The 56,623-nt window shown below is 62.6% G+C and carries 51 protein-coding genes and 1 tRNA gene (1 of these 52 cut by a window edge); 25 read left to right on the top strand and 27 right to left on the bottom strand.

Annotation, left to right across the window (positions count from 1 at the left end; genetic code table 11):
• On the bottom strand, positions 1 to 669 hold the 5' portion of the coding sequence (locus FJW06_RS24740) for a threonine/serine dehydratase (protein ID WP_140755442.1). 309 nt of this gene lie to the left of the window's left edge; only the first 669 of its 978 coding nucleotides appear in the window; the start codon lies at positions 667 to 669; the stop codon falls past the left edge of the window.
• Between the two features lie 109 nt (positions 670 to 778).
• Positions 779 to 2,032 (bottom strand): DNA recombination protein RmuC, encoded by a 1,254-nt coding sequence (locus tag FJW06_RS24735; RefSeq protein WP_140755440.1) that lies wholly within the window; start codon positions 2,030 to 2,032, stop codon positions 779 to 781.
• 103 nt (positions 2,033 to 2,135) lie between these two features.
• On the opposite strand from FJW06_RS24735, the gene def reads away from it, so the two are divergent.
• The 4 genes from def to truA are packed head-to-tail and all read left to right on the top strand — an operon-like array spanning position 2,136 to position 4,942.
• Positions 2,136 to 2,666 carry a peptide deformylase gene (gene def / locus FJW06_RS24730; RefSeq protein WP_140755438.1) on the top strand — a complete coding sequence of 177 codons (531 nt, stop codon included), beginning with the start codon at positions 2,136 to 2,138 and terminating at the stop codon, positions 2,664 to 2,666.
• A 58-nt stretch (positions 2,667 to 2,724) separates the two neighbouring features.
• Positions 2,725 to 3,660, top strand: coding sequence for a methionyl-tRNA formyltransferase (gene fmt, locus FJW06_RS24725; RefSeq protein WP_140755436.1), 936 nt, complete (start codon positions 2,725 to 2,727; stop codon positions 3,658 to 3,660).
• The gene (locus FJW06_RS24720; RefSeq protein WP_140755434.1) at positions 3,657 to 4,163 is read left to right on the top strand and encodes an N-acetyltransferase; all 507 of its coding nucleotides are present in this window, start codon (positions 3,657 to 3,659) and stop codon (positions 4,161 to 4,163) included. The genes fmt and FJW06_RS24720 overlap by 4 nt, the downstream gene beginning before the upstream one ends.
• A 23-nt stretch (positions 4,164 to 4,186) precedes the next feature.
• Entirely contained in the window at positions 4,187 to 4,942 is a 756-nt protein-coding gene (truA, locus tag FJW06_RS24715) for a tRNA pseudouridine(38-40) synthase TruA (protein ID WP_140755432.1), read from the top strand.
• Positions 4,943 to 4,949: 7 nt separating this feature from the next.
• Here truA and FJW06_RS24710 read toward each other — a convergent pair whose 3' ends face one another.
• The 4 genes from FJW06_RS24710 to dapE form a co-directional block, all read right to left on the bottom strand.
• Positions 4,950 to 5,267 carry a type II toxin-antitoxin system RelE/ParE family toxin gene (locus FJW06_RS24710; RefSeq protein ID WP_140755430.1) on the bottom strand — a complete coding sequence of 106 codons (318 nt, stop codon included), beginning with the start codon at positions 5,265 to 5,267 and terminating at the stop codon, positions 4,950 to 4,952.
• On the bottom strand, positions 5,264 to 5,545 hold the full coding sequence (locus tag FJW06_RS24705) for a type II toxin-antitoxin system ParD family antitoxin (RefSeq protein ID WP_140755428.1): 282 nt from the start codon (positions 5,543 to 5,545) through the stop codon (positions 5,264 to 5,266). Before FJW06_RS24705 ends, FJW06_RS24710 begins: the two co-directional genes overlap by 4 nt.
• Before the next feature lie 80 nt (positions 5,546 to 5,625).
• Positions 5,626 to 6,231, bottom strand: coding sequence for a transporter (locus FJW06_RS24700; RefSeq protein WP_140755486.1), 606 nt, complete (start codon positions 6,229 to 6,231; stop codon positions 5,626 to 5,628).
• Positions 6,232 to 6,233: 2 nt separating this feature from the next.
• Positions 6,234 to 7,433, bottom strand: coding sequence for a succinyl-diaminopimelate desuccinylase (dapE, locus tag FJW06_RS24695; protein ID WP_140755426.1), 1,200 nt, complete (start codon positions 7,431 to 7,433; stop codon positions 6,234 to 6,236).
• A gap of 179 nt (positions 7,434 to 7,612) precedes the next feature.
• Between dapE and FJW06_RS24690 the strand changes: the two genes are divergently transcribed.
• Positions 7,613 to 8,647, top strand: a complete 1,035-nt coding sequence (locus FJW06_RS24690; protein ID WP_140755424.1) for a 2-dehydropantoate 2-reductase — start codon at positions 7,613 to 7,615, stop codon at positions 8,645 to 8,647.
• A 204-nt stretch (positions 8,648 to 8,851) separates the two neighbouring features.
• Here the strand turns inward: FJW06_RS24690 and FJW06_RS24685 are convergent, their stop codons facing one another.
• Both FJW06_RS24685 and dapD read right to left on the bottom strand, forming a co-directional pair.
• Complete coding sequence (locus FJW06_RS24685; RefSeq protein WP_181178548.1) at positions 8,852 to 9,223, bottom strand: DUF805 domain-containing protein; 372 nt, start codon at positions 9,221 to 9,223, stop codon at positions 8,852 to 8,854.
• Between the two features lie 128 nt (positions 9,224 to 9,351).
• Entirely contained in the window at positions 9,352 to 10,206 is an 855-nt protein-coding gene (gene dapD, locus FJW06_RS24680) for a 2,3,4,5-tetrahydropyridine-2,6-dicarboxylate N-succinyltransferase (protein ID WP_140755420.1), read from the bottom strand.
• A 144-nt stretch (positions 10,207 to 10,350) separates the two neighbouring features.
• Here dapD and FJW06_RS24675 point away from each other — a divergent pair, with 144 nt between their 5' ends.
• Positions 10,351 to 11,190: an LOG family protein gene (locus FJW06_RS24675; RefSeq protein WP_140755418.1), complete on the top strand. Its 840-nt coding sequence runs from the start codon at positions 10,351 to 10,353 to the stop codon at positions 11,188 to 11,190.
• An 82-nt stretch (positions 11,191 to 11,272) separates the two neighbouring features.
• Here FJW06_RS24675 and FJW06_RS24670 read toward each other — a convergent pair whose 3' ends face one another.
• Positions 11,273 to 11,980, bottom strand: a complete 708-nt coding sequence (locus FJW06_RS24670; RefSeq protein WP_140755416.1) for a pyrimidine 5'-nucleotidase — start codon at positions 11,978 to 11,980, stop codon at positions 11,273 to 11,275.
• 150 nt (positions 11,981 to 12,130) lie between these two features.
• On the opposite strand from FJW06_RS24670, the gene FJW06_RS24665 reads away from it, so the two are divergent.
• The 3 genes from FJW06_RS24665 to FJW06_RS24660 all read left to right on the top strand — a co-directional run bounded on the left by FJW06_RS24665 (position 12,131) and on the right by FJW06_RS24660 (position 14,674).
• Positions 12,131 to 12,892, top strand: coding sequence for a GGDEF domain-containing protein (locus FJW06_RS24665; RefSeq protein WP_140755414.1), 762 nt, complete (start codon positions 12,131 to 12,133; stop codon positions 12,890 to 12,892).
• A 172-nt stretch (positions 12,893 to 13,064) separates the two neighbouring features.
• Positions 13,065 to 13,238: a hypothetical protein gene (locus FJW06_RS30265; protein ID WP_181178546.1), complete on the top strand. Its 174-nt coding sequence runs from the start codon at positions 13,065 to 13,067 to the stop codon at positions 13,236 to 13,238.
• Positions 13,235 to 14,674: a GMC family oxidoreductase gene (locus FJW06_RS24660; RefSeq protein WP_140755412.1), complete on the top strand. Its 1,440-nt coding sequence runs from the start codon at positions 13,235 to 13,237 to the stop codon at positions 14,672 to 14,674. Before FJW06_RS30265 ends, FJW06_RS24660 begins: the two co-directional genes overlap by 4 nt.
• 164 nt (positions 14,675 to 14,838) lie before the next feature.
• Here the strand turns inward: FJW06_RS24660 and phhA are convergent, their stop codons facing one another.
• Positions 14,839 to 15,675: a phenylalanine 4-monooxygenase gene (gene phhA, locus FJW06_RS24655; RefSeq protein ID WP_140755410.1), complete on the bottom strand. Its 837-nt coding sequence runs from the start codon at positions 15,673 to 15,675 to the stop codon at positions 14,839 to 14,841.
• A gap of 135 nt (positions 15,676 to 15,810) precedes the next feature.
• Here phhA and FJW06_RS24650 point away from each other — a divergent pair, with 135 nt between their 5' ends.
• Positions 15,811 to 16,287, top strand: a complete 477-nt coding sequence (locus tag FJW06_RS24650) for an Lrp/AsnC family transcriptional regulator (RefSeq protein ID WP_040984916.1) — start codon at positions 15,811 to 15,813, stop codon at positions 16,285 to 16,287.
• Positions 16,288 to 16,389: 102 nt separating this feature from the next.
• Positions 16,390 to 17,958 (top strand): magnesium-protoporphyrin IX monomethyl ester anaerobic oxidative cyclase, encoded by a 1,569-nt coding sequence (gene bchE / locus FJW06_RS24645; protein ID WP_140755408.1) that lies wholly within the window; start codon positions 16,390 to 16,392, stop codon positions 17,956 to 17,958.
• Positions 17,959 to 18,001: 43 nt separating this feature from the next.
• Here the strand turns inward: bchE and argB are convergent, their stop codons facing one another.
• A complete protein-coding gene (argB, locus tag FJW06_RS24640) occupies positions 18,002 to 18,895 on the bottom strand; it encodes an acetylglutamate kinase (protein WP_140755406.1) in 894 nt (297 codons plus the stop codon).
• A gap of 483 nt (positions 18,896 to 19,378) precedes the next feature.
• Between argB and msrB the strand changes: the two genes are divergently transcribed.
• Positions 19,379 to 19,882, top strand: a complete 504-nt coding sequence (gene msrB, locus FJW06_RS24635) for a peptide-methionine (R)-S-oxide reductase MsrB (RefSeq protein WP_140755404.1) — start codon at positions 19,379 to 19,381, stop codon at positions 19,880 to 19,882.
• A gap of 92 nt (positions 19,883 to 19,974) precedes the next feature.
• Here the strand turns inward: msrB and FJW06_RS24630 are convergent, their stop codons facing one another.
• A complete protein-coding gene (locus FJW06_RS24630) occupies positions 19,975 to 21,588 on the bottom strand; it encodes a DHA2 family efflux MFS transporter permease subunit (protein ID WP_140755402.1) in 1,614 nt (537 codons plus the stop codon).
• A gap of 118 nt (positions 21,589 to 21,706) precedes the next feature.
• On the bottom strand, positions 21,707 to 22,900 hold the full coding sequence (locus FJW06_RS24625) for an HlyD family secretion protein (RefSeq protein WP_140755401.1): 1,194 nt from the start codon (positions 22,898 to 22,900) through the stop codon (positions 21,707 to 21,709).
• A 126-nt stretch (positions 22,901 to 23,026) separates the two neighbouring features.
• Here FJW06_RS24625 and FJW06_RS24620 point away from each other — a divergent pair, with 126 nt between their 5' ends.
• Complete coding sequence (locus tag FJW06_RS24620) at positions 23,027 to 23,725, top strand: TetR/AcrR family transcriptional regulator (protein ID WP_140755399.1); 699 nt, start codon at positions 23,027 to 23,029, stop codon at positions 23,723 to 23,725.
• A 208-nt stretch (positions 23,726 to 23,933) separates the two neighbouring features.
• On the top strand, positions 23,934 to 26,369 hold the full coding sequence (locus tag FJW06_RS24615; RefSeq protein ID WP_181178544.1) for a DNA translocase FtsK: 2,436 nt from the start codon (positions 23,934 to 23,936) through the stop codon (positions 26,367 to 26,369).
• Between the two features lie 177 nt (positions 26,370 to 26,546).
• On the opposite strand, the gene yihA is transcribed toward FJW06_RS24615, so the two are convergent.
• The 3 genes from yihA to FJW06_RS24600 all read right to left on the bottom strand — a co-directional run bounded on the left by yihA (position 26,547) and on the right by FJW06_RS24600 (position 28,257).
• On the bottom strand, positions 26,547 to 27,215 hold the full coding sequence (gene yihA / locus FJW06_RS24610) for a ribosome biogenesis GTP-binding protein YihA/YsxC (RefSeq protein WP_140755395.1): 669 nt from the start codon (positions 27,213 to 27,215) through the stop codon (positions 26,547 to 26,549).
• Positions 27,216 to 27,229: 14 nt separating this feature from the next.
• Positions 27,230 to 27,868 carry a CatB-related O-acetyltransferase gene (locus FJW06_RS24605; RefSeq protein ID WP_140755393.1) on the bottom strand — a complete coding sequence of 213 codons (639 nt, stop codon included), beginning with the start codon at positions 27,866 to 27,868 and terminating at the stop codon, positions 27,230 to 27,232.
• 74 nt (positions 27,869 to 27,942) lie between these two features.
• On the bottom strand, positions 27,943 to 28,257 hold the full coding sequence (locus FJW06_RS24600) for a hypothetical protein (RefSeq protein WP_140755391.1): 315 nt from the start codon (positions 28,255 to 28,257) through the stop codon (positions 27,943 to 27,945).
• Positions 28,258 to 28,424: 167 nt separating this feature from the next.
• On the opposite strand from FJW06_RS24600, the gene FJW06_RS24595 reads away from it, so the two are divergent.
• From FJW06_RS24595 to FJW06_RS24580, 4 genes are all read left to right on the top strand, one after another.
• The gene (locus tag FJW06_RS24595) at positions 28,425 to 28,889 is read left to right on the top strand and encodes a MarR family transcriptional regulator (protein WP_140755389.1); all 465 of its coding nucleotides are present in this window, start codon (positions 28,425 to 28,427) and stop codon (positions 28,887 to 28,889) included.
• Entirely contained in the window at positions 28,882 to 30,174 is a 1,293-nt protein-coding gene (locus tag FJW06_RS24590) for an HlyD family secretion protein (RefSeq protein WP_140755387.1), read from the top strand. Before FJW06_RS24595 ends, FJW06_RS24590 begins: the two co-directional genes overlap by 8 nt.
• Positions 30,171 to 31,715: a DHA2 family efflux MFS transporter permease subunit gene (locus tag FJW06_RS24585; RefSeq protein WP_140755385.1), complete on the top strand. Its 1,545-nt coding sequence runs from the start codon at positions 30,171 to 30,173 to the stop codon at positions 31,713 to 31,715. The genes FJW06_RS24590 and FJW06_RS24585 overlap by 4 nt, the downstream gene beginning before the upstream one ends.
• Before the next feature lie 545 nt (positions 31,716 to 32,260).
• The gene (locus tag FJW06_RS24580) at positions 32,261 to 33,187 is read left to right on the top strand and encodes a transposase (protein WP_246674822.1); all 927 of its coding nucleotides are present in this window, start codon (positions 32,261 to 32,263) and stop codon (positions 33,185 to 33,187) included.
• A gap of 241 nt (positions 33,188 to 33,428) precedes the next feature.
• On the opposite strand, the gene yidC is transcribed toward FJW06_RS24580, so the two are convergent.
• The 3 genes from yidC to rpmH are packed head-to-tail and all read right to left on the bottom strand — an operon-like array spanning position 33,429 to position 35,761.
• The gene (yidC, locus tag FJW06_RS24575; RefSeq protein ID WP_140755381.1) at positions 33,429 to 35,243 is read right to left on the bottom strand and encodes a membrane protein insertase YidC; all 1,815 of its coding nucleotides are present in this window, start codon (positions 35,241 to 35,243) and stop codon (positions 33,429 to 33,431) included.
• A gap of 13 nt (positions 35,244 to 35,256) precedes the next feature.
• Positions 35,257 to 35,610 (bottom strand): ribonuclease P protein component, encoded by a 354-nt coding sequence (gene rnpA, locus FJW06_RS24570; protein WP_140755379.1) that lies wholly within the window; start codon positions 35,608 to 35,610, stop codon positions 35,257 to 35,259.
• 16 nt (positions 35,611 to 35,626) lie between these two features.
• Positions 35,627 to 35,761 carry a 50S ribosomal protein L34 gene (gene rpmH / locus FJW06_RS24565; RefSeq protein WP_008833937.1) on the bottom strand — a complete coding sequence of 45 codons (135 nt, stop codon included), beginning with the start codon at positions 35,759 to 35,761 and terminating at the stop codon, positions 35,627 to 35,629.
• 256 nt (positions 35,762 to 36,017) lie between these two features.
• Here rpmH and FJW06_RS24560 point away from each other — a divergent pair, with 256 nt between their 5' ends.
• Together FJW06_RS24560 and FJW06_RS24555 are read left to right on the top strand one after the other, a co-directional pair.
• Positions 36,018 to 37,511 carry a HAMP domain-containing sensor histidine kinase gene (locus FJW06_RS24560; RefSeq protein ID WP_140755377.1) on the top strand — a complete coding sequence of 498 codons (1,494 nt, stop codon included), beginning with the start codon at positions 36,018 to 36,020 and terminating at the stop codon, positions 37,509 to 37,511.
• Positions 37,512 to 37,790: 279 nt separating this feature from the next.
• Positions 37,791 to 37,867, top strand: a tRNA-Arg gene (locus tag FJW06_RS24555).
• A 36-nt stretch (positions 37,868 to 37,903) separates the two neighbouring features.
• Here the strand turns inward: FJW06_RS24555 and FJW06_RS24550 are convergent.
• Positions 37,904 to 38,416 (bottom strand): hypothetical protein, encoded by a 513-nt coding sequence (locus FJW06_RS24550; protein ID WP_140755375.1) that lies wholly within the window; start codon positions 38,414 to 38,416, stop codon positions 37,904 to 37,906.
• Between the two features lie 210 nt (positions 38,417 to 38,626).
• Between FJW06_RS24550 and FJW06_RS24545 the strand changes: the two genes are divergently transcribed.
• Positions 38,627 to 38,881, top strand: coding sequence for a helix-turn-helix transcriptional regulator (locus tag FJW06_RS24545; protein ID WP_140755373.1), 255 nt, complete (start codon positions 38,627 to 38,629; stop codon positions 38,879 to 38,881).
• Positions 38,882 to 39,282: 401 nt separating this feature from the next.
• On the opposite strand, the gene FJW06_RS24540 is transcribed toward FJW06_RS24545, so the two are convergent.
• The 3 genes from FJW06_RS24540 to FJW06_RS24530 form a co-directional block, all read right to left on the bottom strand.
• Positions 39,283 to 40,884 carry a hypothetical protein gene (locus tag FJW06_RS24540; RefSeq protein WP_140755371.1) on the bottom strand — a complete coding sequence of 534 codons (1,602 nt, stop codon included), beginning with the start codon at positions 40,882 to 40,884 and terminating at the stop codon, positions 39,283 to 39,285.
• Positions 40,875 to 43,880, bottom strand: coding sequence for an AAA family ATPase (locus FJW06_RS24535; protein WP_140755369.1), 3,006 nt, complete (start codon positions 43,878 to 43,880; stop codon positions 40,875 to 40,877). The genes FJW06_RS24540 and FJW06_RS24535 overlap by 10 nt, the downstream gene beginning before the upstream one ends.
• 367 nt (positions 43,881 to 44,247) lie before the next feature.
• Complete coding sequence (locus FJW06_RS24530; protein ID WP_140755367.1) at positions 44,248 to 45,120, bottom strand: DUF3800 domain-containing protein; 873 nt, start codon at positions 45,118 to 45,120, stop codon at positions 44,248 to 44,250.
• Positions 45,121 to 45,414: 294 nt separating this feature from the next.
• On the opposite strand from FJW06_RS24530, the gene FJW06_RS24525 reads away from it, so the two are divergent.
• From FJW06_RS24525 to FJW06_RS24510, 4 genes are all read left to right on the top strand, one after another.
• Positions 45,415 to 47,007 (top strand): AAA family ATPase, encoded by a 1,593-nt coding sequence (locus FJW06_RS24525; protein ID WP_140755365.1) that lies wholly within the window; start codon positions 45,415 to 45,417, stop codon positions 47,005 to 47,007.
• Positions 47,008 to 47,011: 4 nt separating this feature from the next.
• A complete protein-coding gene (locus tag FJW06_RS24520; RefSeq protein ID WP_246674820.1) occupies positions 47,012 to 48,067 on the top strand; it encodes a UvrD-helicase domain-containing protein in 1,056 nt (351 codons plus the stop codon).
• 350 nt (positions 48,068 to 48,417) lie between these two features.
• Entirely contained in the window at positions 48,418 to 48,888 is a 471-nt protein-coding gene (locus tag FJW06_RS24515) for a very short patch repair endonuclease (protein WP_140755361.1), read from the top strand.
• A 50-nt stretch (positions 48,889 to 48,938) separates the two neighbouring features.
• On the top strand, positions 48,939 to 50,432 hold the full coding sequence (locus tag FJW06_RS24510) for a DNA cytosine methyltransferase (protein ID WP_140755359.1): 1,494 nt from the start codon (positions 48,939 to 48,941) through the stop codon (positions 50,430 to 50,432).
• A 1-nt stretch (position 50,433) separates the two neighbouring features.
• Here FJW06_RS24510 and FJW06_RS24505 read toward each other — a convergent pair whose 3' ends face one another.
• The 4 genes from FJW06_RS24505 to FJW06_RS24490 all read right to left on the bottom strand — a co-directional run.
• Positions 50,434 to 51,420: a PD-(D/E)XK motif protein gene (locus FJW06_RS24505; protein WP_140755357.1), complete on the bottom strand. Its 987-nt coding sequence runs from the start codon at positions 51,418 to 51,420 to the stop codon at positions 50,434 to 50,436.
• A complete protein-coding gene (locus FJW06_RS24500) occupies positions 51,413 to 53,767 on the bottom strand; it encodes a Z1 domain-containing protein (protein ID WP_140755356.1) in 2,355 nt (784 codons plus the stop codon). The genes FJW06_RS24505 and FJW06_RS24500 overlap by 8 nt, the downstream gene beginning before the upstream one ends.
• Entirely contained in the window at positions 53,767 to 55,812 is a 2,046-nt protein-coding gene (locus tag FJW06_RS24495; RefSeq protein ID WP_140755354.1) for an ATP-binding protein, read from the bottom strand. Before FJW06_RS24495 ends, FJW06_RS24500 begins: the two co-directional genes overlap by 1 nt.
• Positions 55,813 to 55,916: 104 nt before the next feature.
• On the bottom strand, positions 55,917 to 56,623 hold a 707-nt coding region (locus tag FJW06_RS24490), incomplete at its 5' end, for a restriction endonuclease (protein WP_140755352.1).

The raw sequence follows: 56,623 nt of genomic DNA, 5'->3' as shown, positions 1-56,623 counted from the left end.
TTCGCCCTTGGCCAGCGAACGGCGCGTGTCGTCGAAATGCTGGGGCTCGACGGCCCAGACTTGCGTGTGCGGCGAGGCGTCCTTGACCGCGACCGAGATGCCGCTCGACAGGCCGCCGCCGCCGCAAGGCACGATGACGGCGTCGAGGGTCACGCCGAGCACCTTGGCCTGCCGCATCAATTCCAGCCCGATCGTGCCTTGGCCGGCGATGATGGCCGGATCGTCGAAGGGCGGCACCAGCGCCATGCCTTGTTCGATATAGGGGCGCACGACCGTCATGCGATCCTCCTTGAAGCGGTCGAACGTCACCACTTCGGCGCCCATCCTGCGGACATTGCCAACCTTCATGGCCGGTGCATCGGCCGGCATGGCGATCACCGCCTTGACGCCGAACATGGCGGCCGAAGCCGCCACCCCTTGCGCATGGTTGCCGGAGGAGAAGGCCACGACCCCGCGGCCGCGCTCTTCCTCGCTGAGCGACGACAGCTTGTTATAGGCGCCGCGGATCTTGAAGGAGCCGGTGCGCTGCAGCGTTTCAGGCTTGAACAGGATACGGCCGCCATGGCGCGTGTTGAGCTCCGGCGACTCGATCAGCGGCGTTTCGATGATCAGGCCGGAAAGCCGCTCGGCGGCGGCGCGGATGTCTAAGATGCCGGGCAGGGTGGTCATGGGCGAGGGCCTTGCGAAGAACGAGACGGCCCATGGTGCACGGAAAAGACCGTAACGTGCCAACGAAAAAATGTCATGGAGACAAGGTTGGCAATGGTCCCGTCGTCGGCTACTCGTCGCCTTCGACGACCCGCAGCCTGAGCTGGCCAGTCTTTGAATCGGCCACCCGCGCGCCGGCATCGGCCTTTGGCGCCGCACTTCGCGCGGCCTCGGTCTCGCCCTCGGCGAATTCCAATGCCTCGATCTTCTGGCCCCGCTTGGTCACCTTCGACGTCGACACCAGGATGTCGTCTATGTCACGCGCCGCTTGGCCGAAATGCGTCTGCAGCCGGCGCACCCGCTCGTCGACCCGCGCGACGTCCTCCATCAGCCGGATGACCTCGCCCTGGATCAGATGCGCCTGCTCGCGCATGCGGGCATCCTTCAGGATCGCCTGGATCACCTGGATCGACAGCATCAATAGCGACGGCGAGACGATGACGACGCGGGCGCGATGCGCCTTCTGCACCACCGCCTCGAAATTCTCGTGGATTTCCGCGAACACCGATTCCGACGGCACGAACATGAAGGCAGTGTCCTGTGTCTCGCCCTGGATCAGGTATTTTTCGGCGATATCGCGGATATGCACCTCGATGTCGCGCCGGAACGCCTGCGCCGCAACCTTCTGCATGTCAGCGCCTTCGGCGGCGCGGATGGCGTTCCACGCTTCCAGCGGGAACTTGGCGTCGATGGCGAGCATCGGCGCGCCGTTCGGCATCCGCACCAGGCAGTCGGGCCGGCTGCCGTTGGAGAGGCTCGCCTGGAACTCGTAGGCGCCATGCGGCAAGCCGTCGGCGACGATCGCTTCCATGCGCGACTGGCCGAAGGCGCCGCGCGTCTGCTTGTTGGAGAGGATCGCCTGCAGTTGCACGACCTGGCCGGCCAAGGACTGGATGTTGCCCTGCGCAGTGTCGATCACCGCCAGCCGCTCCTGCAGCTTGGCCAGGCTTTCATGCGTCGACTTGGTCTGCTCGGCCATGGTCTGGCCGAGGCGGCCGGTCATGGCGTCGAGCCGTTGTCCCAGCGACTGGGTAAGCTCGGCCTGCCGCGCGCCGAACACTTCGGCGATGGCGCCCATGCGCCCCTGCATCTCGGCTTGCGCCTGCATAATGTCGGCCATCCTCGCCTCGGCATCGCGGGCATGGTCGGCTGCTTCCGCAGCAGCCGCCGCGCGCGCCCCGGCCGCGCGCCACAAGGCGACGACGAGCGCCACGAACAGCGCAAGCAGAAGGATTGCGCCGAAAGCCAGCGCCTGGCCAAGCGTGATAGTCGTGGCGCCGAGGCGCGCGATGGGCTCGGAAAGAATGGAGGTCATGTCGTTCATTTGGGCAGCATAACCGATTCGGCCGGGTGGCACAGATCAAAACGTGAACGGGCCAACGGTGCCCCGGTTGACGCTTGTCAAGCGAGGTCTTAGGTGAGACGTCATGTCGATCAAGCCGCTCATCATCCTTCCCGATCCCGTCCTGCGCCAGGTTTCCAAACCGGTCGAGCGCGTCGACGCCGATCTGCGCAAGCTCGCCGACGACATGCTGGAGACCATGTATGACGCGCCCGGCATCGGCTTGGCGGCGATCCAGGTCGGCGTGCCGCGGCGTCTGTTGGTCATTGACCTCGCCAAGGAGGGCGAGCCGCCTCAGCCGCATGTCTTCATCAACCCGGAAATCCTCGAAAGCGCCGACCAGCGCTCGGTCTATGAGGAAGGCTGCCTGTCGATCCCCGATTATTATGCCGAGGTCGAGCGCCCGGCTTCCGTGCGGGTGAAATATCTCGACCGCGACGGCAAATTGCAGGAGATGCAGGCTGAAGGCCTGATGGCCACCTGCCTGCAGCACGAGATCGACCATTTGAACGGCGTGCTGTTCATCGATCACATCTCGAAGCTCAAGCGCGACATGGTGGTGCGGAAGTTCAAGAAGCTCGCCAAGGACAAGGCGCCGGGCAAGATGGTGGGCTAGGGCCGTTCCGGCCGCGCGAGCGACTGAGCCTACCGGAAAATAGGATTCGCAGGATCTCATGCCGCTTCGCGTCATCTTCATGGGCACGCCGGATTTTTCCGTGCCGACGCTGCGCGCCGTCGCCGAGGCAGGCCATGAGATTGCGGCCGTCTACACGCAGCCGCCGCGCGCCGCCGGCCGGCGCGGTCTGGAATTGACGCCGTCCCCGGTGCAGCGCGAAGCCGAACGGCTGGGGCTCGAAGTGCGCACGCCCTCATCGCTGAAAGGCGAGGCCGAGCAGCAGGCTTTTGCCGGCTTGCAGGCCGATGTCGCGGTCGTCGTCGCGTACGGCCTGCTCCTGCCGAAAGCGGTCCTGGAGGCGACAAGGCTCGGCTGTCTCAACGGCCATGCCTCGCTTTTGCCACGCTGGCGTGGTGCTGCTCCGATCCAGCGCGCCATCATGGCCGGCGATGCCGAAACCGGCATGATGATCATGAAGATGGAAGAGGGTCTGGACACCGGGCCGATAGCATTGGTTGAAAAAGTCGTCATCGCACCCGATATGACGGCCGGCGAATTGCATGACCGCCTGATGGCTCAGGGCGCTTCGCTGATGGTCGAGGCGCTCGCGCAGTTGGGGATAAATTGTCTGACATTTGCCCCGCAGGCGGCGGAAGGGGTGACCTACGCCCGAAAGATCGATAAATCGGAGACACGCGTAGACTGGACGCGGCCTTCTGGCGAAGTCCACAATCACATTCGCGGCCTCTCGCCCTTCCCGGGCGCGTGGTGCGAGGTCGAAATTGGCGGCCGCATGGAGCGGCTGAAACTGCTTCGCTCGACGCTCTCGGAGGGCGTCGGCGAGTCGGGAGGAATTCTCGATGACCGGCTGACGGTCGCCTGCGGATCGGGCGCGGTCAGGCTGGTCGAAGTTCAACGGGCGGGCGGAAGGCCTGCCGCCGCGCAGGAGTTTCTGCGTGGAGCCAAGATCGCAAAAGGAACGAAACTCACATGAGCATGATGTCGATACGCGCGGCGACGCCGCGGGATCGCGAGGCGATCCGCCTCGTCGAAGAGCATGCCTTTGGCCAGCAGGCGGAAGCCGGCCTGGTCGACGCATTGGTCACCGGCGGCGATGCCGTCGTCGAGCTGGTGGCTGAGGAAGACGGCCAGGTCGTCGGCCACATCCTGTTTTCCAGGCTTTACGTGCAGAACGGCGGCAAGCGTTTCGCGGCCGTCGCGCTGGCGCCGCTGGCGGTCGAGCCCTCCTTCCACGGCACCGGCATCGGCGGCGCGCTGATCCGCGAGGCGCATGTGCGGCTCAAGGAAGCCGGCGAGACGCTGGCCGTCGTCCTGGGCGATCCGACCTATTACGGCCGTTTCGGTTACACCCATGCCCGCGCCGCGAATTTCGAGAGCGAGTATCAGGGCGAGGCGCTGCAGGCCCTGGCCTGGGGTGACGCGCCCGAGACCGGCAAACTGGTCTACGCTTCGGCCTTCACCGCTTTAGCCGCCTAGGCTAAGGCGAAAGCACAGCTGGCATGCCGCGTTTTCGGCTCGATATCGAATATGACGGCAGCCAGTTCGCGGGCTGGCAGCATCAGGCCGATCAGCCCTCGGTGCAGCAGGCGATCGAGCAGGCAATCGAGAAGTTCTGCGGCGAAGACCTAAGAATACGGGCCGCCGGCCGCACCGACGCCGGCGTGCACGCCACCGCCCAGGTGGCGCATGTCGATCTCGCCAAGGCGTGGCCGGGCGACAAGGTGCGCGATGCGGTCAACGCCCATCTGCAGGCGGCAGGCGCGCGCGTCGTCATCCTGAAAGCTGCCATCGTCGCCGACGGTTTCGACGCGCGCTTTTCCGCCACCGGCCGCCACTATCTCTATCGTATCCTCAACCGCCGGGCGCCGGCGGCGCTGGAAAAGGGCAAGGTCTGGTGGGTGCCGAAGCGGCTCGACGCCGAGGCCATGCACGAGGCGGCCAAGGTGCTGCTTGGAAAGCATGACTTCACCACCTTCCGCTCCACCCAGTGCCAGGCCGAAAGCCCGGTCCGCACGCTTGACCGCCTCGATGTCGGACGTAATGGCGATTTCGTCGAGGTGCGCAGCTCGGCGCGCTCCTTCCTGCACAATCAGGTTCGCTCGATGGTCGGCTCGCTGAGGCGCGTCGGCGACGGCTCTTGGGGCGCCGCCGATCTCAAGGCGGCGCTCGAAGCGCGCGATCGCGCCGCCTGCGGCCAGGTAGCCCCGCCGGACGGGCTGTTTCTTGTTGGGGTGGATTATCCCGAGGACGTCTGAGGCCAGATCAGCCAGCGTCGTCCCCGGCGAGTTCGTCCGACCAGTTGGTTCCGCCATAGAACAGGCGCAAAATCACCACCCGCTCAGGCTCTACGATGAAAGCGACGGCGACCCGGCGTTCAAACCCGACGACACGAAGGCCCGGCCGCACGTCATCGCGACGCGTGCCGCGTTCGGAGCCATGTTCGAGACGCTCGCAGAACGCCCTTATGCGACGATCATAGGCGTCCGCCGTGATGGGGCTGCTGGCTTCAGCAACAATAGTATAGATGCGATCGAGATCGTCGCCCGCATCAAGCGAGTAGACGACGGCTCGGCGCTTCACGGCTTCTTCTGCGAATGTGTCTCGTGGCGTTTGCGCGCCCGCTCGGCCATTTCCGCAGGCGAAATGACCTTGCCAGGGTTTGTCCTCAACGCGTCATAGGTCGGTGCGACTTCCTCGCGGAGCCAGCGCTCCACCGCGGCGTCGCGCTCCTGAAGGGCGCGAAGCCCCGCGCGGATGACTTCGCTGCTGGTGGCATAGGTGCCCGAGCGGACGAGTTGATCGATGAAGGCGGCTTGCTCCGCCGGCAGGCTGAAGGTGCGTTTTTCGGTGGCGGACATAGATTACCTCCACGAAGAATGGTATGAAACTATCATACCGCCATGCTCACAAATTGAAAGCCCTTTTCAGTCGGGCAGGATCAACCTCGGGTGCTGTCCGGTATGTCGATGCCGAGCAGGGCCTGCAGGCCGAACAGGACGAGCAGCGAGGCGATGAACATGCCGACGAACACGGCCGTACCCACCGCCGGCCCTTTGCCGATGGTTGCGTTGGTCATGCGCCAGGTCAGCACCATCGACAGGCCGAACAGAACCAGCGACACCAGGCTGGCGACGTCGCTGCTGGAGGGCACGAAGAGCCTGAGCAGTGCCGAGGGCAGCATCAGCCAGGCGATGATCGCCGACGTCCAGTTGGACGCGACGACATAGTGGACGAAACGGCCGCCGATGCCGGCGCGCGGCGCGACCAGCGCCAGCGCCACCAGCGGCAGCACCCAGGAGCCGAGATCGACCGTAGCCAACCGGATCAGCATGCCGAGGCGCCCGGCGAAGGCATCCGGGTCGCCGATCTCGTTGGCGATCCCGACCCAGCCGACGATCAGCGCCGGCGCCGCCACGATGATGGCGAAGAAGGAATTCCAGAAACCGTCCGCCGAGAGGTCGAGCAGGCGCAGCCCGTCGGCCCTGCCGAACATCAGCCGCCAGGCGCCGGCCAGCGAAGCATAGGTTTCGTCCGCCGAAAGCATGGTCACGAAAGGCCTTGTCCGAACCAGTCTTCGATGAAGCGTTCGTAGATTTGCGTCAGCGTCTCTAGATCGGCAAGCGCGACGCGCTCGTCCACCATATGCATGGTCTTGCCGACCAGGCCGAACTCGACCACCGGACAATAATCCTTGATGAAGCGCGCGTCCGACGTGCCCCCGGAGGTGGAGAGCGCCGGCGTCTTGCCGACCATGGCTTTGATCGAGCCGCTCAGCGTGTCGATCAGCCTGTCGTCGCGGGTCAGGAAGACATGGCTCGGCCGGTCGCGCCAGACAAGCTCGTAGTCGACCGGCGTCTTCTTGCCCGGCCGGTACTTCTTGCGTCCGGCGGCCTGGTCGAGCCGGTTGTGGATTTCGGCCTGCACCGATTCGGCGTCCCAGCTGTCGTTGAAGCGGATGTTGAACGTCGCCGTCGCCTTGGCGGGGATGACGTTGGTCGCCGGGTTGCCGACATCGACCGACGTCACTTCGAGATTGGTCGGCTGGAAATCCTTCGTTCCCTTGTCGAACACCGGATGGAGCAGCGCGTCGACCAGGCTCATCAGCCCGCGCACCGGGTTGTCGGCGAGCTGCGGATAGGCGGCATGGCCCTGGCGCCCGTTCACGGTCACGCTGCCCGACAGCGAGCCGCGCCGGCCGATCTTGATCATGTCGCCGAGCGCATCCGGATTGGTTGGCTCGCCGACGATCGAGGCGTCCCACTTCTCGCCCTTGGCCGCCGCCCAGTCGAGCAGCTTGGTGGTTCCGTTGATGGCCGGTCCCTCCTCGTCGCCGGTGATGAGCAGCGACACCGATCCTTTCGGGCCGCCATTCTTGGCCACATGGCGCGCCACCGCGGCGACGAAGCAGGCGATGCCGCCCTTCATGTCGACGGCGCCCCTTCCATACATCTCGCCATTGGCGATTTCGGCGGCGAAGGGTGGATGCGTCCAGGCCGCCTCATCGCCCACCGGCACCACATCGGTATGGCCGGCAAACATCAGATGCGGGCCGTTGCCCGAGCGCCGCGCATAGAGGTTTTCAATGTCCGGCGTGCCGTCTTCCGAGAAGACTGGCCGTTCGACCGAAAAGCCGAGCGGCTTCAACATGTCCTGCAGCGCGGCAAGCGCGCCGCCTTCGGCGGGCGTCACGGACGGGCAGCGGATCAGGGCGGCAAGGTTGGCGGCAGGGTCGGTCGGCAATGTCATGGGCAAAGCGATAGTCGAAAGCAAAGGACCTGTCACGGGTCGGACATGGATGGACGATCACGCCGCCGACAATATGGTTGTCGTGTCGTATAAACGCATGTCGCCCAGAAGTGTGCAGCGGTTCTGGGAAAAACGACATGCATTATTATGCAAGTCGTGAGCCAAGCTGGGACGATTGCATGGCCAAGCATGAAAATAACATTGCCGTCGCCGGCGCCGGCAGCATTGGCTGCTATCTCGGCGGCTGTCTGGCGCTCGCCGGGCGCAGCATCGTCTTCCTCGGCCGCGGCCGCGTCATCGAGGCCATGCGCGAAAGCGGGCTGCGCGTCAGCGATCTCGACGGCCGCGACCGTTGCCTCGAAGCGAAAGCGATTACGACCAGCGACGATCCGGCAATCGCACTGGCGGACGCCGATGTCATCCTGGTGACGGTCAAGAGCGGCGCGACCGCGGAGATGGCCAGGCTGATCGACACCCATGGCCGCCCGGATGCCGTGGTGGTCAGCCTGCAGAACGGCGTCCACAATGCCGACAGGCTGCGCGCCGCGCTCCCGGGGCGGCGGGTGCTGACCGGCATGGTCATGTTCAACGTCGTCCTCTCGCCCGACGGTGAGCGACCGTTCCATGTGCATCGCGCCAGCCAGGGCGAGGTGATGATCGATACCGGTGTCGACGGCCTTGCCGGTCTGCTCGATGTCGATGGGCTTGCCGTCCAAGCGCGCGCCGACATGAAGGCGGTGCAGTGGGGTAAATTGCTGATGAACCTCAACAATGCGCTGGTGGCGCTCGCCGATCTGCCGCTGGCGAGGCAACTGGCCGACCGAAGCTGGCGCGTCATCCTCGCTGCCCAGATCGAGGAGGCGCTCGCGGCGATGAAAGCCGCGGGCATCACGCCGGCGCGCATCACCGGCCTGCCGCCGGCGCTGTTGCCGAAAGTGCTGCGCCTCCCCGACTGGCTGTTCGGGCTTCTGGCCCGCCGCATGCTGGCGATCGACCCTCGGGCGCGCTCCTCGATGTGGGACGACCTCAAGCGCGGCCGTCCGACCGAGATCGAGGAATTGCAGGGCGCGGTCATTCGACTGGCCAGGCAAACGGGTATCCCGACGCCGGTCAATGAACGCGTCGCGGCGCTGGTCCGTCAGGCGGAAGCGGCAAAGCGCGGTCCGCCGGGGCTCGGGCCGGGAGTGGTCAGCGCCGGTCCTCGATCAGCGTGATCTTCTGCCAGATCTTGCGCGACAGGTTGGACGACAGGTTCTCGATGTCGTTGGCGGCCTTGGCGAGGTCCCGCGACAGCGACACCAGTTCAGCGGCAATGGCGCGCAGGCCCCTTTCCGGAAAGCGCTCGGCGATACGCTCCTCCAGCCTTTGGGCCGTCTCGAATCCGCGTGGGATCGAGTGTGCGGTGGCGCATGGCGGTCTCAGCTGTCGCCCGGCGCATTGGTGCGCCTGCCGTAGCGGTTCGGTCCGGGATCGCTGCGGAAACAGGAGAGGATGATGAGCAGGATGGGCCCGATGATGAGCGAGATCAGCGCAAAATAGGTCGGCTTGCCGAAATCATGGAAGCGCTTTGCCGTCACCGCGAAGGTGGCCCAGGCCGAGATCAGCAGCACCCCCCAGCAGATCATGGCCCAGTTCTGGCTGGCCGCGGTGTTCAACTCGACCCGCGCGAACTGGTAGAACGGGAAAAACTGGACAAGCACCAGCAAGACCCCGGCCAGCGCATAGGCGACAGGGCTCAGCCGCCCCGAAAGGCTGAAGAACACCCAGAGGAATTGCGATCTGTCCGACAATCGCGTCCGCTCCGTCAAAGCATGTCTCCCGAAAGTGGGAACCGGTTTCGGGACAAAGAGATGCGCAAGATCAAAAACCTAAAGCGCAGGGAGCGAATCTGAAAGATCGCGACGCACTTTAGGCAGAATCAATCGCGCAGCAATTCGTTGATCGAGGTCTTGGAGCGGGTCTTGGCGTCGACGCGCTTGACGATCACGGCGCAGTAGAGGCTCGGACCCGGTTCGCCATTGGGCAGCGGCTTGCCCGGCAGCGATCCGGCGACGACCACCGAGTTCGCCGGCACTTCACCGTAGAAAACCTCACCGGTGGCGCGGTCGACGATCTTGGTCGACTGGCCGATGAACACGCCCATGCCGAGAACCGAGCCTTCGCGCACGATGCAACCCTCAACCACTTCGGAGCGCGCGCCGATGAAGCAATTGTCCTCGATGATGGTCGGGCCGGCCTGCATCGGCTCCAGCACGCCGCCGATGCCGACGCCGCCGGAAAGATGCACGTTCTTGCCGATCTGGGCGCAGGAGCCGACCGAGGCCCAGGTGTCGACCATGGTGCCGGTATCGACATAGGCGCCGACATTGACGAAGGAGGGCATCAGCACGGCGCCCGGCGCGACATAGGCCGAGCGGCGCACGATCGAGGACGGCACGGCGCGGAAGCCGGCCTTCTCGAAGTCGACGGCGCTCCAGCCGTCGAACTTGGACGGCACCTTGTCCCACCACACGGCCTGGCCGGGACCGCCCTTGATGATCTCCATAGGGTTCAGCCGGAAGGAGAGCAGCACCGCCTTCTTAAGCCACTGGTTGACCTTCCACTTGCCGTCGTCCTGCCGCTCGGCGACGCGGGCGATGCCGCGATCGAGCAGGTCGAGCGCCGCCTGGATGGCGTCGCGCGTCTCACCGCGCGTCGCGGTCGAAATCGTGTCGCGCTCCTCGAAGGCCTTTTCGATGGTCTTTTCGAGGCTCGCCAGATCGGGCTTCGACATGATTTCGCTCCATTACCAAGCTGTTAAGGCGCTCGGCCTTAACCTGTTTAAAAGTCGCGCGGACCCTATGTTAAGGCTTAATGAGGGTCAATCGCGCCAGCGTCACGGGACGGCGCAAGTAAAGGAATTGGACGGGTGGATTCGATGACTCCCATGGAAAAGGCAGGGTGGACGCCGCTGCCGCATTCGGACGAGGACCTGGAGCGCTCGAAAAGCGTGCCGGATACCCCGCAGACGCGTGCCGAAACCTACCGGCTGGCCTGGAATGATCCCGACTTCATGACGCGGCGCGAATTACGCGCCGTGCGCCTGCAGCTTGAGCTCCTGAAGCCGGAGATGATCCTGGCCGAACGCGGCATCCGCTCGACCGTCATCCTGTTCGGCGGCGCCCGCCTGCCGGAACCCGGCGGCGAGGCCTGGGCGGCCAAGAACGAGACGCAGAAGAAGAACCTCGAGGCGAACAGCAAATATTACGAGGAAGCGCGCAAATTCGCCCGTCTGTGCTCGCGCCAGTCGGCCACCTCCTATTATCGCGAGTATGTCGTCGTCACCGGCGGCGGACCGGGCGTCATGGAGGCCGGCAATCGCGGCGCCGACGATGTCGGCGCGCCGTCGATCGGCTTGAACATCGTTCTCCCGCACGAGCAGGCGCCCAATGCCTATGTCACGCCGGAGCTCTGCTTCAACTTCCACTATTTCGCCATTCGCAAGATGCATTTCGTCATGCGCGCCAAGGCGGTCGCGGTGTTCCCCGGCGGCTTCGGCACGATGGACGAGTTCTTCGAGACGCTGACGCTGATCCAGACGGGGCGCATGGAGCGCGTGCCGGTCATTCTGTTCGGCAAGACGTTCTGGCAAAGGGCGATCGATCTCGATTTCCTCGCCGAGCAGGGCACCATCTCGCCCGGCGATCAGGACATCATCGATTTCGTCGACACCGCCGACGAAGCCTGGGAAATCATCCGACGGTTCTACAAACTTTAAGATAATTGCCACGGCTCGGAAGGCCACGCGCCCGGCGGCAATGGCAACGCCAAGGCCGGCCGGGAGGGGCGCCTGGAGTTGGTCAGGCCGCCACGTCGACGATCGCGCTCAGGAAGCCGGCGAGATCGTCGGTGACGAAATCGACGTCGTCCTCGTTTGCCGGGTCGCGTTCCCAGATTTCCGAGAAGGTCGGCTCGAAATTGCGCGGCACCACCAGCACGGTCGTCATGCCGAGCGTTTTCGGCACGGCCAGATTGCGCGCCAGGTCCTCGAACATCACCGCATTGTGTCCGGTCACCGAGTGCAATTCGGCAAAGCGCTCATAGGTCTGGCGCTCCGGCTTGGGGCTGAGCCCCGCCGCCACGATGTCGAAGATGGCGTCGAAATGCTCCAATATGCCGAGCTGGCGCGCGGTGCGCTCGGCATGCCTGCGGTCGCCATTGGTAAAGATGAATTTGCGCCCGGGAAGCTGGCGGATCGCCGCGCCCAGCACCGGGTCCGGCACCAGCCGCGAATAGTCGATGTCGTGCACCTTCTCGAGAAAATCGTCGGGATCGATGCCGTGCCGCTTCATCAGCCCGTTCAGCGTCGTGCCGTATTCGAGGTAGAGCTCCTTCTGCAGCTTGCGCGCTTCATCGCGCGAAAGCGTCAACAGCTCGCCGATATAGGCGGTCATCTTCACGTCGATCTGCGCGAACAGGTTCGAGTGATGCGGATAGAGCGTGTTGTCGAGGTCGAACACCCAGTCCGTGACATGGGCGAAGCGGGCGGGATCGGGTGTCGTTGTCATGGATTTCTTATGGCATGCCGCCGCTGGATTTATCCACAACTTATGCGCGTCACGAAGTGTGAAAATGGCACCACGCTTCAAATTTTAAAAGTCCCGGAAAGGTCGCCTTTAACGCTTGCTGGCACACATGCTGACCGTTGGGAGCAAGTGATGAGTCGCATAGTTTTGAGGGCCGCTGCCGTGGCATTCGCTTCGGTCGCTGCCTCGCTGTTGTTGACGCTGGTTGTCATGCCGGCGATGGGCTTTCCGATGAGCCGCACGGTCTGGCTGGCGTCGACGGTTTGCCCGCTCGTGCTCGCCTGGGCCGCCAGTGCCAGCAGCTTCTGGCAGAGCGATCGGTTGCAGAATGCTCATCGCGAGCTTGCCCGCGCTCACGCGCAGCTCGCGGCGGCGCACCGGCGCCTGTCGGAAAAGGCAAGCCGCGACGACATGACCGGCATGCTCAACCGCGAAACCTTCTTTGCTGCGCTCGACGGATCGCGGCGCAAGAGCGATCGCGGCGCGCTGCTCATCATCGACGCCGATCACTTCAAGAGGATAAATGACAGCTACGGTCATTTGACGGGGGACGAAGCGCTGCTTCTGATCGCCGGCGCCATCGAGCGCGGCGTCCGCGGCGGCGACGTGCTGGGCCGCATCGGCGGCGAGGAATTCGCGGCTTTCCTGGTCGGCGCCAGCGAAGCGGAAGCCAAGCATGTCGCCGAACGCATCCGCCGCGAGGTCGAGCTGATCCGTTTCCGTCCCGTCAACGAGCGCACCGTGCCGCTCACGGTCTCGATCGGCGGCATAAGCTGCGGCGAAAGCGTGACCGTTTCCGATTTGATGCGCGCCGCCGATCGCAGGCTCTACGAGGCCAAGAACCGCGGCCGCAACCTTTCGATCCTCGACCGCGAGCTTTCGGAAGCGGCATGAAGTTCGCCGCAGGCGTTTGGAAAGTCCTAACCATGTCCATACTCAACCGGGCTAAACTTCCGAGTGTAACGCCGTTTTCACCTGGGTTTGGCACGGAATTGGCCTCCGCGGCGGCATGCGTGCCGTTCAGGGACGGCATGCATGGATCGAGGCCCCTATCGAGAGACGTGTCATGAGCAGGTTCATAAGCAAAATGTCGCGTCGCGCGATCGTGCGGGCGCTGATTGCTCTGCCGGCGCTGTCGCTGTTCCGCAACCGGCCGGCCCTTGCCAACCCTGGCGAGATCGACCCCGATGAAATCGTCGAGATCAATGGCTGGATCCTGCGGCGGAGCGACCTCGCATGATCTTCGACGGTTACGAGGCCTATAAGCAGGCCGGCTTCAAACCCAAGGTCTGCATCCTCGGCTCCGGCCCGGCCGGTACGACGATCGCCAGGAAGCTGGGCGCGGCCGGCATTCCGGTCGTCGTACTGGAGGCTGGCTCCCGCGAATTCAGCGACGAATCGCAGGATTTCTACCGCGGCAAGACGGTCGGCGATTTCTACTTCGATCTCGACATCACCAGGCTGCGCTTCATGGGCGGCTCGTCCAACCACTGGGCCGGCTGGTGCCGCGTGCTCGACAAACAGGATTTCGAACCCAAGCCCTGGGCGCCGGACACCGGCTGGCCGATCAGCCGCGCCGATATCGAGCCCTATTTGAAGGAAGTCCGCGACATCCTCGATCTTCCCGAGTTCCGGCCCGATGTGCCGGTTTCGGACGACATACGCTGGGTGCAATTGATCAAGAGCCCCGCGGTTCGTTTCGGCGAGAAATATGCCGACGAGCTCGACGCGAGCAAGAACATCGCGGTCGTGCTCAACACCTATGCAACCGAGCTTACCGGCGACGGTAAACGCGTCACCGGTGCGAAGCTATGGTCGAACGGACAAGACGCCGGCACTTTCAGCGCGGAATATTTCGTCACCTGCACCGGCGGGCTGGAGAATTCGCGGCTGCTGTTGTGGTCGAATGAGCGCTCCAATGGCGGCGTGGTGCCGAACGCGGCGGCGCTCGGCCGCTACTGGATGGAGCATCCGACCTTCGAGGGTGGCAACGCAATTCTTGCGAACTATTCGGAGTTCCAAGTCGACGCCTCGAACGAAGCCTTCTTCTCGCCGACGCTGGCCGCGATGGAGCGGCTGCAGATCATGAATTTCGGCGTCCGCCTGATCGAGAGCCCCTATCCCAATGTCAAGAAGCTGATCGCCGATCTCGCCTGCACCGCGCCGAACATGGCCGAATGGATGTCGTCCCAACTGGACCAGAGGCTGCGCTGCGCCGCCCAGCTCTACGTCGCCTGGGAGCAGGCGCCGCTCGCCTCGAACCAGATCGAGCTGTCGAAGACCGACGTCGACCACGCCGGCGTGCCGCGCATCGAACTGCACTGGAAGAAGTCGCCGCTCGAGCGCCGAACCCTGCTCGAGGGCCTGAGGCTCTTCGGCACGACCATGGCGCAGAAGAATCTCGGCCGCGTCCGCATCGACGACTGGATCAGCACTGGTGGCGATTACCCGACCAACGAGGAGACGGCAGGACACCATCATATGGGCGGCACCCGCATGGGCACCGATATCCTGAAGAGCGTCGTCGACGCCAATAGCAAGGTGCATGGCATGGACAATCTCTATGTCGGCGGCTCCTCAGTGTTCTGCACGTCGGGCCAGTGCAACCCCACCACCACCATCACCACACTCGCCTGCCGCCTGGGCGAGCATCTCGGCAAGGTGATCGCCGTCTGATTTCGACCGTGCTGCGCTCCACGCCGCTCTCTACCTGCAGAGCAGGCAACTGGCCAGGATCAAGGCCGAGCCCGATAAAGTCGATTGATCCGAAAAGGTCAAAGCGGCTCAGCCGCCTGCCGGCAGCTGAACCGCCCTGAATGTCGGTTGGGCGAAAACCGACCTCAGATTGTTGACGGATCGAGCGCCGGCAGACCCTTGAACCGCGAAACGATGCCGGCGAGATCGCCCCTGGCGAAGGCATCGCGCAGCGCATCGAAGGACGGCAGCACGAAATAGGCGCGCTGGAACTTGTCAATCTCATAGCCGGTGCGCATCACCGTCTCGAGATCGAACGGCACATGGTGGGCGTCCTTGCTCTCGATCGCGAATTGCAGCTCGGTGAAGGACGACATCAGTCCGGCGCCGAAGGCTTTCACAGGCTGGCCTTTCTCCTGGATGAGGCCGTATTCGGCGCTGTACCAGTAGAGCCTGGTGATCATCTCGTCGCCGCCGAGCGCGATCATGTCCTCGGCCTTCTCTCCATACATCTGCATGAAATCGGCGAACACCGGCTGGGTCAGGATCGGCACATGGCCGAAAAAGTCGTGGAACATGTCCGGCTCCACGATGTAGTCGAGTTCTTTTTTCGTCCGCAGCCAATTGGTGACCGGGAAGCGCCGGTTGGCGAGATGGTCGAAGAACGGACCGGCCGGAATCAGGCCCGGCACCGCAACGATCTCCCAGCCGGTCAGCCTGGCGAGTTTTTCGCTGACCACGTCGAAATCCGGAATCCTGTCGAGCAGGCCGAGCGCCGCGACGCCGTCGAGATAGGAGCGGTGCGCGAGCTTCTGGGTCAGCTTCGTCTGGCGGTCGCACAGCGTGCGCCACACCGCCTGTTCCTCGGCGGAATAGTCGTAGCCTTGCGCCACGGTGAAATCGCTGCGGCAGACCGAGTAGTCGCCACGCAGGCCCTGCGCCGCGCATTCGGCGGCGTAATCGGCAACGCTGATCGTCATCATATCCTCCTAGAAGATCGCGACCCGTGGATCGTAGAGGAAGTGTAGGAGCGATCGCTGAGGCAAATCAGCCTTGTTTCTGGCTCGTCCGCTGATTTTGAGGTAAAAGCACTCGGATCAACGCGAGATCGAGGAAACATGCCTCAATTCGACGATTTCGAGATCAAGATGCTCGATATCCTGCAGCGCGACGGCCGCAAGCCGGTGTCGGAGTTGGCGCAGGAGATCGGCCTGTCGACCACGCCATGCGCGCGCCGCTTCGAGGCGCTGCAGGAAACCGGCATTATTAAGGGCTTTGCCGCCGTGCTCAGCCGCCGCGCCGTCGGCCTGACCGTCGAGGTCTTCATCCAGGTGCGGCTGGTCAGCCACAGCGACGGCTCGCCCGAAAGTTTCATAGCCGCCGTGCAGCGCATGGACGAGGTCTCGTCCTGCTGGACGATGACCGGCGACCACGATTTCCTGCTGCATGTCATGGTGCCGTCGGTGGACGATCTGAACGCCTTCGTCATGCACCGGCTGATGCGGCTGCCCGGCGTGCGCGACGTCCACACCCAGCTCGTGCTGCAGAACATCAAGGGCCCCGGCCACGTGCCGCTCAGCCATCTGCGGCGCTGATCCGGTCAAATCTGGCGAAAAGCTGCGGGGAAACTGCTGAATCGCGCCAAGGCGGCTTCGACATCGGTGGCTAGCACAAGCGGACCAACATGGAGGTCCGCCTTGAATATCGTGCTGATCAATCCGCCGCACACCGCCATCGGCAGCCGCGTGCCCGACGATCATCTGCCGCCGCTAGGGCTGCTGGCGATCGGCGGCCCGCTGATCGATTCCGGCCATCAGGTCCGGCTGGTCGATGCTGAGTTCGGTCCGATGCCGCTTACGGTGCTGGTCGATAATGTTCTCGGCGGCGATCCGGACTTCGTCCTGATCGGCCATTCCGGCTCGACCTCGGCGCATCCGACCGCCTTGAAGGTCGCCGAAATGATCAAGGGCCGCGCGCCGGGCGTCATCGTCATCTACGGCGGCGTCTTTCCGACCTACCATTGGCGCGACATCCTCGCCGCGACCGACGTCTTCGACTTCATCGTGCGCGGCGAGGGCGAGGCGACCGCGACGGCGCTGGTCGAGGCGATCGAGATGCGCCAGTCCGTGGCGAGCGTCGCCGGCATCGCCTATCGCGATAGTTTCGGCCACCCGGTCGCGACGCAGCCGGCGATGACCATTGCTGATCTCGACGCCTGGCGCGTCGGCTGGGAGCTGATCGACCATCGCCGCTACTCCTATTGGGGCGGCAAGCGGGCCGTGGTCATGCAGTTCTCGCGCGGCTGCCCGCATCTGTGCAACTATTGCGGCCAGCGCGGCTTCTGGACCCGTTGGCGCCATCGCGATCCGGTCAGCTTCGCCAAGGAGATCGCTTGGCTTCATCGCGAGCACGGGGTCGAGCTGGTCAACCTGGCGGACGAGAACCCGACCTCCTCGAAGAAAGCCTGGCGGGCTTTCCTCGACGCCATGATCGCCGAGAACGTGCCGGTGCTGCTCGTCGGCTCGACCCGCGCCGACGACATCGTGCGGGACGCCGATATCCTGCATCTCTACCGCAAGGCCGGTGTCATCCGCTGGCTCCTCGGCATGGAAAACACCGACGAGGCGACACTGTCGCTGATCCGCAAGGGCGGCAGCACCAAGTCCGACCGCGAGGCGATACGGCTGCTTCGCCGGCACGGCATCCTGTCGATGGCGACCTGGGTGGCCGGCTTCGAGGACCAGACATTGCGCGATCTCTGGCGAGGCTTCCGCCAGCTCATCGCCTATGATCCCGACCAGATCCAGGCACTCTATGTCACGCCGCATCGCTGGACGCCGTTCTTCCGCATCGCTGCCGACCGCAAGGTGATCCAGAAGGACGTGCGCCTCTGGGACTACAAGCACCAGGTCCTGCACATGACGCGGCTGAAGCCGTGGATGCTGTTCTTCGCCGTCAAGCTGATCGAGGTCGCGGTGCAGTCGCGGCCGAAAGCGCTGGCGCGCATCCTGTTCCATCCCGACCCCGAGCAGCGCCATTCGATGCGCTGGTACACGAAGATGGGTCGCCGCGTCTGGTTCCGCGAGGTCTGGGGCTTTCTCGTCCGCGACCGCCGCGTCGCGGACGGGCCGACGCTCGCCGAGTTCTGGGGCGCGCCGCAGGACGCCGAGGAGGAAGCGATGACGGTCCGGCGGCCGGCGCGAAAGCCAATCGCGCCCGTCATCGAAGGGCAGCGCCTGTCGGAGAGTAGAAGATTAGCCGGCTGATCATGGGCAATTCACCGTTCCACGGTGAACTTGCCTGCTCTTCTTACGGAACGATCAGCGTGCCGGCGCCGTGCTCGGTGAAGAGCTCGAGCAGCACGGAATGCGGCGTCTTGCCGTTGAGGATGACGACGCCCTCGACGCCGCGCTCGATCGCCTCGATGCAGGTCTCGACCTTGGGGATCATGCCGCCCGATACCGTGCCGTCCTTGATCAGCGCCTTGGCCTCGGCGACCGTCAGCTCGTCGATCAGCTTCTTGTTCTTGTCGAGCACGCCCGGCACGTCGGTGAGGAAGAGCAGGCGCGAGGCGCGGCAGGCGCCGGCAATCGCCCCTGCAAACGTGTCGGCGTTGATGTTGTAGGTGTGCCCGTCGCGGCCGGGGGCGACCGGCGCCAGCACCGGGATCATCTCCGAGCGCGCCAGAAGGTCGAGCAGCGTGCGGTCGACCTCGACCGGCTCGCCGACGAAGCCGAGATCGAGCACCCGCTCGATGTTGGAATCCGGGTCGATCATGGTCTTGCGCGCCTTTTCGGCGAACACCATGTTGCCGTCCTTGCCGCAGAGCCCGATCGCCCACTCGCCCTCGGCGTTGATCAGCGCCACGATCTCCTTGTTGATCGATCCGGCCAGCACCATCTCGACGATCTCGACCGTCTTCTGGTCGGTGACGCGCAGGCCGCCTTCGAACCTGGATTCGATGCCCATCTTGGTGAGCATCGCGCCGATCTGCGGCCCGCCGCCATGCACGACGATCGGGTTGACCCCGGACTGTTTCAGCAGCGCGATGTCGCGGGCGAAGGCCTTGCCGAGCTCGGTGTCGCCCATGGCGTGGCCGCCATATTTCACCACCACCGTCTTGTTCTCGTAGCGCTGCATGTAGGGCAGGGCTCTGGAGAGCAGCGCGGCCTGCATTTCGGCGGTGGCGGCGATATCCGTCATCGTTGTCGATCCCAGCTGAAGCATGTCTCCCGAAGTGGGGACCGGTTTCGGGACGAAGACATGCTTGAAATCAGAGGTTAAACCGTGAATGGCGGCCTCTTAGCGGGAATTGCCGCGGGCCGCAAACGGCTTTGCGGTCACAATGATGAAATCAAGTGCGCTAAGCCGACACTCATCCGGAAAGCTTTTCCATCTCGCGACGGCGACGGCGTCATCCACGTCATCGACAAGGTCCTCTTGCCGAAGATGTAACAAAGCGGACCTGGCCGGCGAAGACGTGGCTGAGCGCCGGCCGCGACATCCAAGATCCGCGCTGCCGGCAAGGGTATGCTTCGCGCCGTCCCGCAAGGGGCGCGGAGCAGCAATTCCAGGACGGCGCGAAGCGGTTTTCCGTCTGGAATTGCTCAACATGGATAGGGCGTCACCGGCTTTTGATTTCCGGGCGGCCCCCTGTCTTGGCAGAATGCGTCAGGAGGAACGGCCATGAACCGTCGTGATTTTCTCTGGAGCGGGGCAGCCGCCGTCGCTCTCATCGCAGGATCCGCAGCGATGCTGCGCGCCGGCGGACCGAAGCCCGCTCTCGCCGCCGAGACGTTCGAAGTCACCAAGACCGATGCCGAGTGGCACGCCGTCCTGTCGGACGAGGCCTTCGATGTGCTGCGCAAGCAGGGCACGGAATATCCCGGCACCAGCCCGCTGCTCAACGAGCACCGCAAAGGGATCTTCGCCTGCGCCGGCTGCGACCTGCCGGTCTACTCGTCGGAGACCAAATTCGATTCCGGCACCGGCTGGCCGAGCTTCTGGCAGGAGATCGCCGATTCCATCGGCAAGACCGAGGACACTTCGCTCGGCATGACCCGCACCGAGGTGCATTGCCGGCGCTGCGGCGGCCATCTCGGCCATGTCTTCGACGACGGTCCGCCGCCCACCGGCCTGCGCCATTGCATCAACGGCGTCGCGCTGAGCTTCAAGCCGGCGTCTGCCTGATCACTTTCAGCTGCTCGAAAAGAATGACCCCGGAAATCGTCACCGATTTCCGGGGTCACGCGTTGAGGAAGCCAGGCGGGGGTTCCGGCTCCTCAATGGCCTCCGCCGCCACCGCCGCGCTGCTGCGCCGGCTTGTTGATGAACAGCACTAAAAATCCGAGCGAGGCGAACAGCACGGTCAGCATCATGAACACGTCCATGAAGGACAAAAGCGCCGCCTGTTGGTGAGCCATGCCGGACAGTTTCGAGATCGCGGCGCTCGTGGCGTCGAGGCCGGCGGTCTGCTCGAAGGTCAGCGTCATGTTCTGCAGCTTGGTTTGCGCGGCCTGGCTGCCCCACTGCACATCCTCGGAAAGCCGCGCATAGTGAAAGGCGTTGCGGTCGATCAGCACCGTGTTGATGAGCGCGAGTCCGACGGCGCCGCCAAGGTTGCGGGTCAGGTTGAATAGCCCGGACGCATTCTTCATGCGCTCCGGCGGCAGGGTGCCGAGCGCGATGTTGTTGATCGGCACCATGCACAGCATCATCGAGCAGCCGCGCAGGATCTGCGGGATCAAGAGCTCGTAGAAATCCCAGTCGGCGGTGAGATGCGTCATCCACCAGGTGCCGGTGGCGAAGCCGACGAAGCCGATCATCATCATCAGCCGGAGGTCGATCTTGTTCGACAGGACGCCGGCGACGGGCGCGGTGAAGAACATCGCCAGGCCGCTGACGAACAGCGCTTCGCCGATCATCATCGAATCGTAGCCGCGGATACGGCCGAGGAACACCGGATAGAGATAGGTGAGCCCGTAAAGGCCGATGCCGACGACGAAGGAGAACAGCGAGCCGAAGGCGAAGTTGACGTTGCTGAAGGCCCTCAGGTCGACGATCGGCTCCTCGGCGGTGAAGACGCGCCAGAAGAAGATGATGCCGCCGATGGTCATGATGATGGCGCAGGCAAAGACGGCCGGCTCCTGCAGCCAGTCGTGGTTCGGACCTTCCTCCAGCACATATTCCATGCAGCCGAGGAAAGCGGCCATTCCGATCAGGCCCCACCAGTCGAACTTGGAGAACAGTTTCAGGTTGGGCTTGTCGAAGTCGATCAGCGCCCACGCCGCCGTCGCCACCAGGATGCCGGGCACGACATTGATCAGGAACAGCCAGTGCCAGGACATCGCATGGCTGATATAGCCGCCCACCGTCGGGCCGATCGTCGGCGCCAGCGTCGCCACCAGGCCTATCATCGGCGAGACGACGGCGCGCTTGGAGGGCGGGAAGATGGTGAAGGCGGCTGCGAAGACGCTCGGGATCATGCCGCCGCCGATGAAACCCTGGATGGCGCGGTAGACGATCATCTGGTCGATATTGGTGGCGGTGGCGGCGAGCGCGCTGGCCGCGGTGAAGCCGGCCGCCGCGGTGGTGAACAAAACGCGCGTCGACAGCATGCGGCTGAGGAAACCCGACAGCGGGATCATCACCACCTCGGCGATCAGGTAGGCGGTCTGCACCCACGGGATCTCGTCGGAGCTGGCGCTGAGGCCCGCCTGGATCTCCGACAGCGAGGCCGAGACGATCTGGATGTCGAGGATCGCCATGAACATGCCGAACACCATCGCCAGGAAGGCGACGACGCGGCGCACAGGCATATGGTCCGCGGGCAGGGCCGGCGCGGCGGCGACCGGACGTCCAGGCACTGCTCCTGCGGTTATGGTTGCGGTTGCCATGTCATGGCCTCCCTAGGCAATTCTCAAGGACAGGCGCGTGGCGGTCCCGGATTGCGTCGAAATGGATAAAGCAGGCTGGGCGGCTCGGCGTTTGATCGGCCACCGAACCGCCCCCCGATCAGTTGGTCGTCGAGGCCGGCGCGGTGCGGCTGTCGACCGCGACGACGACGCTGAGGCCCGCGCGGAGCTTGCCGGTCTTCAAGACCTCGGCCGGCACGTCGATGCGCACGGGCACGCGCTGCACCACCTTGGTAAAGTTGCCGGTGGCGTTTTCCGGCGGCAGCAGCGAGAACACCGCGCCCGAAGCCGGCGCCAGCGAGGAGACCGTGCCTTCGAAGGTCTGCCCGTCGATCGCGTCGACGGTGATGCGGACCTTTTCGCCGGGCACCATGCGGCCGAGCTGCGTCTCCTTGAAGTTGCCGACGATGTAGAGCTTGTCCATGGGCACGACGACGGCGAGCTTCTGTCCGGGGCTGACGAGATCGCCCTGCTCGACCGAGCGGTTGCCGACGACGCCGTCATAGGGCGCTTTCAGCACGGTGAAGGAGAGGTCGCGCAAGGCTTTGTCGCGGGTGAGCTGCAGCGAGGCGAGCGTCGAAGCCGACTCCGCGCGCTGCGCTTCCAGCACGCCGATATTGGCCTGCGCCGCCGCGATCTGCGCGTCGGCGCCGACAAGGGCGGCCTTGGCCTGGTCCAGCGCGGTCTGCGCGTCGTCGAGCTGCGCCTGGGTGCCGACATGGGTCTTGACCAGCTGCGCCGCGCGATCCTGAGCGCGCGCCGCATTGTCGGCGGCGGCCTGGTCCGCGATCTTCTGCGCCTGGGCCTGCGACAGCGAAGCCTGCGCTGCCTTGGTCTGAGCATCGATGCGGTCGAGCGTCTTCGCCAAGGTGGCGATCTGCGCCTCGGCCTGGGCGACCGCGATCTTGTAGTCGCCATTGTCGATGACGAACAGCGGATCGCCGGCCTTGACCTGCTGGTTCTCGCTTACCAGCACCTTGTCGATGTAGCCGGATATTTTCGGCGACACGAACGACATATCCGCCTGGACATACGCGTCGTCGGTAGAGATCATGAACCGACCGTCGGTCCAATAGTTATACCCGTACCAGGAGCCGGCGCCGAGCAGGGCAAGGCCGATGATCGGCAAAAGGAAAGAACGGACAGAGCGCCTTTTCTTGGCCGGGGCTTCAGCCACGGGTGCCGCAACGGGAGCGGCGGGCTGGACGGGAACTTCCGGCGCTTCGGTCGACGGCTGGACCTTGGCGTTGGGAAACGTGCGGACTTCTGCGGTGGCGGGCGCGTTCGAGGACATAGGGATCTCTCTGGAGTCAGACTGAACCGTTCGGTTCGAATTGGTGATTGACATAGCGCGGTAAGAGGACCATATCAAGAGGAAATCGAACCGAGTGGTTCGAAATATTTTCAAGGAATGGCTTCCATGGTCGAAACGACAGCCGATAGCGATCTGCTCGACTTACGCAAGGGTCGTCCGGCGGCAGGGCAGGATCCGATCAAGCGTGCCCAGATCATCGAAGGCGCCCGCCGCGTCTTCATAGACAAGGGCTTCGAGGCCGCCTCGATGAACGACATCACGCGCGAGGCCGGCGTCTCCAAGGGCACGATCTATGTCTATTTCGAAAACAAGGAAGAGCTGTTCGAGGCGCTTATCGAGGAAGAGCGCGGCACCATCTTCAAGAACCTGTATGAGGTGCTCGATCATTTCGAGGACCTGCGCAACACGCTGGTGAAGTTCGGCATGGGGCTCTCCGCCAAGATCACCTCGGCCAAGGTTATCCAGGCGCAGCGCACCGTCGTCGGCGCCGCCGACCGGATTCCCGAGCTTGGCGCGCGTTTTTACGAGCGCGGCCCTAAGCGCGGCCACGACAAGGTCATGATCTTTCTCAACGAAGCTGTCGAACGCGGCCTGCTCGAGATCGACGATGTCGACCTCGCCGCCTACCAGTTCACCGAGCTCTGTCTCGCCGGGCTGTTCCGCCAGTGCATCTTTTCCTACCGCACCAAGGCGCCGACCCACGCCGAGATCGAGCGTGTCGTGACGTCCGGCGTCGATGTGTTCCTCAAGGCCTATGCCACGGAAAAATTCCGCGCCGACGAACGGGCTTCGAAATCGGCCTGAGCGCTTCGCTCGGAAAAGCCTGAAACGCCGCGGCGGGGCTGGAAAATCGGCCGCCGCGACCGTCCGCCACGATGCCGTGAAAAGCCGCTTCGCCGATCCTTTTCAAACGTCGATTGGCCTCGTCCGGCAGGCTTTCGGAAGGACCTGTTAACCATCGCTTTCTATGTCTCGGGAGACGTTCAATCGGCGAGTCTCGAGAATGACATCCATGCGTTTTCCCCGTGCCAATCTTCCCGGCGCTTCCGCCTATCAAGGCCAAGACGATGACCGTCCGGAAGATGTCGGGCGCGGTGGCCGGGGCTCGCAGGCGGGGCAGGTGGTCCCTTTGCGCGCCGCGCCGGCAAGCGAATCGGACGCCGCTCGCAACGCATCGCTCGATTCGGCCAATGGCGGCGAGTTCAGCCGTCCGGCATGGCAGGACTATTTCTTCCTCGCGCCCAATGTGCGGTTCACCCGCACACCGGACACCGACCTCAGGCGGACCGCCCCACAGGAGGATGCCGCGCAGGCCAAGGCGCCCGCGGCTGAGCCCGTCCGGCCCGCGCCGCCGGCTCCGCCGCCGGCCGCTCCGGTCCGGAAAAGTGCCGCCGCTGCGCCGATGCAAGCCAGGCCGCTCCGCGCACCGTCCACTATTGCCCCTGTAGCGGTCCCGGCTGCGCCGGCCGCGCCGCCCCAGGCTGCGGCGGCAAGGCCGCGTCCGAGCGGCCTGCGCTGGTCCTATCTGTCCGATCATGCCTTCTTCGAATTCGGCATGCCCTTTCTTGCCGAGCGCCTGGCGCGGACGCGCCTGAACGAGGCGGGGCAGGCGCCGGCCGTTCCGGCGCAGCCATTGGTGCAGCCGATACCGGCGCATCGTCCGGCGGCCCAGCCAAGTCAGACCCATGCCCCCTTCATGAGCGAAGCGACGTCGCTTTACCGGGTCATCGAATGGCGCTCCGACGCGCCCAACCGTGACCCTGCTCCGACGCCGGCCCTCGCGGCCGTCGAACCGACGTCTGTCGATCCCGTCCCGGTTTCGGCGCCCGTGAGCGCAAGGTCGGTCAGGCAGGCGCCTTCGCTGCCCATGGCCGGTGAGGTCGCGCCGCTGCCCACGATGGCGGGCTACGAGCTTCCCTCCGAGGATCTTCTGCAGATGCCGCCGGAAGGCCAGGGCTTCTACATGTCGCAGGAGCGGATGGAGCAGAATGCCGACCTGCTCGAAAGCGTGCTGGAAGATTTCGGCGTCAAGGGCGAGATCATCCATGTCCGCCCCGGCCCGGTCGTCACGCTCTACGAGTTCGAGCCGGCGCCGGGTGTGAAATCCAGCCGCGTCATCGGTCTGGCCGACGACATCGCCCGCTCGATGTCGGCCATCTCGGCGCGCGTTGCAGTAGTCCCGGGCCGCAATGTCATCGGCATCGAGCTGCCCAACGAGACGCGCGAGACGGTCTATTTCCGCGAGCTGATCGGATCGGCCGGCTTTCGCAACACCTCCTGCAAGCTGGCGCTCGGCCTCGGCAAGACGATCGGCGGCGAACCGGTCATCGCCGAGCTCGCCAAGATGCCGCATCTGCTGGTCGCCGGCACCACCGGTTCCGGCAAGTCGGTCGCCATCAACACCATGATCCTGTCGCTGCTCTACCGGATGAAGCCGGAGGAATGCAGGCTGATCATGGTCGATCCCAAGATGCTGGAACTCTCGGTCTATGACGGCATCCCGCATCTGCTGACGCCGGTCGTCACCGACCCGAAGAAGGCGGTGACCGCTCTGAAATGGGCGGTGCGCGAGATGGAGGACCGCTACCGCAAGATGGCGCGCCTCGGCGTGCGCAACATCGACGGCTACAACCAGCGCGCTGCCGGCGCCCGCGACAAGGGCGAGGTCGTGACCATGCAGGTGCAGACGGGCTTCGAGAAGGGCACCGGCGAGCCGCTGTTCGTGGAGCGCGCGATCGACCTCGCGCCCATGCCCTATATCGTCATCATCGTCGACGAGATGGCCGACCTGATGATGGTGGCCGGCAAGGAGATCGAAGGCGCCATCCAGCGACTGGCACAGATGGCGCGCGCCGCCGGCATCCATCTGATCATGGCGACGCAACGCCCCTCCGTCGACGTCATCACCGGCACGATCAAGGCCAATTTCCCGACCCGCATCTCCTTCCAGGTGACGTCGAAGATCGACAGCCGCACCATCCTCGGCGAGCAGGGCGCCGAGCAGCTGCTCGGCCAGGGCGACATGCTGCACATGGCCGGCGGTGGGCGCATTTCGCGCGTGCACGGCCCCTTCGTGTCCGACCTGGAGGTCGAGCACGTCGTGGCGCATCTCAAGGCGCAGGGGCGTCCCGAATATCTCGACACCGTCACCGCCGAGGAGGAAGAGGCCGAGGAAGCGGCCGATACCGGTCCGGTCTTCGACAAGAGCGCGATCGCAGAGGAGGATGGCGACGCCCTCTATGAGGAAGCCGTCAAGGTGGTCAAGCGCGACAAGAAATGCTCGACCTCCTACATCCAGCGCCGCCTCGGCGTCGGTTACAACCGCGCCGCCTCGCTGGTCGAGCGCATGGAGAAGGAAGGCCTGGTCGGCGCCCCCAACCATGTCGGCAAGCGCGAAATCCTCACCGGCCGGCGCGATCGCGAGCCGGAACGCGACGAGATGGACTGAGCGGGGCGCGCAGCCCCCTTATCCGGCCACTTCGCGGCCATCTTCTCCCCGTGGGGAGAAGAGACTGACGCCAGCGCCGGCAATCTCCTCTCCTCTTGGGGAGGGGTCAGCCGAGTGAAGCGGAGACTGGGAGGGGAGCGCCATACGCGGCTGGCTCTCTCCTAGGCGACAACTGCTTCAGCCGCCATTCGCCACCAGGGCGATGGCCGCACGCAATTCATCCAGCCCCGCGGCTTTCTCGGACGAGGTGGCCAGCACCGCCGGGAACGCCGCCGGCCGCTTCTTGATCTTGGCCAGCGTCTCCTCGATCAGCCTCGGCACGCCGGCGGCCTTGATCTTGTCGGTCTTGGTCAGCACCACCTGGTAGGACACCGCCGCCTTGTCGAGCAGGGTCAGCACTTCCTCGTCCTTGGCCTTGATGCCGTGGCGGGCGTCGATCAGCACATAGACGCGCTTAAGCGTCACGCGGCCCTGCAGATATTCGTAGATGAGCTTCGTCCACTCATCGACCTTGTCCTTCGGCGCGCTGGCGTAGCCGTAGCCCGGCATGTCGACCAGCGCCATCGGCGGCAGGTCGGCGCCCTCGCCGGAGAAGCCGTCGGGCACGAAATAATTGAGCTCCTGCGTGCGTCCCGGCGTGTTCGAGGTGCGCGCCAGGCCCTTGTGCCCGACCAGCGCGTTGATCAGCGACGACTTGCCGACATTGGAACGGCCGGCGAAGGCGATCTCGGGCGGGCCTTCCGGCGGCAGGAACTTCATCGACGGCACGCCGCGGATGAAGACCCAGCCGCGGGTGAACAGCTCCGGGCTGATCGCCGTTTCGTTCGTGCTCTTGCCGTTTGTCATTTTTTCGGGCGCGTTCAAACCGCTGCCTCCAGCCTGGAAATATCGGCGCCGCGGATGGCGTTGAGGTTGCGGCTGATCTTGTCGACCGGCCAGTCCCACCAGGCAGCCTTCAAAAGCCGCCGCACCGTGAATTCGTCGAAGCGCATCTTCACTATCCTTGCCGGATTGCCGGCGACGATCGCATAAGGCGGCATGTCGTGCGTGACAACCGATTTCGCCGCCACGATGGCGCCATTGCCTATCCTGACCCCCGGCATGATCACCGCATCCATGCCGATCCACACATCATTTTCGACGATGGTGTCGCCGCGGATCTCCTTCGACCAGGTCTCAGGATCGAAACCTTCCTCCCAGCCATGGCCGAAGATGTTGAACGGATAGGTCGAGAAGCCGGACATGGCGTGGTTGGCGCCGTTCATGATGAAGCGCGCGCCTTCCGCGATGGCGCAGAACTTGCCGATCACCAGCCGGTCGCCGATGAAGTCGTAGTGATGCAGCACGCATTTCTCGACGAATTTGTCGGGACCGTCGGGGTCGTCGAAATAAGTGAAGTCGCCGATCTCGATGTTGGGCGACGTCACCAGCCCCTTCAGGAAGCCGACGCGCGGATGCATCGCGATCGGATGCTTGATATTGGGATTGGGCCCGGTCATCGCCGTCCCTCCGTGGCTAAAGGCGCAGTCAACGTCCGATCAAACTAACGTGATCCGGCCGCGGCACCAACCGTTCAATGGTTGCCGCGGCAGATCACGATCGGATTGGAAAGGGCGCTGTCGAAGCCGCTGCCCTGATAGACCTGGACGTTCGCCGCCCCGGGAGGCAGCGAGAAGCTCCCTTCAACGATTTTCTGCTCGCCCGCCGTCGTGTGCAGAGCCCAGCTGAACGTGCAGAATTGCGGCGGCGCCTTGGGTTGCACGTGGCTGCAATTGAGCTGCGCGCCCCCAAGCATCGCCGCTCCGCCGCAGCTCACCGCGTCCTTCGCGGCGGCTGGAAAAGCGTATCCCATGAGCAGCGCCAGCATGGCGATCTTGAGCCGGTTCATCGTCTTGTCCTTGCCCTAACCCCAAGCCGTCGGGCCGGGTTCTGGCCTATGCAATATTTTTACCAAGCGCCTTAGTCGGTCTTGCGCTCCGCGTCCAGCAGGATTATGTGCATGATGATAATAAGCATGCTCACGAAAGTTTGTCCGCCGACTCCGAAGTCCCTCCCATGTCCACCTCGCCCAATATCAGCTTCGTGCTGCACGATGTCGCGCGCCTGCTCAGGAAGCGTTTCGAGCAGCGGTCGCGCGCCTTCGGGCTGACCCGCGCGCAATGGCAGGTGCTGGCCTATCTTTCGGCGCATGAGGGCGTCCACCAGAACAAGCTGGCCGACCTCATCGAGATCATGCCGATCACGCTCGCAAGGTTGCTCGACAAGATGGAGGCGGGCGGCTTCATCGAGCGCCGGCCCGATCCGGCCGACCGCCGGGCTTGGCTTATCTATCTGACCCCGAACGCGCATCCGCTGATCGAAGTGATGCGCGGCAACGGCCGGAAGACGCGTGACGAGGCCTTTGCCGGTCTGTCCGCGGATGCGCAGCAGCAGCTGCTGCAAACCCTTTGCCTGATCAAATCCAATCTGCTCGAGGCCTGCGCCCAGCCGGCCGTCGACCGGGAGAAAGTCCATGTCTGAAGGAACCTTACCCAGAAAGCCCGCCGACGAAAATGCCGGCGAAAGAGCAAGCGACCAGGTCATTCACCTGGACAGCCAGCGCGAGCAAAGGCGCGGCAATAATCCGCCTGTTGTCGAAGACGACGAGCTGGAAACCCCCGTGGCGCCGGAGCCGGCGACGCTGGAGGCGCCATCGGCCCAGCCGAAACCGGCGGCCGTCACTGTGGCTCCGCCCGCTCCCGCCAAGCCGCGCCGCAGCCTGACGCGGCCGGTCCTGTTTGCGCTGCTGCCCGTCGCGCTGGTGGCCGGCGGCTACTACTACGTCGTTGGCGGCCAGGTCATGACCACCGACAACGCCTATATCCAGGCGCAGTCGCTCGGCGTTTCCACCGATGTCTCCGGCACCGTGCAGGAGATCGACGTGCACGACAACCAGGCGGTGAAGAAGGGCGACGTGCTCTTCCGGTTGCGGCCTGCCTCCTTCGAGACCGCGCTCGCGGGCGCCAAGGCGCAGCTCGGCACGGTGCGCAACCAGGTGCTGACGCTGCAGGCGAGCTACCAGCAGTCGCTGGCGTCGATCGACCAGGCCGAGGCTGACATTCCCTATTACGAGTCGGCCTTCCAGCGTCAGCAAGACCTGCTCAAGACCTCGACCGCTTCCAAGGCGACCTTCGACAGCGCCCAGCACGATCTCATCGCGGCCCGCCAGAAGGTCACCGTCGCCAAGGCGCAGGCTCAGGCGATGCTTGCCCAGCTCGGCGGCGACGCCAGCCAGCCGGTCGAGCAAAACCCGTTCTACCTGCAGGCCCAGTCGGCGGTGGACGACGCCCAGCGCAACCTCAACGACTCCGTCGTCAGGGCGCCGTTCGACGGCATCGTCACCAATGTCGACTCACTCCAGGTCGGTAAGTACCTGCCGGCGTCGCAGCCGGCCTTCAGCCTGGTGTCGTCGACCGACATCTGGATCGCGGCCGAGCCCAAGGAAACCGAGCTCACCTATGTGCGCCCCGATCAGAAGGCGACGATCAGCATCGACGCCTATCCGGGCGAGGTCTGGCACGGCACGGTCGGCTCGATCAGCCCTGCCTCCTCGTCCAGTTTCTCGCTGCTGCCGGCGCAGAACACCAGCGGCAACTGGGTCAAGGTCGTGCAGCGCATCCCGATGCGGGTGACGATCGACGATACGAACGGCAAGCCGCCGCTGCGCGGCGGTATGAGCGCGGTCGTCAGCATCGACACCGGCCATGCCCGCGGCCTGCCGGATTTCGTCACCGACCTCCTCAAGCGTTTCGGACAAAAGTCATGACAACGGCTTCCGCGACAGGCGCGCCCGTGGTCGCCAATCGCGGCGCCATCACCGCTTGCGTGATCCTGGCGGTCATCATGCAGGCGCTGGACACCACCATCGCCAATGTGGCGCTGCCTTATATCCAGGGCAGTGTCTCGGCGAGCGCCGACCAGATCAATTGGGTGCTTACCTCCTACATTGTCGCGGCCGCGGTGATGACGCCCCCGTCCGGCTATCTCGCCAACCGCTTCGGCCGCAAGCGCATCCTTTTGGTGGCGATCACCGGCTTCGTCGTCGCCTCGGTGCTGTGCGGCTTCGCGCAGTCGCTGCCGCAGATCGTCGGCTTCCGCCTGCTGCAGGGCCTGTTCGGTGCCGCACTCGTGCCGCTGTCGCAGTCGATCCTGCTCGACATTTACAGCGTCGAGGAGCGCGGCTCGGCCATGGCGCTGTTCGGCGTCTCGGTCATGGTCGGCCCGGTGCTCGGCCCGGTCATCGGCGGCTGGCTGACCGAGAACGTCTCCTGGCGCTGGGTCTTCTACATCAACGTGCCGATCGGCGCGCTGGCCTTTTTCGGCGTCTCGATGTTCGTCCAGGAAACCAAACTCGATCTCAAGGCCAGGCTCGACTGGCTGGGTTTCGGCATGCTCAGCGTCGCCATCGCCTCGCTGCAGATGTTCCTTGATCGCGGCGAGCAGCTCAACTGGTTCTCCTCGGCCGAGATCATCGTCGAGGCGCTGGTCTGCGCGTCGGCCTTCTACATCTTCATCGTCCATACCTTCACCGCGCGCGACACTTTCGTGAACCCGCGACTGTTCCTCGACCGCAATTTCTCCGTCGGCATGATCTTCATCTTCATCATAGGCATCACCTATCTCGCCTCGCTGGCGCTGATGACGCCCTATCTGCAGACGCTGATGGGTTACCCTGTGGTGACGGCCGGCATCGTCATGGGGCCGCGCGGCCTCGGCACCATGGCCTGCATGTTCCTGGTCGGCCGCCTGGTCGGCAAGGTCGACACGCGCTGGCTGCTGTTCATCGGCCTCGCCATCACCGCCTGGGCGATGTACGACATGACCGGCTGGACGCCGGACGTCTCGCAATGGACGATCATCAGCACCGGCTTCATCCAGGGCGCCGGCCTTGGCTTCCTGTTCGTGCCGCTCACCACCATCACCTTCGCCACGCTGGCCCCGGAACGGCGCTCGGAAGGCACCGGCCTCTACAATCTGTCGCGCAACATCGGCTCCAGCGTCGGCATCTCGGTGGTCACCGCGCTTTTGACGCAGAACCAGCAGATCAACCACGCCAATATCGCCACCTATGTGACGCCCTACAATCCGGCCTTCAGCGACCCGGCGATCTCGCAGGCGCTGAGCCCTTACACCGCCGCCGGCCGCGCCGCGCTCGACGGCCTCGTCACGCTGCAGGCGACGATCATCTCCTATGTCGACGACTTCAAGCTGATGATGATCCTGTCGCTCGCCGCCATCCCACTGGTGCTTTTGCTGCGCAAGCCCGGCACGCCGGCCAAGATCGATCACAGCGCCGTCTTGGAGTGACGTTTCTCGGAGGTTTTCAGGAAACGACCGGGGTCCCTTCGCGGGGACCCGGTCTGCCGGGCAGCCTCCCAAACACCCGGCGTCTTGCGCCGGAAGCCGCCCGGTCTTTCGGGAGGACGGGAATGATACGAAGCGGCGCTGCTCGGGGTTTCAGGAACTCCTGATATTTGCCGAAATTATTCCCAGCTCGCGGTGCATCGAGAGCAATCACGTATGGATTTATCGGCGAACGCCAACGCAAAGCAGCCGATCAAGGCATGCCGGCTATCTGGACGCGGAAGCTGTACGCGATCGCCTTGCCCGAATGGTACCGACGTTGGAGATTGGCCGAAATCCCGTGACGTCGTCATCCTCGGGCTGACCCGAGGATCCTGTGTGTTTGTTCTGGTGTATGGTTGAGGTGGGAAGGAGGCCGAGTGGATCCTGGTCGTCCTTTCGGACAGGCCGTGGCATGGCCCGGTCCCTTCCCACCGGTGAACCATCAACCTGAACAGTTGCACGGGGCTGTTCCAAGCAGACCCCGCACCACAGGAAGAGGCGTGGATATGATAGCCCAGAACTATGTCGGCTGCGACATCTCCAAGCAGTGGCTCGACTTTTTTGATGAGACAAGCGGTCGTCTTCGGCGCATCGACAATCAGGCCGACGCCATCGCGGCCTATGTGGCGGGCCTTGATCCCAGCCGGGACTTCGTCGTCATGGAGGCGACAGGCGTCCATGACCGGCTTCTGCGCCATGCGCTGGCCAAGGCCGGCGTGCCGTTCTCGCGGCATAACCCGGCGCACACCCACCACTATTCGAAGTCGACGAGACGGCGGGCCAAGACCGATCCTCTCGACGCCAGGATGCTGAGCGACTACGGCCGTCGCTATCACCCGGAAGCCGAGCCGGCGCCGCGCGAAGAAGTCGAGCAGCTTCAATCGCTTGCCGGCCACCGCGATCACCTGGTCAATATGCGGGCAACGGCCAAGAAACACCTCGCCGAGGCCTTCGAGGAGATCGTCATTGCCGACCTGGAAGAGACAATCGCCTACCTCGACACGCGCATCAAGGCGCTCGAGAGCCGGATTGCCGAGGTCATTCGTCGAAACCAGGATGTCTCTCGCGACCATGCGCTGATGGTCTCCGTGCCCGGTGTCTCCAAGGTCGGCGCGCTCTCTTTGCTGGCGCTCCTGCCCGAGCTCGGCCAGCGCTCACCCAAGGCGATCGCAGCACTCGTCGGCCTTGCCCCATTCGACAACAAGAGCGGCAAGCTCAACCGCAGGAGCCAGATCCAGGGCGGGCGATCACGGGTGCGCCGCGCCCTCTATATGGCAGCCCTCACGGCCATTAGAACCTGTGAGCGCTTCAAGACCTTCTACACCGCACTTGCTGCCCGCTCCGGCTCCAAGAAACTCGCTATCATCGCCGTCGCAAGAAAGCTCCTGGTCGTCCTCAACGCCATCATGCGCGACAAAACCGCATTCGTGTGAACACAGTTGCCATTCCGTGACCTCTGCCGCGGAGTGTGGCAGTGCAGAATCCGTAACCGTTGCAATGCCTTGGCGTAAGGGCATGGATTCCAGGGTCTTCACGACGGAGCTTCGCTCCTTGCTCCGCCCGTGGAATAGCGACCGAGCTATCGTCTCGGCAAATCGCAAAGGTCGGGAGACAACAAAAAACCCCGGACAAACCATGCCGGGGTTTTTCGTTTTAGAAGTTCAGGCGCACCTTCTATTCCGCCGGTGACGGTTTCTTGCGGAACATCGCCGCGAGATTGTCCCACAATTCGATCTTGGCGCCCTGGCGCTTCATGATGACGCCCTGCTGCAGGATCGACAGCGTGTTGTTCCAGGCCCAGTAGATGACGAGGCCGGCCGGGAAGGAGCCCATCATGAAGGTGAAGATCACCGGCATCCAGGTGAAGATCGCCGCCTGCGTCGGGTCCGGCGGCGCCGGGTTCATGCGCATCTGCAGGAACATGGTGATGCCCATCACCACCGCCCAGGCGCCCATATGCGGCAGGAAGGCGGGCGCCGCGAACGGCAGCAGGCCGAACAGGTTGAAGATCGAGGTCGGATCCGGCGCCGCGAGGTCGTGGATCCAGCCGAAGAATGGCGCATGTCGCATCTCGATGGTGATGTAGAGCACCTTGTAGAGCGAGAAGAAGACCGGGATCTGCAGCGCCACCGGCCAGCAGCCGGCCAGCGGATTGATCTTCTCGGTCTTGTAGAGCTCCATCATCGCCTGTTGCTGCTTCATCTTGTCGTCCGCGTATTTCTCGCGGATCTCCAGCATCTTCGGCTGCACCTTCTTCATGTTCGCCATCGAGGCATAGGACTTGTTGGCGAGCGGGAAGAAGATGGCCTTGACGATGACGGTGGTGGCGAGGATCGCCAGCCCGAAATTGCCGAAGAATTTGTAGAGCGTGTCGATGAGCCAGAACATCGGCTTGGTGATGAAATAGAACCAGCCCCAGTCGATCAACAGGTTGAACTGGCGAATGTGACGGTCAGCCTCATAAGCGTTGATCTTGGCGACTTCCTTGGCGCCGGCGAAAATCTCGGTCTCGACAGTCGCGGACTGGCCGGCATCGACATTGATTGCGTCAGTCAGGAAGTCTGATTGATAACGATGGCGCCCGTCCTCGAAAAAGGCGTAGCGCGGCTGGAAGGGCTGCTTCTCGGTCGGCACCAGCGTCACGGCCCAGTATTTGTCGGTGATGCCGAGCCAGCCGTCGGTCGACTTGCCGGGCTTGACTTCCTTGTCTTTTTCGATCGCCGAATATTTGTACTCCGATAGCCCCTCGGCGCCGGTGACGCCGATCAGCCCCTCATGCAGCACATAGGTGCTGGCGACCGCCGGCTTGTCGTAGCGCGTGACCCGGCCATAATTGAACAGGCTGACGGCGGCGCTGCCTGAATTCTGCACCGTGTCGGAAACGGTGAACATGTAGTCGTTGTCGACCGAGATGGTGCGCTTGAAGGTGAGACCCTTGTCGTTGGTGTAAGTCAGCGTCACCGGCGTCGACGGGGTCAGCGTCGGATTGCCCTCGACGCTCCACACCGTGTCCGAGCTTGGCACCGCGCCTGTCTTGTCGGTGCCGACGAAGCCGATCTCGGCGAAGTAGCCGGTGGGCAGCGCCTGCGGGTTGAGCAACTCGATCTCGGGCGAATTCTTGTCGACCGTCTCGGTGTAGTGCTTGAGCTTCAGGTCGTCGAGGCGCGCGCCGGTCAGGTTGATCGAACCTTCGAGGCTGGGCGTGTCGATCTTGACGCGCTTGGTCGCGGCGATGGCCTGGTCACGGCCGGCCGCCGCCGCCGTGTCGCCGCCGGGCGCGCTGGGAATGGCGCCTGGCGTCTGAGCCGTCGGCGCCGCGCCCGGATTGGTTCCTTGCGCTTCCTTCTTCTGCGCCTCGACACGCTGCTGCTCGATGCGGGCCTGCTCGCGCTGCTGCTCCATGCGCGGGTTCATGTAGAACACCTGCCAGAGCGTCAGGATCAGCACCGACAGCGCGATGGTGATGAAGAAATTGCGGTTGTTTTCCATCGAAAGCCCTGGCCTATCGTGTTCCGCGCAGCCGGCGGGAAAGCTCGGCCTTCAACTGGCCGAAGGGAATGGCAAGCACGTCTTCACGCCCGACGATGACATAGTCATTGCCGGGCGCCATGTCATCGGCGGCATGAACGCGCACGGCTTCCCTCAGCCGCCGCCGGACGCGGTTGCGCACCACGGCGTTGCCGACCTTCTTGGTGACGGTGTAGCCGACGCGCGGCGCAAGGTCATCGCCGCGGTCGAGAACTTCAACGAGAAAAAGCCGCCCGCGGCGTTTCTCGCCGCCGCGCACAGCCAGGAAATCCGCGCGTTTCAGAAGCCGCCCGGGAGTTTTCCCCTGTGGCTTGCCTAGTGCGGGCAACGATCTCGTCTTCCGTTCAGGCGCTGAGCCGCTTGCGGCCGCGGTTGCGGCGGGCAGCAACGACGCCACGGCCACCCTTGGTGGCCATGCGGGCACGGAAACCATGCCGGCGCTTACGGACGAGCTTGGACGGTTGGTATGTACGCTTCATTTGTTTTAATACCGCGGGGTGCGGCCCTTCTTGATTCTGTCACTCTGTAACAGGAGCTTTGCCGGGCCGGCTTAGGCGCGATCGAAACCGCGCCGGGACGAATGGCCCGAGCGTGAGCGGGCTTATAGAAAGAAGGTTTTTGGAAGTCAATCCGGCGTGGTTGCGAGGCGTTTTTTCGCTGGACCAAGGTTGAAATTGGCAAAAAAGCCGCAAATCGCATAATCTGGGCCGATCAAGGCTTCGTGAAGACCACGTCATGACGAGTGAAGCTCTGTCCACCGATGAAAAGGCACAGCCGGCTGCGGCAAATTCGTCGCGCCGCGTGCCGCTTTCGCGCGGCCTGTCGACCAAGCTTCTCTTCCTCACCATCGCCTTCGTGCTCTTGGCCGAAGTCCTGATCTTCCTGCCCTGGATCGCCAGCTACCGGGTCAACTGGCTGAAGGAGCGCTTGAGCACCGCCGCCGCCGTGTCGATCGTGCTCTTGCAGGGCGAGCCCAACGCGCTGTCGCACAACGCCCAGAACGACGTACTGATGGCGATCGGCGCCAAGGCGATCGCCGTACGCGACGGCGGGGTCTCGCGACTGCTCGTCGTTTCCGACATGCCGCCCCAGGTCGACGAGCATATCGACATCGCCGATGTCGGCCTGGTCAACGGCATGACCGGCGCGCTCGACACTTTGTTCTTCGGCGGCAAGCGCATGCTGCGCGTCTTCGGCCCGGTCGGCGACAGCGACAAGGAATTCGAGCTGATCATGCCGGATTACCGCCTGCGCGACGCCATGCTCAGATACTCCCGCAATGTCGCCGTCGTCTCGCTGCTCATCTCGCTCTTCACCGCCATGCTGGTCTATGCGGCGATTGACCTGATCATGATCGGGCCGATCCGCACCATGACGCGTTCGATCCTGGCCTTCTCAGAGGCGCCTGACGATCCCGGGCGCGTCATATCGCCGACGGATCGCGCGGACGAGATCGGCGTAGCCGAGCGCGAGCTGGCGCAGATGCAGGACCGGCTGCAGAAGATGCTGTCGGAGCAGAAGCATCTGGCGGATCTCGGCCTGGCCGTCTCCAAGATCAACCACGACATGCGCAACATCCTGGCGTCGGCGCAGCTGATGTCGGATCGCCTGCGCCAGGTGAAGGACCCGACCGTGCAGTCCTTCGCCCCGAAGCTCCTGCGCGCGCTCGACCGCGCCGTCGCCTATTCCGAAGGCGTGCTTCACTATGGCCGCACGCAGGAGCCGGCGCCGTCCCGCCGCCGTGTGCGGCTCCGCCAGCTGGTCGATGACGTGCACGGCCTGCTCGACATCGAGGAAGGCATCGAGTTCATCAATGGCGTCGAGCATGCCTTCGAGGTGGACGCCGATTCCGACCAGCTCTTCCGGGTGCTCAGCAATCTCTGCCGCAACGCGGTGCAGGCGATGGCCGCCGACACCGAGAGCGCGGTGGTGCGACGGCTGGCGGTCGCGGCCGAGCGCCATGGCAGCGTCAGCCGCATCACCGTCACCGACACCGGCCCAGGCCTGCCGCCCAAGGCGCGCGAGAATCTCTTCGCCGCCTTCCGCGGCTCGGCGCGCAGCGGCGGCACCGGCCTCGGCCTGGCGATCGCGCATGAATTGATCCGCGCCCATGGCGGCACGGTCGAGCTGGTCGAATCGATCGGCGGCCGCACCGTCTTCGCCGTCACCATTCCCGACCAGCCGGTGCGGCTCGACCAGGCGCGCAACGGCCTGCGCCGCCCCGCTTGAGGTGTGCCGATATTCAGGTGATGCCGGCCTGCGAACGGCGGCTTCCTGTGCTTCCGGTGCTCACCTATTTAAGTACGCTCCGCTCCGGTTCTCGGAAGCCACCATTCTCGGCTCGGCCTGACCTGAATCTCGACACACCTCGACATCGTTGAAACACCTGCGACAAAACTTTTGCCGGATCGGCTTGCTTTTCGCAAATTCAGTCGTTAGGGAACACTCCACATCGCGGCCGGTCGTCTCGACCGGATCGCGGGTCTTGTGTCAAACACGGCCTGTTGCGCGCCCGTAGCTCAGCTGGATAGAGCACCAGACTACGAATCTGGGGGTCAGGAGTTCGAATCTCTTCGGGCGCGCCATTCCATCCAATTGATTTTCCTGCGCTTTTCGACCCATCATGCGGACCGGCGCCGGCTTGATCCTCGGAATTCAGCCGGTATTTCAGCCGGTTTTGGAAAAACGGATGTTTCCGCGAACGGTGTCGCATTCTGGCGTGCGTGTCCCGAAGCCTCTTCCGTCCCCACAGCCTCCACGAGTTGGATTGCCTGCTTAAGGTGCCTCGCTACATCAGCGCGGGTCGTGGAACGGCCCAACTCATGTGGCGGCAAACCGCCCGCAATGGCTTTCAAATCTCGCAGAACGGAAGCGAGGTGTGGCCAAGGGAAATCGGTCGGATCGTCGATATCCCGGTCCGCCCCGACGATCACCTCCAGCTTGGCCACCACGCCAGCTAGGGACAGCGCTGCTACCTCTGGGAGCGCATCCTGAAATTTGAGCGCCTCGGTCGTGGCTAGAACTTCGGCGTCCTGAGCGACAGCGTATTGGCGGACGCCGTCCGGTGCGACGACTGGCGTGGGCTGCCTAGTGAATTGGCCCGGGGCCAATACCTGAATTCCGGTATTGCTCATGATTCTCGACTCCAACCGCTGCTGCGCCCTGCAAAGTACCCGGGAGGCATGTCGGGCACGACACCATGCGGCCCACAGAACCATTGCAGGGTCGTGCTTTGTTGCTGCTGATGGCGCCATCCTGAATTCCTCCAATTCGACACGCGAAGTCGTATCTGAATTTAAGATAACTGGAAATCAGATATAACTGAAGCCCTCATCTGGAACCGGATGAGGCAATCTGTGGTCAAAACGCTCGGAACGCAGCGTCACAAATCGTTGATCGCCATGCTGATTGAAAGGCGTGAGGCTAGTGGGCTGACTCAGACCGAGCTCGCCGCGAGGCTAGGCGAATATCAGTCGTTTGTAGCCCGCCTCGAAAGCGGCCAACGCCGCGTCGACGTAGTCGAATTCATCGATCTGGCGAAAATCCTGGGATTTGACCCTTCTGCAGCAATCAAAAGATTGGCAGCAGAACCAAACTGAATCGTAGCTAAGACCGTCCGAGCCGCTCGCGAACGCGCCATTCAACAGCGCTGTAGCGAGCGAGCGGCGGCTTTGCGCTCCATTTCAGTCATTTCGGGTTCGGCCTAGTGCGCCAAAATCGGACATGGCTAGGCAGCGAACTGATATCCGTCAATTTGCTTCAAATGTCGGTCAGATAAGTTTCAAACGATCTCACTCTTTGGACCCGTGGTCAGTTCTCGCACTGCGGATATGCGTCTCACAGCTGCAATGAAATCCGCTATCAACGCTGTGGGTTCGCCGCGGTGGCGATGCCATCGTGCACTCGCACCTCCTCGGGGAGGCGCTTGCAAAACTGTTCGTGGAGCCAGCGCGCGTAGCGTGCTGTGGCTGGCCAGATCTCAGGATCCTTGCCTCGTCGATCAAGCGCTGGACATGGGTGTGCGAATCTCCGGTGCCACCATGAAGAGCAAGCCTTCCAATCGACGGCTTGCCTCCCGGTCTCCCAATGGACTCGGACAAAGGAGTGTGCAATCGCCCGCTCCCGGTAGTCGCTGAAGATCAACCCATGCGCTTGCAGGCGAGGGAAATATAACAAACCCTCCCATGGGGTGGCAGCGTACGACCTGATCTTCGATAGACCAACCCATGGTCCTCCTGTACCGCTCGACTGTAAATGGCTTTGCGTCCGCTTTCTCGACCTTCTTGCCGTGGTGCCTTGGGCTTGCCAGGCTGGCGTCGCCAACCATCAGGAACCTTCCATTTGGCGTCGTGATCCTCACCAGATAGTCGGGAGAGCAGCGCATCTCCAATCCGAGATAGGGCCGCTCGGGGTCGAGCTCCTGATTGCGCGCGGCCCATTCCAATGCAGGGACATCGCGTTCATGAGCGGGCGGAAGCTTCTCGTAGTCGACAAATACGGGTTCGGGTTCAAAGTCCAGTTCGATGACGATGTCATCTCGCTTCAGACGCCAGGAGCACGATCTGGCTAAATTGGGCCCATCCGTTAAACACGACCCTGAAAAGCCAAGCCGTCGGAGCTCCTTCACAAGCCAAACGGCTCCCCATAGCTCCCATAGGCTATTGAGAAAAACGGGCGGATAGTGCGATCTTGAGGATTCAATATCGGAAAGTGCTTCAGAAACTGGCGGAGCGAAGGCGCGCAGAAGAGTTCGAAGACGATAGTCACGCTGGAACAGCGGACTAGGATATACGACAGTCGCCATCTCAGAGTCATTGCCGAGGCGGGCCAAAGTGCTCTTCAGGCGTTCCAATCGCTGTTCGATCAAGGATAGCTGTCTTATCTGCTCATCGAGCTTCACTTGCCTTCCATCAGGGTTGCTTCGACCGCCTTTCGACCGAAGCGACCGGAGTTCGATTGCCACGCCGCCAGCTGAATCTCGCAATTGACCCCATCTGCGCATTGCCCAATGTGAGACGATTGCATTCTCCGCCAGCGGAACGCCGCGTCTGGAATGAGGTCCAAGTTCCTTGAACGGGTTGCTGCGTATCGAGAGCGCGGCACGCAATTCCTCATCGAGACATCGAACAAGTTCCGACGGCATCGCCATTCGGCTGCCGCTGCTGCGGCGGCTCCATGATCGCTCGGGACGTTCGGCGATCATGTCCCAAGCCGCCGCGAAACCAACTTGCTCCTCGATGTCCTCGACCATGGCGACAACGTCACGGTAGTTCAGAAGCGATGTTGGAATAACGTAGCAGCGTAACGCGCAATCCTTGGGAACTTTCAGCGGGAGGCTCATTTCGCCCAAACGGCGCTGCCTCGCCAACTCGGTTTCGAAATCCCAGCGCTGCCATTGGGTGCCATCCTGGGCTGGTTCGTCCAGAGATTGTAACCTGGTGTCGCCCCTGGCCATCGCGAGGCGGCCGCGGGTCAAAATGTCAAGATAGGGGTGGTCGTCGCGGATGAGGTACCAGATGTTCGGCTGCCATGGATACTCAACGCCAACACCGTCCGCGCCGACTAGGCGAACGCTTTCGATGATGGTGCGATCTACTGCCAAGGCGAGATAAATCCCAGGCGCGCTTGCTGACGCGCCAGCTTCAATCGCCGCCGCGTTCTGGGGAGTTCCTCAGCGCCCTGGACGGCCTTTTCCAGCGCGTCCAAGGCAGGTTGCAACTGATCGAACGCTCCCGACAGTTTGACCAGGATTCGACTTGCAACCAGACGGTCCACCAAATCATCTCGCTCCAAAAGGCCCTTGCCCTGAAGATCCAAGCTATGGTGAAGACTGAGCAGCGCCTTGATATCGGAAAGGACACGGCGGGACGGCAAAAGATCATGCCGCAGCTCATGCTCATGAACGGCGACGTGTAGAGCGTTCAGAACGTCGTCGACGCGTCCATCCGTACTTGCACCGCCGATCGATACCATGGGCAGTCCCGGTAGTGCTGGTATGGCGGCTAGATTCGAAAGTCCTGTTGGCGCCTCGGCATTCCATGAGACTTGCGAAAGCTCCAACAGGAAGCATCGGTCCAGGACCTTTGGTGAGGGTGGACGCGACGAGTCGTCGATATTCAACGTTCCAAAAACGCGGCATGGAGCGATCTTCTGCTCCTTGGCGATAGCGCCGTGTCCACCGTCCAGGGCGTGAAAAAGCCGAGACAGATAATACTCCGGCCGCGTCAGGTTGAATTCGTCGAAGAGGATCAGATGCGAAAGGGTGTTCTTGTCGAGCAAGGGATGCAGCAGTCCCCCGCTGTCAAACAGGACGGCGTCGTTTTCCCAGTGCGCTTGCACAGCGACTTCATGAAACGTCTCGCCTCCTTTTTTGCCAAGCACGCGCGCTATAAGGCGCACGAGCGTCGATTTTCCACATCCAGGAGGTCCCGCCAGGAGCACAATTGGCCTCACTGCGAGCGCAAGCAGAGCAACGACAATGTCGTCGAAATTCAGGTGGGGCTCTGCTTCCTTGACGGTCTTTCTCAGTGACGCGAGCGCCTGAGAAAACTCCGAATCCGTAACCCGTTCACCCCAGTCGAAGCGATCGTGCTTCTCATGCCTGATATCGGCTGGGGATGGCAAACCAATCGCTGTAGCGGGCGCCTGTACCTCAACGGGTTCAAGGTTGTCGCGAACGGTTCCGTCGTTGCTCTTCGCTACAACGCCGCCATCCGGCATGTCGTCAGATGACATGCCTGTCGGCAATGAGGCTTCTGAGGCGCTTTCGTCGGAGATTCGTTGAGGAGCGGGGCGCTCAAGGACATCCAGGCTGGTTGCTTCCGAAGCGACTTTCCGTTCAGCAGTCGCCGCGGATGGATGAGTGTCGCTATCGAGTCCATCGCGCATGACGCGCTCGAGCTCTTCGGCCGCGATCCAGCCACGGTTGGCGGTGACCGCGACGATCTTGGACATGCCCAAATCCAATATCACGTCGTCGGCGGCATCGACCGCCAGTACTCCTGGATCCAACGGCCCATCAAAGGGGTCAAGCGCAGGCTCCTGCCGCCTTCGCAGTTTATAGGCATCGATCCAAAGGTAATCAGTTCCATCGACCTGCTGAGAATGAATCTTTGCGCGCTCACGAGACGGATCCCATTCGAGCTCCATCTTGCCAGGGGACTGACGTACGCGCATGGCGCGAAATTGACGTCCTTGGCGAGCGGACACGCCAGCAGCCAGTCCCGGGACCAGCCGCATCTTGGGCTGTGAGCCCTTTGCCAGTGCGGGTAAGCTGTCGATTGGGCGTCTTCCGCCGTCGTCTACAAACGGATCATTTGGATCAAGCACCGCAAACTGTTGTTCGCGGTCGGCAAATTGTTTCACCCCCAGGAGCAGGGGATAGGGAAGGGTCGATTCAAGCGGAGCGGCAAAAACGTCGCTCGGTGGTGCGTTCGGTTCGCGCAAACGCGGAGGGTCGTAATTGTGAAGAATGTGGGCCAGACCGCCCGCTGCTGCCGCAATTGCAAAAGAGCCGCCAACGCGAAGAACCTTTGCCCGATGGCCATCGGGAAACAGGGTCGCCATCATCGCATCTTCGAAACCGGGAAGCAGGCTGGTGCCTCCGGCCAACAAGATCGTATCAATCAGACGATGGGCATCAGTCGGAGCGTTCACGCCCAGCTCCTTGAGCCGCTCCTGGCTTTTGCGCTTCGCGGCTTCCGACGAATTCTGGTTGTCGTAGAGCCGCTCGCAAAGTCTTTCAAAAAGGGGGCGCAATTCATTCCACAGCTCGCCCGAGACCGACACGAGTGTATCTCGATCGATGGTAAGCTGCCCGTCCGCTGACGGCGCTTTGAACGAGATCGCCGCCCCGCTCAGGCTTGATCGTACCTTTGCCTTTTCGATTTCACGCAGAGCCAAATCGGAAACGGGCACTCCCAGGACTTCGGCGAGACGCAGATCGACCCAGCGGCCAGCATGACTGACGCTGTCGCCACGAAGCGCACGAAGCCGCAGATCGCGCTGCGCGCCCGTTGAATCGAGATCGACGATCGTGCGATCGCGTCGGCTGAGGATCAAAGTCATGTTGGCGGTTGAAGCGCCGACATCAACCACCAAAAGTACGTTGTTTTTCCCAGCTTCGAGTTCCAGGTTTCGCTGAAGCAGCCGGAAATATTCGGCGACCATCTCCGGCTCTGGCATGACCGTTATTCCGGGAATGGCTGCCTCGACTGCATCCCTGTACCGGGTACGCGTCTTGTCGTCGGCGATCGACGGCATCAAGGCGTATTTTCGACGGTTCTGACAGTCGGGTGGCAGCTTTTCGAGAAGCTTTCTTAGATATTCCCGGAAGACTTCGTCCCGGTGCAAATTTCGGTAGGGCGTACGGGGATCCTTTCGATCATAAATGATCTGGCGCACCGCATTGCTGTCGTGCAGCATCCAGCCCTTTATGTCGTCCAGTTGGTAGACCCAGGCCGGATCCTGGGGAGGCTCCAGTTGCAAGGTCCACTGATTGCGGTCCTTCACCGTCGGGTCGGCGATAATGTAGCACCGAGAGGGATAGAAGGGCCGACCGTCGTGTTGCAATAGGAACTGGAAAGCAGGCTCGGGCATGTTTTTGGCTATACTTTCGTGGTCGAACAGCTCTGGCGCTTAACAAGTTGGGTGAAAATCAAATCAAGATCGGGCCGGTCAAGTGATGCCGATCTCATCGAGATGTTGATTGCATCTTCGCTTCGCCTGAGCAACTCTAAATTGCTATGCTTTTGACATAGTCCACACCGAGTTCGGCCCGCTGCCACGGCACGACGTCGCTGATCAATCGGAGGGCAAGGCTTGCAGCGTGTCGCAGCAGCCTACACAGCGCGGCCTCTCATATTGCAACTTCGCTTGCGATTGAGTGATGATCCGCGAATTGTTGAAACCGAAGTTGGTGCAAAACCGGGCGCAAAGGGCGCCTGCGGCGGCTGCGGCGCGGTTGTCAGCGGCCCAACACCATACGCGAGCGCCCATCCAGAGCGGCTATCGGCCCGAGCGCTGCACGATCAAGCTCAGTGGCGGTGTTATTCTCAAACTGCTCCGCTCGACGAAAACGCCTGCCAATGCCAAATGACAGGGCGTCGGCGAGTTGGAGCCCTGCCACTTGGTTGGACGGAGCAGTCAAGATGCCGCCGCCCACCAGCCAGGGCGCATCCTCGCTTGCATCGCGTTCGATACCGCTCCTCCTCCGATCCTGATCGATCATGATCATGGCTGGATGGCCTTCAGCGTACAATTCTTCCTGAAGCGATCGCAGCATCACGCGCTTGAGGGCGGCATCGCGATTGACGCAGAAGTCGGCGTTTCCCTGCTGGCGCCAGTCCCGCCGCATTTGCTCATATTGGCCCGCGGAAATGTAGCCGTAGCACATCGAGGCACCAGAGCGGTCGACTAACGCGCTCATGAGATCGAACATCGCGATCCGGTTGGAAATACTGACGTCACGCCAACGTGACCCCACTTGCGGGTTGAAGACCTCCGCCCCGTGAAACTCAAGCTGGCCGAGCCGGCGCAGCCGATCATCGAGGGCGGTCTCGATTTCGGAATAGCGACCCGAATCCAGCTTGACCGCGGCGAGGACACGGAAGTCAGGCGCCAGACTGCTTACGCTATCGCCATGAAAATCGGTGTCATCTACAAAGGCCAATGTCGTCCCCGGTGCGCGCAACGCCGAAAGAACATGGGCGGGATCGAGCTTCTCCCCAGCGGCCGTCATCGTGACTCTCCTTTGTTCCGCGAGCCTGCCATAGACGCCTTGTGCGTGCAGATCCAGAAGATCGGCGGCCATCGCCGCGTCGCGATGGCTTGTCGGCATATTCCCTATTCCTCCTGGACGCCACAACATCAGCCGACAATGATGTGGAGGCGACCAACGGCTGGTTCAGCTCGGGGGCCGAAGAACGGCAGCTATCGCCTGACCATGTTGAAAACCGGACTATCCGGAACCGCCGCCGATTATGCCAGTCGGCATTGCGCCCCGACTCGGGCACATACTTTGGCGGAGCCTTGCCAAGGTGGTCGAGCAACCGCCCTCGGCGGCCATTTGCCCGGCATGGACGAAGAGCTGTGAAACACCTAGGCTCGTCATTGCAGTTTGGGGGATGGATTCGTGCATATTGCGAAAGCTGTTGTCAGAAACTATCGCTGCCTGCGCGACTGCACTGCCATTCTCAATGAGAAGCTCAACATCATCGTTGGCGACAATGAGTGCGGGAAGTCGACACTTCTGGAAGCTATACACTTAACGCTCAGCGGCCAGCTCAACGGCAGGCCGCTCATCACAGAGCTTCATCCGCAACTTTTCAATCAAGACACTGTGCGGGAATATATCAATGGCATGAAGGCCGGGAGGGTGTCCCCGCCGCCATACATCCTTATCGAGCTCTACTTCGCCGACATCCCCCAGCTTGCCGAATGCAAGGGCACCAACAACTCGCTCAAGGAGAATGTGCCGGGCGTTAAACTAATCATCGAGTTCAACGAGGATTATAAGACGGAGTATGCCGGTTACGTTGCCGACCCCGCGATCGTGCGTACTGTGCCAGTCGAGTATTACGCCATTCGCCTTCGCACGTTTGCCGACTGCGATATCACCCCGCGCGCAGTGCCGATCAAGCCGACGCTCATCGACGCTAGCACGATCCGGAACAACGCGGCCGCCAACCGCTACGTGGTGGATATCGTCAGGGACAGTCTTACTCGGAAAGACCAGGTCGACCTCGCGCTTTCCTATAGGTTGATGCGTGACCGATTCCTCGACGACGCGAAGGTCGCGGCGATCAACGCCGAGCTCGCCAAGAAAAAGGGCACTGTGTCAAATAAGACCCTCTCGATCTCCCTTGACACCTCGTCACGCACCGGCTGGGAAGCGGGTGTGATGCCTCAGCTCGACGAGATCCCGATGACCCTGGTGGGTAAGGGCGAGCAGAATGGCGTCAAGGTAAAACTCGCCCTCGAATCCTCAGCGGACTCGCACCTCGTGCTGATCGAGGAGGCGGAGAACCACCTCTCGCACTCCAATCTCAATGCTCTTATCGAGCACATCTCCAGCAAACGTGGTGACCGTCAGCTACTGATCACCACGCATAGCAGTTTCGTCCTGAATAAGCTCGGCATCGAGAGCGTGCTGCTGTTCAGCCGGGTGGGCAGCATGACCTTGAAAGAACTCGCTCCTGGGACCGAGGACTATTTCATGAAATTGCCCGGGCACGACACGCTGAGGCTGATCCTGGCGGGGCGTGCGATCCTCGTCGAGGGCCCCTCGGACGAGCTGATCGTGCAGGCGGCGTTCAACAAGAAGCACGGCAGGATGCCGCTCGCTGCCGGCGTCGACGTGATATCCGTTAGGTCGCTTGCGTTCAAGCGCTTCCTCGAAGTCGCTTCCTTGATGGACCTTAGGGTGGATGTCGTCACGGACAATGACGGCGATCTAGCGGCGCTCAGGGCCAAGTATGACGGGTACCTGGACAGACAGCTGATTAAGATTCGCTACGATGATGACGTGAATTACCCGACGCTGGAACCCCAGCTGCTGAAAGCCAACGGCCGGGCGACACTCAACGCAATCCTCGGAAAGAGCTTTCAGACTGACGAGGAGTTGCGCGCCTACATGCAAACAAACAAGACCGAGGTTGCACTGAAACTATTTGAAACCGATAAGCCGTGGGTGGTCCCGCCTTATATCGAGGCGGCAATTGCCTAATGAGGTGATCATAACCGCAGCGGGTTGGGGGAAAACGACGCATCTTGCGGCGAAGGCCCGAGCTCACGAAGAAGGCAGGGTGGCGCTCGTTACTTACACAACAAACAACGTGCAGGAAATTAAGAACAAGCTCTTCGAGCTGGACCGCGCCTTACCAGCATACGCGGAAGTCTGGTCCTGGTACCGTTTTCTGCTGCACGAGATGGCGCGCCCATATCAGCGGGCACTTCTCGACCGCCGTGTCGATGGTCTCTACTGGGTCGAAGGGCGTTCGGCTCCATACGTCCCACGCAAGAACACCGCGCCGTTTTTCTTGACGCCCGACGGTCAGATCTACTCGGACAAGATCGCCCGCTTCGTCTTCGAATGTAACGAGGCAACCGGTGGCGCCGTGATGGCTAGGCTGGAGGAACGTTTCCGCACGATCTTCGTCGACGAGATACAAGACATGGCTGGCTACGATCTTGAGCTGCTCGAACTCATCCTGCGATCCAAGATCGATCTGCTGATGGTCGGAGATCATCGGCAGGCGACATATAGCACGAACAACGCGGCCAAGAATGGCGCCTTCGCAGGCCGAAATATCATCGCCAAGTTTCGGGAGTGGGAAAAGGCGGCGCTGCTAACGGTGACTTATGGCCAGGAGACCCGTCGATGCAATCAGCTCATCGCTGACTTTGCTGACTCCTTCTACGCCGACGAACCGAAGACCATATCTAAAAACACAGCGACGATGGGGCACGATGGGGTGTTCCTGATATCGAACAAGTCGGTGCCGGACTACGTCGCCCAATACAAACCGCAGGTCTTGCGGCTGGACCGCCGGACACCGTGCGATGGCCACTTCGCCATGAATTTCGGCGAGGTGAAGGGGATGACTTTCGACCGTGTGCTGATTTTTCCTCACAAGAAAGGCCGCCAGTGGCTGGCGTCTGGCGACTACAGACACGTAACGGATTCTGCGGCGAAAATGTATGTCGGCATCACCCGTGCCCGGCACAGTGTCACTTTTGTCTTGGACGAACAGAGTGGTCTGTCCAGCCTCGTCAGATATGACTGAAGGACGATGCATCCTTCGTCAGATGGACCAACCTACAAAACTGCTTCCGACGCGATTCCGCTTCGGGCCATTCGGAGACACCTGCACTGCCAGGTTCAGCGTCCGCTTAGTCGCCTGCGGCCGCCGAAGCGGTCATTCCGCTTGTGGCCCCAAAACGCTGCCTGTCTGGAAAATGCGCCCGAAACCTGTCACTCACACTCGATCTTACCCACCCCAAAACCGGTCGTTCGTTCAGTCGACACGGATTTTGAACAGCAGGCGGGCGGGAGGAGGCGCTGACGGCGGACTTTCGGATGCGACCGAACCGGACTAGAGCTTTCATGACTGCTTGACCGGAAGAGTGTTGATTAATGCCTGACCAATCCAAGGTGGCCACCCGGCCGGATTTTCAGAATGTTTCCGCTGCGCGCAGGCGAAACATGGCCGCAATCAAAGCGAGAAATACGCGTCCGGAGCTCCAGGTCCGACAGCTGCTTCACCGGCTGGGTTACCGGTTCAGATTGCATAAGCGTGACTTACCGGGAAGGCCTGACATCGTACTGCCGGGGCGGAGGGCGGCGATCTTCGTTCATGGCTGTTTCTGGCATGGCCATGGTTGCAGAAATTCTGTGCTCCCCCGAACTCGCGCGGACTGGTGGGAAGCCAAGCTCAATCGCACGGCCGAGCGAGACGGGCAAAACATCGAAGCACTGACGACCCTCGGCTGGAAAGTCCTGGTCCTTTGGGAATGCATGCTTGGAGATGAGGCCGCGCTCGAGGCTTCGGTGAAGGAAGCGTTAGGTCCGCCCAGGCTCGCACGCCGACACGAATGTGCTAATTGATCGGAGCTAGGGGAGTGGTCCCCAGGGCATTACAGAATCAGGATGCGCAAATGCACTCGGGGTCCGAGGACAATAAGGTCGTCGCGCAAATCGCTAGCAAGCTCGAACGACTGAGAGAGGGCGGGCGTCCTCGTGTGCTTGATCTCTTCGCGGGTGCCGGCGGCATAAGCCTCGGCTTCCAGCGCGCGGGCTTCACGATCGAAGGCGCATTAGAGATCGATGCCCTCGCAGCGTTGACGCATGCCATGAATTTTCACCCTGATCCGGATCCGGGCAGGTTTGCAGCACATGCCCGGGCCCGTGATATTACAACTACGGATCCGATCGCGCTGTGCGATGAACTTGGCCTCGGCGCGGTTGAAGACGCGATCGACGTGCTGGTGGGGGGGCCGCCCTGCCAAGCATATGCCAGAGTGGGTCGTGCCAAGCTGCGCGAGGTGGCCGATCACCCTGAGGCTTTTCGTGTTGATCCGCGCGGCAACCTCTATCTGCGCTACCTCGAATATGTTCGCGCGTTTCGGCCGCTGGCCGTGCTCATGGAAAATGTCCCGGACATTCTCCATTATGCGCACCACAACGTCGCCGAGGAGATCGTCGAGGCGCTTGAGGATGTCGGCTATGTCGCCGGATACTCGCTGATCAACTCCGCGTTCCACGGTGTACCGCAGATGCGTGACCGCGTGTTCCTCATCGCGTATCGTCGGGAGCTGGGCCGTCCGGTGCGGTTTCCTTCCGCAACGCATTATGTTGAGCTCCCTTCGGGTTATGCCGGAACAAGAGCCGTTGCACTGCGGTACGTCGATCGTTTAGGCAGCAAGGGGTATGTTTCTCCTGACCTGGGAACGTCGACGCTTCCCCACGCTGTCACTGCGCTGGAAGCGGTCGGCGATCTGCCGGAGGTTGACGGGCGAACGGTGAAACGGGGGACGAGGCGTTTCGACACGCTCGTCGCATACCGGCGCGACCGCAAGCCGTCAGCCTATGCAAAGATCATGCGCGAATGGCCCGGTTTCGAATCAGGCAAAGGTGTCTGGGACCATGTGATCCGTGCACTGCCGCGCGACCATCAGACCTTTGCCGAGATGCGGCCAGGCGCGGAATATCCTGAGGCGCATGCCACGGCACGCAGGATCGTGGATCGCATCGCCGGTGAGCGCGGTGTTCGTGCGGGGACATCGGAATACGCCATGTTGCACAACTCGATTGTGCCACCCTACGATGTAACGAAATTCCCAAACCGCTGGTGGAAGCTCAGGCCCGATTTTCCGGTTCGCACCCTCATGGCGCACATCGGGAAAGACACATATTCTCACATCCACTACGATCCGGACCAAGCGAGAACCATCTCCGTGCGCGAGGCCGCGCGACTGCAGTCGTTTCCGGACGGGTTCCGCTTTTCCGGAACGATGAATCCTGCCTTCCGTCAGATCGGCAACGCCGTTCCACCCTTGATGGCGTACGCACTAGCAGAAGTGATACACGCTGACCTAGAGTTGACCGCGCGCCGCGCCGTTCAGGATACCCGTCGGCTGGTGGCCGGATGAGTTATTCGGCGGCCGCCGCGGCTGTGAGCATTTCGTTGACCTCGTCAAGCGAAAGCGCAGGAAGGTTCGCCAGACTGATTGTGTAACGCACCGCGATTACCCCCGAGGGCCTGCGGAAGTCTTCTGCGAGCCGCGGGAAGTCAGCATCAACCTCATGAAAGGCCGCGTCCTGGAGGTTAAATAGCAGGAGTTCGCCGGAACGCCGCATTTCCTCGGCCCAGTCCAGGCGAAGCAGCTTGCGCTGGAACTCGTCGACAAGCACCGGCTCGTGACGAAGATGCTCGATGATTTCGTCGATCAGCGTCGCGACGCTGAGCGCGCCGCCGATCGTTGCCTCAAGACGAATGGATGCCAGAAGCAATGTTTGGCCTTCCTCAGACCAAAGCTGGTCAAGCCGCGAAATATCATGTTCGTGCCGGATGCCCTTTGTCGTTTTGACCTCGAGGTGGAGCGCGCCGGCGATGAAATCATGTCGTTCGCTGTCTGCTCCGCTCCACATAAGAACTGCTCGCGCACCGAGCAGCGGTATCATAACCCGACTTAGGACAATCAGCTCGCCCACAAGCCCGATCTGGACCGCCTGGCTCATTTGCGGTCGGGTGGCGCGCCACGCCGACTGCCAGTGCCGGATGACGGTGTCGGCTGCAGCCCAGGGCTCGCGGCCCTGGGCATGTACCGCCTCAATCACTTCGCGACACACAGGCGAGAACACCCGTTCATGCTGCGGGCTTGCGACGAGGTCCAGGTACGGGCCGATGTCCGTCACGCGCAGTCGTACTTTCAGACCGTTGAGATCCGCAATGACCCGGCGCGCCTGATCATCGGCCAGCGGTATCATCAGATGGAGCTCGTTCTCGGCGCTGACCCCGGCGAGCAACGATGTTTCCTGTCCCTCCCAGGACACCGGCTGCGTGACCACGCTTCCATCGCTGAGCGGACGTTGCGACCTCAGCGTCGCCCACATTTCGGGGCCAGGCGCGTCAGCCATTCGTCACACCCAAATTCACCACGGAGGATCCAAAGGCATCCGACGTGACAGGAAGGCTAAGAGCCACGGCAATGACAGCGTCTGTGTCGCGAACACCCAGGGGTCCTGGGTCGAGCGGATAGATGATCAATAATGCTTCGGACGCAGGGCGTGCGGCACGCATGGCACCGGCATCATAGTCGCCGTTGCGACGCCGGTACGCATCGGGCCCGCCAGGTAGATCAACGCCTTCGTGCCGTGGATCAATAAGGATACCGATGCTTTCCCGACTGATCCTCGATCGGGTGATGACACCCGTGAGGTGCCCTCCCAACCGGATATTCGCGCCCTTTTCGGAGCCGGCAATGAAGATGGACCATTCGGTCAGTTCCCCGGCCGCAACGCGCGCTTCAATCCAGTCGGCCAGTTCAGCGCCACGAAAAGCAACCACATCATCGTGCGTACGGTAGAGCCGAAGGAACTCGCAGATCACCTCCGGAATGATGTCCCGGAAAAGCAGGCCGCCGGTCGTCGTACGGCCGGGGCCAGCAGCAGATATCAGGCGCTCTGCGAGAAGGCGATTGTCTGCGAGGCGGTCCTGACTTGCCAGCGGAAGCATCACTGTCTGAGGATGTTCTCCGGACCACGAATCCCTGACTTCCGACGACAGGCCTGCCTTGTTTCGGGCGGTCAGCAACAGGCCGCTATGGGCTCGCAAGCGTATCGCCATTTCATCGGGCCGCTTTCCTGCCCTCGTTAGCGCCTGAAGCGAATCGCGCAACGACTGTTCGACCAGGGCGAGTTCGCTAAACCAGTGGGCGATCCCCTCTGTTGTCCAAATCCGGATCAGATCCGCGTATCCTGTGCGAAAACCATACCAGCGGGCCATCTGAAGCAGGGTGTCAGCCATGCCCGTGGTGCGGAGGAAGTACGAGACCGTAAGGCCTTCCAACGTAAGGCCGCGTGACAAGCGGTTGCCTCCAACCGCAACTATATGACGCGCAATTCTGCTCTCGTAGGCAAGGTCTTCGCCGGCCACGCTGTTGAGTTCGAGGATGTCCAGGCTCGCGAGCACATCTGCGGCGCGGGCAAAGAGTTCCTCCGTCGCCGCAGGCAGATCGACGCCGGCAAGGTGGATTTTCAGGAGCGGCTCGAAAATGTGGGCGGGATTTTGGCCCTGACGGATCGCGCCAAGCCACAGTTCGCGCTGTTCGCGGAGCGCGCCGGCGATCCGGGCCTGATCGTCTGTGCGAGCGCTGGCATGGATGAGCATCGTGTGCGGCTGACCGAGCAGCCCGGGTCTACGATCGCGAATGGCCCCGGCGAGACAAAATGTAAGAAATGCCTGCGACAACGACTCCGGCAAAGTGAGCCTTGCCGGGCCAACAACGATACCGACGTTTCGCTTTCCCTGGCTTCTGCGGAGCAGCGAAACGTCGTCATCGGCGACAAGTCGTAGGACGTCGCGGCCCTGGGCTGATACCCCGAACAACTCTTCGGTTCCGGTGTACCCTTCGGGACGCGGGAGCTGCAGGGCGAAGTCGCGTGGGAAAAGATCTTCACCAACTTCGCGATCCATTGCGTAGGGGTTGATGAAGATGTTCGCGAACGGCGTGGCTGTGTACGCGACGTAGCTTGCCTGGGGCAGCACGCCCAGGAGCGTCCGGATCGTCGCATTAGTGCGTGAAGGCGCGCTGTCCTGATCCTCAGGCTCTTCATCACTGTCGACCGCGGGATCGGGGCGATTTGATCCGGTGTTGATGGACGCCTGATCCGCTTCATCGTCGATTATAAGAGCTGGCAGGCCTGCAAGCTGAGGACTCGCAGCTTTCAGAAATTCAATCAGCTTTTCGAGAATGCGCGTGTTCTTTTTTACAACGAGTAGAAATGCACCCGGGTCGCTCAGGACCTCGGGATCGCCCCCGCCGAAATCGGCACCGCGCGAAGTCAGGAGAGTCCAGCCCGGTGGTATCTTTCCGTCATCTCCAACCCCGACGAGCTCGTGTTCCAGGCGCGCCTGCGTTTGATTGCGAAGCGCGTCATGGATGCCTGAAAGTATGATGAAAAGGCGATAGCCGGCGTCGGCTGCGCGCGCGGCAACTGCAGTGTAGTTGGCCGTTTTTCCACTCTGGACGTAACCGACCACGAGGCCGCGGCAGCTAAAATCCATGTTCATAAGGGGATCACGCAACTGGCGCACAACGCGCAACGATTCGGACGCAAGTGAATCGATTTGCGGCTGACGCCAGCGACCACCAGCCAGCAGTAACTGCTCGAGACGGTCCCAGTTACGCCATCCAGTCGGGCCGATGCGTTCGGTCCAAACGGGTCCGGCGGGAGGCGTAGAAAGGAAACGCAGCAGCGACATTATTTGTCGCCCGATGCCAGCAGGGCAGTTTGCATATCTTTCTCGTCCAGGAGCATCAGAAATGCTGCGAGTTCCTGCATCGCCTCCGGATCTTTTTCGAGTCGCGCTGCGAGCGCGGCGAGGGGCGCGATGCGACCGCTGATCTGGAGATCGCGGCCGCCGGACAGATTAATTCCCTGTTTCCAGGCGAATTTTGTCGCCGTCACCGGCCGATAATTGATTGGCGGTAGGTCAGCCGGCGTTTCCGGCGGCCCGGCCGTCGTGACGGTTGGCAAGCTAGTATCCGCGCCTGGGATGGACAGCCCGTCACCGGGACCGGGAACCAGACCTGCGATCGGTGTTGGTGCTGGGGTCGGCGTCGGTGCCGGGGAGGGAGACGGCTTCGGAACCGGAGCCGAAGTAGGTTTCTTGTACTTGCCCTTACTGGCAGTCCTGACGGGTGTGGCGAGCTTCTTGATCTCTTCCTGAAGATAGGAGGGCAGGCTCACGGAGCGCTTTGTGATGTTGATGTCAAACATTTCGTCGAGTTTCGTGTCAAACGAAACCACGACGCGGGCGAGCTTGGTCTTCTCGTCGCTGGTCAGCCAGATTTGTTGCCAGCCGCCCCATTTGATCAGGCGATCATTGCGGTAGATGAACAGGCCTTGGGTTTCGTTGCGCCGGCCGAACAGGCCAACGCGGCCGAGAACTTCGTTGGTAGCGATCGGCCCGTCCGGCTTGTGATGCTGCCGCAGCTCATCTTCCGAGGGCAGCAGGAACGGCTGAACCGTAACCGGTTGATCACCCTCAGGCGTCACCATCCGGATGGTCTTAAGGTCATACGGTACCGTCAGCGCGTGGCCGACGGGATTGTTGGGCACCACGGGAACGGTGTTGATCCGAATCACAACCATTTTGCGGTTCCGCGCGTCGCCTTCGAGGAAACGGTGGAACACCAGCCCAAGATGACGGCCCAGTTCCAGGATTTCCATCGACCATGGCGGTATGCCGTTGATTGTCTGCGCTGCGGCGGGAGGCTTCATTTCCTTCCACAGCACAACCGTCCCCTGGTCCTCCAGCTTGGTGGCCTCTTCCTCCCATGCCTCAAGAGGCCCGTCGCCAGCGATCCAATCCCCCAGCTGGTCACGATCCCAGGTCAGGTGACTCACCGGGCCGCCGCGTTTGCGAGTGACCACCGTGAACACGCGAGCCTGCGACCATGAAGCGCCCTTAAGTCCGTATCCGAACTTCCCAAGGCTGTTGCCCTCATAGTCGACCAAGCTGCCCAGCGTCATCGCCTCGTCCAACTCAGTCGGGCTCATACCACGGCCGTTGTCTCGAATCGTGAGCCACCGCCCGTGACCGCTGTCCGGCTCGGCAAAGTCAATGTCGATAAGGGTTGCATCGGCGCTGATTGAATTGTCGACGATATCCGCCACCGCGCTGGCCAGGGTGTGACCGGTGTTGGCGATGATCTCCGCCAGCCGCTGCGGCCGTGGCGGCAGCCGCTTGCCGCCGGGAACGGCTTCAGGTGCACCCGTCATCGTCTCTTCCTTCCTCGCGGGATCGCTGAACATCTCAGGTCGCGCATCATGCAGCAGAGCGCGGATTCGTCGCCCTTCATCATCGTGAAGCGCAATCATGCCAGCCCGGGTTAGGCCGGCGGTCGCGCCATCTGCCCGAATTACTCTGGTGATGGGGTCGTCGTCCGGGAGAACAACCCAGGCACCTTCAGCGGGCTTGCGCCCCGCATCCACCTCCATCACGAAGAGGCAACCCGGTTCGACAAACGCATATCGGCGATCACGTGGGCAGTTGCCCTCGAGCCGCCAGTTCTTCGCCTGTCGCGTAAGAAAATGCGGCAAGGATACGGTCCCAGCATCGCAGTCGAAGCATAATTCGAGCGCGATTCGGTCGGCATCCGACGCCGTCGGAAAAACGCGGTCGACGACATCGCTGTCAAAGTTGATCGCGCGTTGCTTCGACCCTTCTTTTCCCTGTCGACGATATTCGTGGAACATGCCAAGTTCGCTGTGGGTGAGCACCCTCAGTATCAGGAACTTCATGCGGCGAATCCGCCTCTTGTCATTCTTCCCCCTCCGGCCATGGAATATACTAGGCTTCCGGCGCGGTTCCGCTCAACCAGAATCCGGGAATGGATTGTAATCCTTCAAGCCTTTCCGAAGTCCGGCGGAAATTCAATATCAAGCCAATCCGAAACTGATTTGCGATCAGCCCGGCCGTTCGCGCGTAAAATTCGGACAATATCCCGTGCGGCGACGACCAGGATCGGATGCTGATCCTCTGTAATCTCGCGATAGGCCTGTTGATCCAGATGACTAGTGGTAACCAGTACGCCAAATTGCCGGTGGCGCAATCGCGAAATCAGCCGGGACATCTCGCGGACACCCACGGAGTTATTCGGCCCGTAGCACTTGGCCTCAAGGGCGAAGTTGACCGAGATCGAGCTCGGCCCGTCGCCGACACGCAGGCTCCCCGTCGCGTCCCGCCCGCCGTCCCGGGAGGGGCGCGTTACATCCAAATCATGCGCCCCAGGCATCAGCAGCTCCGCGAGGCGCGCGGCGAAGTGCTCGAAGTGCTGGGGCCGATCCGCGAAATGTTCATGGACACGCGCGACAATGGCGCGGCCCTCGTGGTCCTCGGGATGCTGTTCAATGCGGGTGCGCCAGGGAACAGAACGGTGGCTGCGCAGGGCACGGAACTGGCCCGTCTCGCGCCAGGTCTTCCAGGCCTGCGGCGCGTGAACCATCACGTCGGCGTCGTTAATGATGTCATCCAGCCACTGGCGCGGTATCGTTCCTGCGTCCAGCACCGTAAAGCGGGCCCTGTAATTTTGAAAGCGGGTGGCCGTGCTGT

The sequence above is a fragment of the Mesorhizobium sp. B4-1-3 genome, from assembly GCF_006439355.1.
GTDB lineage: Bacteria > Pseudomonadota > Alphaproteobacteria > Rhizobiales > Rhizobiaceae > Mesorhizobium.
Note: the sequence above shows the minus strand (reverse complement) of the source record. Positions and strands in the feature narration are given on the sequence as shown.

Coding starts and splice junctions, on each gene's coding strand:
- FJW06_RS24735 (WP_140755440.1), bottom strand. CDS start 2,032: ATGAACGACATGACCTCCATTCTTTCCGAGCCCATCGCGCGCCTCGGC.
- def (WP_140755438.1), top strand. CDS start 2,136: ATGTCGATCAAGCCGCTCATCATCCTTCCCGATCCCGTCCTGCGCCAG.
- fmt (WP_140755436.1), top strand. CDS start 2,725: ATGCCGCTTCGCGTCATCTTCATGGGCACGCCGGATTTTTCCGTGCCG.
- FJW06_RS24720 (WP_140755434.1), top strand. CDS start 3,657: ATGAGCATGATGTCGATACGCGCGGCGACGCCGCGGGATCGCGAGGCG.
- truA (WP_140755432.1), top strand. CDS start 4,187: ATGCCGCGTTTTCGGCTCGATATCGAATATGACGGCAGCCAGTTCGCG.
- FJW06_RS24705 (WP_140755428.1), bottom strand. CDS start 5,545: ATGTCCGCCACCGAAAAACGCACCTTCAGCCTGCCGGCGGAGCAAGCC.
- FJW06_RS24700 (WP_140755486.1), bottom strand. CDS start 6,231: ATGCTTTCGGCGGACGAAACCTATGCTTCGCTGGCCGGCGCCTGGCGG.
- dapE (WP_140755426.1), bottom strand. CDS start 7,433: ATGACATTGCCGACCGACCCTGCCGCCAACCTTGCCGCCCTGATCCGC.
- FJW06_RS24690 (WP_140755424.1), top strand. CDS start 7,613: ATGGCCAAGCATGAAAATAACATTGCCGTCGCCGGCGCCGGCAGCATT.
- dapD (WP_140755420.1), bottom strand. CDS start 10,206: ATGTCGAAGCCCGATCTGGCGAGCCTCGAAAAGACCATCGAAAAGGCC.
- FJW06_RS24675 (WP_140755418.1), top strand. CDS start 10,351: ATGACTCCCATGGAAAAGGCAGGGTGGACGCCGCTGCCGCATTCGGAC.
- FJW06_RS24670 (WP_140755416.1), bottom strand. CDS start 11,980: ATGACAACGACACCCGATCCCGCCCGCTTCGCCCATGTCACGGACTGG.
- FJW06_RS24665 (WP_140755414.1), top strand. CDS start 12,131: ATGAGTCGCATAGTTTTGAGGGCCGCTGCCGTGGCATTCGCTTCGGTC.
- FJW06_RS30265 (WP_181178546.1), top strand. CDS start 13,065: ATGAGCAGGTTCATAAGCAAAATGTCGCGTCGCGCGATCGTGCGGGCG.
- FJW06_RS24660 (WP_140755412.1), top strand. CDS start 13,235: ATGATCTTCGACGGTTACGAGGCCTATAAGCAGGCCGGCTTCAAACCC.
- phhA (WP_140755410.1), bottom strand. CDS start 15,675: ATGATGACGATCAGCGTTGCCGATTACGCCGCCGAATGCGCGGCGCAG.
- FJW06_RS24650 (WP_040984916.1), top strand. CDS start 15,811: ATGCCTCAATTCGACGATTTCGAGATCAAGATGCTCGATATCCTGCAG.
- argB (WP_140755406.1), bottom strand. CDS start 18,895: ATGACGGATATCGCCGCCACCGCCGAAATGCAGGCCGCGCTGCTCTCC.
- msrB (WP_140755404.1), top strand. CDS start 19,379: ATGAACCGTCGTGATTTTCTCTGGAGCGGGGCAGCCGCCGTCGCTCTC.
- FJW06_RS24630 (WP_140755402.1), bottom strand. CDS start 21,588: ATGGCAACCGCAACCATAACCGCAGGAGCAGTGCCTGGACGTCCGGTC.
- FJW06_RS24625 (WP_140755401.1), bottom strand. CDS start 22,900: ATGTCCTCGAACGCGCCCGCCACCGCAGAAGTCCGCACGTTTCCCAAC.
- FJW06_RS24620 (WP_140755399.1), top strand. CDS start 23,027: ATGGTCGAAACGACAGCCGATAGCGATCTGCTCGACTTACGCAAGGGT.
- FJW06_RS24615 (WP_181178544.1), top strand. CDS start 23,934: ATGCGTTTTCCCCGTGCCAATCTTCCCGGCGCTTCCGCCTATCAAGGC.
- yihA (WP_140755395.1), bottom strand. CDS start 27,215: ATGACAAACGGCAAGAGCACGAACGAAACGGCGATCAGCCCGGAGCTG.
- FJW06_RS24605 (WP_140755393.1), bottom strand. CDS start 27,868: ATGACCGGGCCCAATCCCAATATCAAGCATCCGATCGCGATGCATCCG.
- FJW06_RS24600 (WP_140755391.1), bottom strand. CDS start 28,257: ATGAACCGGCTCAAGATCGCCATGCTGGCGCTGCTCATGGGATACGCT.
- FJW06_RS24595 (WP_140755389.1), top strand. CDS start 28,425: ATGTCCACCTCGCCCAATATCAGCTTCGTGCTGCACGATGTCGCGCGC.
- FJW06_RS24590 (WP_140755387.1), top strand. CDS start 28,882: ATGTCTGAAGGAACCTTACCCAGAAAGCCCGCCGACGAAAATGCCGGC.
- FJW06_RS24585 (WP_140755385.1), top strand. CDS start 30,171: ATGACAACGGCTTCCGCGACAGGCGCGCCCGTGGTCGCCAATCGCGGC.
- FJW06_RS24580 (WP_246674822.1), top strand. CDS start 32,261: ATGATAGCCCAGAACTATGTCGGCTGCGACATCTCCAAGCAGTGGCTC.
- yidC (WP_140755381.1), bottom strand. CDS start 35,243: ATGGAAAACAACCGCAATTTCTTCATCACCATCGCGCTGTCGGTGCTG.
- rpmH (WP_008833937.1), bottom strand. CDS start 35,761: ATGAAGCGTACATACCAACCGTCCAAGCTCGTCCGTAAGCGCCGGCAT.
- FJW06_RS24560 (WP_140755377.1), top strand. CDS start 36,018: ATGACGAGTGAAGCTCTGTCCACCGATGAAAAGGCACAGCCGGCTGCG.
- FJW06_RS24550 (WP_140755375.1), bottom strand. CDS start 38,416: ATGAGCAATACCGGAATTCAGGTATTGGCCCCGGGCCAATTCACTAGG.
- FJW06_RS24545 (WP_140755373.1), top strand. CDS start 38,627: ATGAGGCAATCTGTGGTCAAAACGCTCGGAACGCAGCGTCACAAATCG.
- FJW06_RS24535 (WP_140755369.1), bottom strand. CDS start 43,880: ATGCCCGAGCCTGCTTTCCAGTTCCTATTGCAACACGACGGTCGGCCC.
- FJW06_RS24530 (WP_140755367.1), bottom strand. CDS start 45,120: ATGCCGACAAGCCATCGCGACGCGGCGATGGCCGCCGATCTTCTGGAT.
- FJW06_RS24515 (WP_140755361.1), top strand. CDS start 48,418: ATGCCTGACCAATCCAAGGTGGCCACCCGGCCGGATTTTCAGAATGTT.
- FJW06_RS24510 (WP_140755359.1), top strand. CDS start 48,939: ATGCACTCGGGGTCCGAGGACAATAAGGTCGTCGCGCAAATCGCTAGC.
- FJW06_RS24505 (WP_140755357.1), bottom strand. CDS start 51,420: ATGGCTGACGCGCCTGGCCCCGAAATGTGGGCGACGCTGAGGTCGCAA.
- FJW06_RS24500 (WP_140755356.1), bottom strand. CDS start 53,767: ATGTCGCTGCTGCGTTTCCTTTCTACGCCTCCCGCCGGACCCGTTTGG.
- FJW06_RS24495 (WP_140755354.1), bottom strand. CDS start 55,812: ATGAAGTTCCTGATACTGAGGGTGCTCACCCACAGCGAACTTGGCATG.